The sequence below is a fragment of the Mesorhizobium tianshanense genome (assembly GCF_007830515.1).
In the GTDB taxonomy this organism is placed as follows: Bacteria; Pseudomonadota; Alphaproteobacteria; order Rhizobiales; family Rhizobiaceae; genus Mesorhizobium; species Mesorhizobium tianshanense.
This window is the reverse complement of sequence record NZ_VLKT01000019.1, coordinates 55,887-109,924: the sequence shown is the minus strand read 5'-3', so window position 1 is coordinate 109,924 and position 54,038 is coordinate 55,887. Positions and strand designations below refer to the sequence as shown.

The window sequence follows — 54,038 nt, the reverse complement described above, 5'->3', positions numbered from 1 at the left end:
CCGATCGGGCTGCTCGAGGCGCTGGACGACGAAGACCTGCCGTAGGCGGCGGCCGCCTCACTTGGCAGCTGTGGTCACTTGTTCGAGAACAGCGCGCGCTCGATCGCCGGCTCCAGCGTTGCCGCAAAGGGCGTTGCAAGGTGGTGGCGGTCGCGGAAGGCCAGCATGCCGTCGATGAAGACATGGCAGGTGGTCTGATCGCAAAAGCGGTTCGTCATGTCGAGATAGGTGGCGTTCGGAATGCCGCGCACGATGTCGCGCTCTTCCTTGGCGATGTCGTCATTGGCGGCCATCACCCTCTGCGTGTCGCATGCGGCCGGCGTCTGGCCACGCCACAGGGCGCGTGCCACGCATTTGTCGGCATAGCTGCTATTGAAGGGCACGTCTCTGATGACCGCGACCCTGATCCCGGCCTTACTGAACGCCCCCAGGGTCCAGCGCAGGCCGCTCCGCCACTCCTCGTTCCAATTGGCGTGCTTCAATTCATCGGGCGATTCCCGCATCATATTACCCATCGAGAATTCCGAGATCACCACCAGGCTCGGATGCAGGGCAATGATGTCCCTGATCGACTGCTCGCGCCATTGGTCGCATTCGGTGTAGTCGCGCTTCAGCCGCGAGTTCCAGGTCGTCACCCGCGAGGCGCGGCAGGAGGATTTCAGATAGGTGACGACCCGGTAGTTGTTCTTGCTGGCCGCCTCGATCAGCGGCGTCGACCAGTGGTCGGCATGCGAATCGCCGAACAGCACCACCGAGTGCTCGGCATTTTTCACGCCAAACACGCAAGGGTTCGGCTTGATGGTTTCCAGATCGAGCACGCAGCCGGCGTTGGTCGCGCGCACCGTGGAACTCTGCGCCGCGCTGCTTGCGATGACGCGCTGTTCGGGGCTGAGATTGTGCACGGCAAGGCGCGCATTGGCGTAGGTCGCCACCACGCCGGCGCCGGTCAGCATCGCAGCGGGGATGAGCGCGCGCGCCGCGTTCGCCATCAGCCAGACGTTGCGGCGGATCGGGTTCTCGATGAGATTATAGGTGAAGATGGATAGCGCCAGCGTCAATGCCCCGCAGGCAAGCCGCCCGGGCCAGGAGAGGTCGGGAACCATCATCGTCGCATAGACGATGACCGGCCAGTGCCACAGATAGAGCGAGTAGGAAAGCTTGCCAAGCCACTGCATGGGCGACAGCGACAGCACGGTGATCGGTAGGTTCTGCGCCGCGCTCCGGCTTGCACCGCTGCCGCTGAGCAACACCAGCACGGTGCCGGCGACCGGCACCAGCGCAATCACCCCGGGGAAGGGGGAATCCTCGCTCACCATCAAATAGGCGCCGGCGATCAGCGCCAGGCCGAGACATGACTGCGCTGCGCTGAGCCGCGGCCGGTCCCGCCAGAATCTTGCCGGCGCCATCGTCGCCAGCCCGCCGGCGGCGAATTCCCAGGCCCTGAGCGGCGAGAAATAGAAGGCCCAGGGCTGCGACACGGTGGTGAGCCAGGCGCAGACGGCGAACGACACCACGCCGACGAGGCCGATCACCAGGATCGCCGCGCGCTTGCCTGGGCGCAGCCATGCCGCCAGCAGAAGTAGCGCCGGCCATACGAGATAGAACTGCTCCTCGACCGAGAGCGACCAGAAATGGATGAAGGGGTTGTTCGCCGCATCGGGGGCGAAATAATCGAACGCCCAGCGGATCAGCCAGAAATTGATCGCATAGGCCGAGGCGTACATGGCGCCTTTCGAATAGAGCGCCTGTTCGTCCGGCGACAGGATGAAGTAGCCGGCGACGAGCGTGGCGAAGATGACGAACAGCGAGGCCGGCAACAGGCGCCTGGCGCGCCTTGCGTAGAACCGCCACAGGTTCAGCCTGCCATCCTCGGCGATCTCCCGCAGCAGTTGGCCGGTGATCAGATAGCCGGAGATGACGAAGAAGATGTCGACGCCGGTGAAGCCACCCGGCAGGTCCGATAGGCCGAAATGGAACGCGACGACGCCCGACACCGCCAATGCACGCAGCCCTTCGATATCAGGCCGGAACGATGCTGACACGGCGATACCTCGCGTAGAGTCGTTGAAACAAGCCACCCGTTGCGAAGACTCGACGCGATGCGCCGATATTGCAATGCAACAAATCTAACGCAGTGCAACATAAGTGGAAGTTGGCCAGGCCGGCGTGTCGGCGAAAGGCAGCCCAGCACCCAATCTAGGTTCTGCTGCACCGCGGAACCTGGATGTCAGGTCTCTGGTTTCGGAAGACGCTACAGCGGCGCACACTGGAGAGCGGCGGCCGATTTTTGCGCACAAGGGGATAGTTGGCCCGGCTCGCGGGCCTGCGTCCCGATCTCAGGCTCTAGAAGAGCCCGTCGCTCCCGCGCCGGGCTCCTCCCTTGGTCGTCACCGATCACGCATGCGCTGGCGGATGATGACGGTAGTCCCAGACTGCCCAGACCGACGCCGCGACCACCAGCACGCCGAGAACCACATGGGTTCCCATCGCGTTGACGTTCGCCGCGAAGCCGAGCAGCCAGGGCGAAACGATCAGCCATAGCCCGACAACAAGGTTCACCCACTCTTCCCATTCGGCGAATGCCGAAAGCGTGGCGAGAGCCAGGGCGCCGAGCACGATACCGGCAATCCAGGCGTTCCACGCAGGATTGGCTTCAGCAGCGAAGCCGATAATCCAGGGTGAGATGAACAGGCAGATCGCAAGGACAAGATTGATCCAATCCTGGCCCTTCTTTCCTTCCATCATTTTAATTGCCATGACAACCTCCATAGATGAAGCTTGACCAAAGCACTACGTTTCGCGTGCACCGCACGCTTACTTATTGATATAGTTGCGTTTCAATGGCCTTCAAGAGACCCGCCCCGGCGCCGGGCGCGGCGTCGGTTCCGCGCGGAACCAATGGCAGCGCTGGGCTGGGGGAGGTGAGAAGACGCAGGCATCCGTCCCTTTCAGGCGGTCACGCCTTTTTCAGGAACTCGGTTTTCAGCACCAAGCCCTTCACCTGCTTGGTGTTGCACTCGATCTCGCCGGGATTGCCGTTGAGGCGAATGTTCTTCACCAGCGTGCCGCGCTTGATCGTCTCCGACGTGCCCTTGACCTTCAAATCCTTGATCAGGGTCACGGAATCGCCCTCGTTCAGCTGGGTGCCGTTGCTGTCTCTTACGATCGCGTCCGTCATGTCGGGTCTTTCATTGGAGCCGGACACCGGACTATCCGGTGGATGGCGGCAAGGTCAAGCGTGCCGGCACGTCCCAAATTGCGCCATCGTCTCCTCGTGAAGCTGGCGGGGCACCTGCGTTGCTCATGTCAGGTGCTTCGGCTATAGGCCGGCAGCCAATGCCGACACAGTTCAAACGGAGCCCGACCATGACAGAGAAGACCATCCTTAAATTCGGCGCGGTCGAAAACGCCGAGGCGGGCGATCTCACGGGCTGGGTTGTGGTCGACGGTAGCCCGACCATGAAGACCGCCGTCCAGCACACCACCGCGGATGGCAAGGTCATATCGGGAACCTGGCAGGCCACCCCCGGCACCTACCATGCAACCTACAGCGACTATGAATTCGTGCACATGATATCAGGCCGCATCATCATCACGCCCGATGGCGGCGCGCCTGTCGAAGTCGGTCCGGGCGATGCCTTCGTGGTCGAAGCCGATTTCAAGGGAACGTGGAAGATCATCGAGCCGGTGACGAAGCATTTCGTCGTCAGGATCGGCTGAGCCGGAAGCGGACTGCGCAGTCCCATCACGGCCTGACGCGCCGCCGCCAAGCCTGTCGGGCACCGCAAGCGTGGTACGGTCAAAAAAGATAGAGCCTATCCATCAGGGATGGATGAGACTCTAGAAGTTGAAATAGATCGCCGGCGGATACGGACTGGACACATTCTTGTCGGCCGGCGCCGCCATTGCACCAGACGACGCGTTAATCCCGCCGGTGGACTTATCGTCGAGTACCGGCCGGCTTTTCTCTGCTGTGGCCGCTTTCGCATCGGTGGCAACGACTTTCGTTTTAGCCTCGACGGCTTGCGGCAGTGCGAGGACGGCGAGAAGTGCAGACAGCGCGAGTTTCATGACGGTGTCCCTCCATGGTTAACGTAAGGTTAACATTGGCCGCCGGGTCGAACGCGGCTGCTGTGTGGAACGGCGTGGAATTCTGCGGAAATTCCATGGAACTGGGTTGTGGAAAAGCGCAGGCCGCGAGGAACGGAGCAGGTGCCGGCGCTTGTTAGGCTTGCAGCCGCGTCAGGCGGCCGAGGCCTGGAGTGGCGCGGCCGAACACGGACATCTAAATTAGTCGCGCTTGGCCGCTCAATGTCGCGGCCAGCGCCAGTGTGAGCTCAATCCTTGAAGCCGGTCGAGTCGAGCAGGGCGACCTGCTTGCCGTCGATATAAAAGCGTATCACGTGAGCGTTGCCGTCGACTTCAATGCGTGTGGGTTGGATGGCCGGCGACGCAGGAGCCTGGTTTTCATATGTCGCTGCCGCGCGCGAGCCGGCAGCAGCTCGCGACGGTCCGTCCGGCCCGAAGGTCAGCAGCAGCAGTGCAGCGGATCCAGCCGCAATCGCGGTGAAGGGGAGTTTGGGAGAGGCAATCCACGGCATCGAATTATTCCTTCCTTGGTTCGGGCGGCGGTTCGTTTGCGGCCGGAGAGCCCGATTTCGCGGTTGCTCAAATCGGCCGTGCCACGACTGTGACGGAGGAAGGGGTTGCGTATTCAAGCCCAGATAGTGCGAGTTTATGACGGTTGCCCTTGCCCTCCGCGACCTTAGCGCCGCCCGCTGGGGCGAAAAGGGCAGGCGCGTGGAACGGTATGGAATTCTCCGGAATTCCTGGAATATTAGCTTATGGAAAAATAAGACGGTAACTGCTGGCACGTGTTATGCTTGTGGCGGGCATAAAGGGGCGGGTCGGATGGCACAGTATATCGCGCAGAAGCTACGGCTGACTGCGGCCCTGCTGGGAACCGTCACCCGCAAGGACCTTGCGGCGGCGTTCCGGGGCGTCAACCCGAAGACGGCGTTCGATCTCGGCCGTGCCGACAAATGGCTGCAGGGTCGCGCCCGGCCACGCGAGCTCAGTGTCTACGACGATTGGTCGAAGCTTCTCAAGCTGGAACAGCCCGGCGCCTGGATCGCCGAGAGCGACCTGCCAGGCTTCACGGCGGCGATCTGCGCCAGGCACGGCATCGAGAGGGCGGAACTGGAACGCCGCGCCGGTGCGCATTTCGAGACGGCCTCCGGGCATGAGGAGCGAAGCCTTGGATTGGCCCTGGCCGGAACCTACGCATGCTATTCGCGCGCCTTGTCGCCCTATTATCGCGGCCAACTGATCAGGGGCAGCCTGTCGATAGAGACCGGGCCTGGTGCGCACGGCCTGACTGCTGCCTATCGCGAGGTGTTGCCAACCGGGCAGCTACAGGTCGGAGGGCCGGTGACGCCAACAAAACGCGGCCTTTATGCGCATCTGAAGGAAAACGGCGGCGATGCCCATTTCTTTCTCTGCCTGTTCCCGCAGTCGCAGCCGGGAAGCGTGCTTGGCGGCTATATGTGCGGCGGCACCATCATTGGGCCGGAGCCACAGCCGTCGCTGACCAGGATCCTGATCGTACGCTTGCGCGATCCGGTACCCGAGGCATGGGGTGGCTATCTGCCCCCCGGCGGGTCGATCGCCGGGGATTTGGCATCGCTCGGCCTGTCCATAGAGCAGCCGGAAGCGGTCGACCGGCAGCTGGCGCAATTCCTCATCGGAGACAGCAGCGACGGCGGCGCCAACCAGATCCCGCCGACCGAGTTCCGGGCTATCCTCGATGTGTTCGACCGTCATTGGCTGCGCCATTCGGGCCAGGTCTGACCACAGCAAAGGTGAGCCACTGGTGTCGTCATGACTGTGACGGGAGGCTCACAAAAATGGCAGGCACAATGCCCGCCATTTCGGCTGGCAAGACGGCGACGGTCAGTTGGCGCCGCCGAGCTGTTTGGTCATCTTGCAGAAATTATCGTGCTCCTTGGCAATGGCCGCACCCGTGCGAGCGAGATGCCAGACCGAAAGGCGGAACCTATCGCCGTGTCCAGCGGTTGTGTCGAGGAAGGCGGCCCATGTCCCTCACGGTCCGAACCACGCTCTGCGACATTCGAGACGATCTGCACGCTCTGCGCAGGATGGTGGCAGCCCGTGGTCACATCGAGACGATCCAGGCCATCGATGCGCTGATCGGCGTCGCCGAGGCAGAGGCGGTCCAGGCCATCCGCCGTATCGACCAGCTTGCCTGACCGGCAGCAGGCGCGAACACCTACGTAAAGAACAATCGCAATGAATATCAGGGAGATGACGCGGCCAGAATGCATTGCCCTGTTGAGATCGGCCAGGCTTGGCTGCCTGGCCTGCGTCAGGGACAAGCGGCCTTACGTGGTGCCGATCCATTTTGCCTTCGGCGACGATTTCATTTTCAGCTTCTCGCTGCCCGGCAAGAAGGTCGAGTGGATGCGGGGCAACCCGCACGTCTGCCTGCAGGTCGACGATGTCGGCAGCGTCCACGGCTGGAAGAGCGTCGTCGTCGACGGCCTCTTTGAGGACCTGCCGAAGACGCCCGCCCTGGACCGGACGGCTCCTGCCATCGACCAGTTGGCTCCCTTGTCGGATCATGAGCGTGAATTTGCCTGGTCGCTGCTGCAGAAGCATGCCAACTGGTGGGAGCCCGGCGCGCTCAATCTGGGCGCGACGCTGGTCACGGCGGACAGCCATCTATTCTACCAGATCAAGATAGAGACGATTTCGGGACGGCAGGCGTTTCGGTAGGCCTATGGCCGGGTAGCGCCCGGGGTCTATGTCAAATGACGTACCCGTTGCCGGGCGGAGGCGCAAAAAAACCCGCGCTCCGGAGGGGGATCGGGAAGCGGGCTCTTTAGCGACCGAACGCTTGGGATGTTCGGTATCTCAATTAACACAGCAGCGAAGGATTGGTTCCATCCGGAATCACCTAATTCGCCACAGGGTGCGCAGAACCATGATCCTCCCTGGAAGCGCTGCGATTCCATAGGATGGATTAGGCTACGCTGCCCGCGGTATGCGTGAGGTGAACGTCGCCCTGGTCACCGACACGCTGGTGCCGCTGGTGTCGCTGATGACCTCGATCTTGGCCTCCAACTGCTTGACCAGCGCCTCGACGATGGCTGTTCCCAGGCCCGCACTCGGCGCCTCGCTGGTGAGTTTGCCGGCGCCGTTGTCCGACACTGTCAGCTTCCAGTCGTCGCCGTCGGTTTCGTAAGACACCTGGATCAGCGCCTTGGCCTTCTCCATCGGGAAGGCATATTTGATCGCGTTGAGAACGAGCTCGGTGACGATCAGGCCAAGGCTCACCGCCTTCTGCGAGTCTATCCTGCCGCCTTGTGCCGTGACGTTGACCGCGATCGGCTGGTCTTCACCAACCATCGAGACGGCCAGGCTGCTGCACAGCTTCGAAAGATAGGACACGACATCGATCTCTTCGACGCCGGTCGACGTGTGGAGGTGACGCTGCACTTCGGCGACCGACAGAACCCGCTGATGGGCATCCGTCAAATGCTGACGAGTTTCCTCTGATGTGACCGAGCGGGCCTTCAACAAAAGGATACTGGCGATGATCTGCAGGCTGTTGGCGACCCGGTGCTCCATTTCGCGCAGCAGCATATCCTTTTGCCGCAGCAGGTCTTCGGTACGGCCGAGAAGCTCTTCCTTTTCCCTTTCGATGGCACGGCGGGCCGTGATGTCGTTGAAGGCGAGCAGGATGGTCACGGCTGAACTGTGGTCGTAGAGAACCTTTCGGGCGTTGAGCAGCATCGTGCGCGGACCGATATTGGGGAAATCATGCTCGACCTCGAAGCCGTCCATGGCGGTCTTCTCGGGGATGATCGTCTCCAGGAGCAGGCGGAGCGCTGGAATGTCCCACTGGCCGTCGCCGAGCGCGTAGAGCAGCGAGCCGTGTGTCTGCTCGGGGTCGACCTTGAAGGTCTGATAGAAGGAGCGGCTGGCCGCGAGCACGCGAAACTTCTCGTCAAGGACAAGGAAGGGTTCGACGACCGTATTGACGATGGCCTGTGCCAGCGTCTGCGCGTCTTCAATACTGGCGATGGGACGAAACAATGCTTGCAGCCGATCTGGGGATTTGCCCCTCTTGAAGGCCTATACACTGTTGCCGGGCCGATGTCGCGGAACGAATCGGCGGAGGTGCCGGCCTGCCTCTGCCCTTGTGGAGTGAGCAGCCGGTTGGCGAAGCGCGTCCCTTGCTGCTCGCGCCGTCAGGCCCCGGCGCGAAAGAAGCGAAGTTGCATGCCAGCTAAATATGCCTGATCATCGTGTTGACAGGGTGGAGGCATCAAGTGGCGGCCAATCGTCGAAACGGCATGCACCCGTCGGACCCCGGGCTGGTGGGCATTGTTTCCGCTGCCAGGGCCCTTCCGCGCATGTCATTGCCCACCGTCGCGACTGTCGTGGCGGCGGTCGCGGCCCTGTATTTCGGGCGCGAGGTTTTCCTGCCGATCGCAATCGCTCTGCTGCTTACCTTTGCGCTTGCACCCATGGTTTCGGCACTCAAACGAGTCGGCATTCCCCGCCTTCCTGCGGTCATCGCCAGTGTGCTGGGCGCGTTCACGGTCCTTGCGCTGTTCTCCTTCATTGTAGCCACGCAGGTCGGCGAACTGGCGCAGAACATTCCGCTCTACCAGTCAAATATCCTGACCAAGGTCAGGTCCCTCAAGGAGACCGGCGTCGGCGGCGGCATCATTGCCAGGCTGAGCGGGGTGATCGAACGCGTTGGCCAGGAACTCAACAGGCAGGAAACCTCACAGCCCGCCGCGGATCAGCCACGGCGCGAGCCAGTGCCTGTCGAGATCATCGCGCGCGAAAGGCCGCTCCAGGTCCTCCAGAACCTGATCGGGCCGCTGATCAGCCCGCTGGCATCGGCCGGTCTGATCGTCGTCGTCGTCATCTTCATGCTGCTCGAGCGCGAGGACCTGCGCGATCGTTTCATACGCCTCGTCGGTTACGGCGACCTTCATCGGACCACCGAGGCGCTCCAGGAAGCGGGCAAGCGGGTCGGTCGATATCTGCTCATGCAATTGGTCGTGAATATCATCTATGCCATACCGATTACGGCAGGGCTTTGGATTTTGGGCATACCCAATGCACTGCTGTGGGGATTGCTGGCGCTGGCGCTGCGCTTTGTTCCCTATATCGGCCCGATCATTGGTGCGCTGCTGCCTCTGTTCCTGGCGCTTGCCGTGGCTCCCGGCTGGTCGCTCGTGCTGTGGACCGCCGGGCTGTTCGTGGCCATGGAAATGATAACCGGCAACGTCGTCGAACCGTGGCTCTACGGTTCACGAACGGGGCTTTCACCATTGGCCATCATCGTTGCGGCTATCTTCTGGACCTGGCTTTGGGGGCCGCTGGGCCTGGTTCTGTCGACGCCGCTCACTGTCTGTCTCGTCGTGCTCGGCAGGCACGTGCCGCAGTTCGAATTCCTCGACGTTCTGTTCGGCAACGAACCCGTACTCGAACCGCATGCTCGGCTCTACCAACGGCTATTGGCCGGTGATCCAGAGGAAGCCACAGATCACGCCGAGGAGATCCTGGAGGAAAAATATCTGTTCGAATTCTATGACAAGGTCGCCATTCCGGCACTTCTGCTCGGTGAACAGGATCGCGTGCGCGGTGTCATGGGCGATGAGCAGAGACGGCAGGTGGCGGCCAGTGCGCAGACGCTGGTGGCGAACCTCGACGACAGCGCACAGGAGGAAGCGCAGGAGGATGATGATCCGGCTGCGGCCGAGCCTGCCACAGCGGACAAGGAAAAGCAGGCCCAAGGGGAGGGCGAGGACGACACCGAACTGCCGGATGGCACGGATATGTCGGTGCTTTGTGCCGGCGGCCGCGGGGAACTTGATGATGCCGCCGCCGCCATGCTGGCGCAGGTGCTCGAAGTCCAGGGGGCGACGGTCTCGAAGGCGAGCTTTGCCGACATGGAACCGGCGAACATTCGCCGGCTCGAGCTCGATACTGTCGACACTGTGGTGGCCGGATTCCTGAACCCGGACTCCGTCAAGCACGCTCGTTTCCTAGTTCGTCGGTTAAAACGGGCCAAGCCGGCGCTGCGGGTAGGCATCGTGTTCTGGTCGGAGGACGACGACGACAAGGAGACAGCCGTCAAATTGGCCAATGACATCAACGCCGATTTTGTGGCGTATGGCATGGTCGATGCCGTTCTGGGCGCGTTGTCGAGCGATCCGCCCGTCGCCCTGAAGGTCGCCGCCAAGCGCCGCATGCGCCGCCGGCCGCGCCCTGCCAAGAAAGCGCCGCTTGCCGCCGCAGGCTGAGACCGTAACTCGCTCTCACGTCCAGAAATAGCGCACCGTGTGAAAGAACACCGGGGCGGCGAAGACCAGGCTGTCGGCGCGGTCCATCATGCCGCCATGGCCGTCGATCAGATGGCCCCAGTCCTTCACCCCCTGGTCGCGTTTGATGGCGGAGGCGACCAGCCCGCCGAGGAATCCCATCAGGCAGGCGATGAAGGCGACGGCTGCCGCCTGGACGGGCGAAAACGGCGTCAGGAACGACAGCAGCGCGCCAAGCAGGCTCGACGTCACCAGCCCGCCGACCAGTCCCTCCCAGGTTTTCGACGGCGAAACCTTGGGCGACATCAAGTGCCTGCCGAACAGCTTGCCGAAGATGTATTGCAGCACGTCGCTGCCTTGGACGGTGATGATCAGGAACGCGACCAGCAACAAATTGCGGCCCTCGAAGCCGGGCACGTCGAGTGTCAACAGCGCCGGCACATGACTGACGCAATAGACCGAGATCATCACAGCCCATTGCTGCGCCGAAACGCGTTCGAGAAAGCGCTCGGTGTCGCCATGAAGCGCGGTGATCGCAGGCATCAGCAGGAAGCAGTAGACCGGAATGAAGATGGTGAAGAGGCCGTACCATGCGGTCCACACCAGCCAGTACTGGAACGGGATGATGAGGCCGAACATGCCGAGTAGCACCCAATGGTCGCTGCGGCGGCTGTGCGTCAGCGTCACGAACTCACGCAAGGCGGCAAACGAGATCAGCGCGAACAGGATGGTCATGCCCGAGCGGCCGAAGAAGAAGGCGACGGTGATCGCCACGACCATCACCCACCAGGCGTTGATGCGCTGGTTGAGGTTGACCAGCGTCGAGGAGAGCGGCTTCGGTGCGCGCCACGACAGGATGCCGGCGACCAGGCTTGCCGTGGTCAGCACCGCAGCGAGGCCGACAACCAGAATGAGGGTTTCGTGCATGGGCATGGTCTTCTAGTCGTCCCTTTGAGCATCGTGCCGGATATCGGATCGGGTACGATGCTCCAGGCTCTTGTGATCGCATGATGTTTTCCGGAAAACCGGGTTCGACTTTTCCGCATCATGTGTTTGCGGGCGGGGGTTGAGCGCAAGCAGCGTCTGGCGGGCGCGGTCGAGAAAGGCGCGTCGTTCCTCACCTGGCGCAAGGGCGATCGGCGCGCCGAAGACGACGCGGCAGAGCAGCGGCACCGGCACGAACTGACCCTTGGGCAACACCCGCGACATGTTCTCGATCCAGCACGGGATGAGTTCGACGTCGGGCCGCGCCATCGACAGATTGTAGAGGCCGGAGCGGAACGGCAGCAGCGGCGCGTCGGTCATGTTGCGCGTGCCTTCGGGAAAGATGATCAGCGAATGACCTTTGTCGAGCACCGACAGCATGATTGCGATCGGATTCTGCGCCTCGTCGGTCCACTGCCGGTGGATGAGCACGGAGGACAGCATGTCTTGCGCGATGAAGCGGCGCAGCCGCGATTTTCCCCAATAGTCGGCGGCGGCGACGGCATGGGTGCGGGCGCGCTCCTTCTCGTCGAGGCAGGCCGACAACAGGATGAAGTCGCCGTGGCTGGCATGGTTGGCGAAGTAGATGCGCTGCCGGTCCGATGGCTGGCTGCCGTTCCAGATCGGCCGCACGCCGGTCACCGCCCAGGCCAGCGCCGACAGGCCGACCGAGGTGACGGTCTGCAGCAGGGTGAAGCTGCGGGTGCCAAGCTTGCTCATTGTCCGGCTCAGAAAGACAAGGCGGCGGATGCCGCCACGAACAGGCCAAGCGCGATACGCTGTTTCATCAGCAGGCGCTGCGTGCCCGCGATGCGCCGGTCGAGCGAGCGGATGCCGGCAGTGGCCGGTTTGACGCGCATGCGCGCCAGCACGTCGTCGACCGAGGCACCGCCAGCGGCCTCGCTGATGTGGCTCGCCATCAGCCAGAACAGCAACGCGTCGAACACGAGCAAAGCCGAGAGAGCGATGGTGATCACGCCGCTCGCGGCCGCGACCAGCCAGGCCGCCGCCGCAAGCGTCGTCGCCTGTGGCTGCGCTGCCACGGCAATGACCGGCGCGGCCACCAAGACGGCCAGCACCAGCAGCAGCGGCCACACCGCCTGTGTCATCAGGCTGGCGGCGAAAGTTTCGGCTCTGTCCCGATGGGTACTCATGCCGGCTCGTCCACCGCGATCGCAAGATGCACCGGTCGGCCCGATGCCGCGAGCTGCTTGTGCGCCTGCGCCGGCGTCGGCGAGCGGCCGCTGGCAACCAGCCACTCGGCGACGACGCCGGCGCTGCGCTGGAAGCCGAGCGCGCAGCAGACCAGCACGGTGCCTTGGCCGCGCGCGTCCTCGATCATTGCCACCGCCTCGGCAAGCTTGTCCCGGGGCGGCGGCAGGAGGTCGAGCATGGCAAGGCTGGTCCAGCTACTGGTGACGCCGCGCGGCCGCTCCAGCTCGCCGGCAAGGTCGATCACCGTGCCGAAAGCATCGGCCTCTGCGGCGGTGGGAAAGCGGCCGAGGAAGATGCCGTCGGCAACCGCGATCTGCGGCGTCAATCTGCGCGTCCATGCCCATATGTTGACTTTCGCGCCAAGCCGGTAGGGCAGCAGCAGAACACGGCTGGCCAGCGAGACGCTGCCGTCGTCCGCTTTCTGGAACACCTTGGCTCCGGCCCCGGCATAGGCGAAGGCGACGATGGCCAAAGCCAGCGCCGGCCACAGCAGAATGAGCCACAGCGCCGAGGCGAACGCGCCGGCCACGGCGCCGGCTAACGCAAGCGCGGCGCCAAGCGCGTAGAACAGCGCCAGCCGCCTGGCCTTGGCGTCGGCGGTCAGCCGGAAGCGGGCGAACGGCAATTCGCCGTCGCGCGGAAACAGCCACAGGGTGAAGAAGCCGAGCAGCGCGCCGGTCGGGATATCGATGACGTGGTGCTGCCATGTCGTCAGCACCGAGGCGCCGATCAGGAAACACCAGGCATGCCAGACGATGGCCATGCCTTTGAGGCGATAGCGCCAGTGATCCCAGATGATGACCAGCAGCGCGATGTGCAGCGACGGCGCCTGGTTGAACGGCTTGTCGAAGCCGCCGAGCACCGCGAACATGAAGCCCGGCAGGCCTGATGTTTGCGGCTGCGTGAAGGTCACCGTCAGCGGGAACAGGATGAAGCAGGCGACGGCGATGATCTGCGCCGTGAGATAACGGCCGGCGAGGCGGTCGACGCCGCTCTTCGTATCGTTCAGCAGCAGCGACAGGCCGTAGAACAGGTTGATCGACCAGTAGGGCACGATCGTCCAGGCGATGAACGGGATGCCGCGCTCCCAGGCGAAGACGATGCTGCCGACATCGTCGCGCCGCGACGCCAGCCAGTTGGCGAAGCCGTAGGTCGAATAGAAGAACGGCGCCAGAAACGCCAGCCACAACGCCGCCCGCAGCACCACGCCGGCATAGCGCGCGCGGGCAGGGGCAGTCTCGTTTTGAGAGGGCCCGTGGGGAGGAGCGGCAGCGGCGGGGCCAGGGGCAGGCGAGACCATGCTCAGACGCGCCGCGCGACCGAAACGGTGAAGATGCCCCATTGGTCGATGCGCTGGTCGAGCTTCTCGAAGCCGGCCGCCGCGACCAGCTGGTCCATCTCGCCTTGCGTGCGCCGGCGCATCACCCAGGCCTGGCCACCGCGGTGCGAGGTCAGGCTGCGCGCGATCATCTCGAGCTGCGGGTGCCAGGGCTGGTTGGTGTAGAGAAGCAGGCCGCCGGGCTGCAACGCCTTGGCCAGCCCGCCCAGCGAGCGGGCGATCATGGCGTTGTCGGCAAGCAATTCGTAAAGCCCGGAGACGATGGCGAGATCCGGCGCCGGCTCCAGCCCGGCAAGCATCTGGGTGTCGAAGGCGTCGGCCTGATGGAACGAGACGCTGGTCGACAGATGCCGTTCGGCGATCAGCTTCCGTCCGAGCGAAACATTGAGTTCGGAGAAATCCTGCAGCCGCACGCTGGCCGGCGGCTGAGCGCATTTGGCGACGGCGTCGAGCACGTAGCGGCCATGGCCGGCGGCGATATCGACGATATGGACCGGCCCGCCGGCGGACTTCAGTGTCCCGGTGGCGCTGCCGATCAGCTCTTCCAGATTGAGCTTGCGCTGGCGGATGCCGCGCCAGCCGATGGCGTCGAGAAAGGTGCGGTCGATCATGCGACCAAGCGGACCGGTACCCCGCGCCACGTTCTCATAGACATAATCGAGCGTCGAGCCGGAATCGAAGCCGGTGGCAACCCCCGTCTTCATGCCTGACGACAGCCATGCGCCCATGCGGATCGAGGCGCGGCTCATGGCCCAGTAGAGGCCCTTCGGCGACAGCAGGGCGAGCGGCGACGCCAGCCGGTCGGCCTCGTCGCGCGTGTAGCCGGCGCGATCGGCCCCGGTCAGGTCGACCGGCTTCTTCGGCGTCGCAAACTGTTTTTCGAGGAACGGCTTGATCAGGTCGAGCGCCTGGCGGCGGTCGCGCTCGCCCAGCGTGTCGTGGAAGAATCCGGGCAGCACATGCCGTTCCTTGGCCGGGCTGGCGAGATTGACGAAGAACTCGTGCTGCGGTCCATGCCGCACCACCCAGTCGCTGCCCGAGATCAGCACTTGCGTCGGCACGGTGATGGCGCGCGCATCCGAGACGATGCGCGCGGCGTGGTCATAAAGCTCGACCAGGATGTTGGAGGCGATCGGCCGCGTGATCAGCGGATCGGCCTCGAAGGAGGCGATGCGCTCGGGGTCGTGCGTCAGGAACTTGGCCTTGACGTAGGAATTGACGAAGAAGCGCCCCTTGATCTTCTGCCACAGCGCAATGCCTTGCTTGGCAAACGGCACGTAGAGCTTGACCGAGAAGGCCGGCGAGGCCAGCACCAAAGCGCGAATCTGCGGCGCATAATCATGCACCCAGGCGGCGGCGAGCACGGCGCCGAAGGATTGCGCGATCAGCGCGATATCGCGCTGGCCGAACCCGTCTCTGCCGATCTCGCGCACAAAACAATCGATGTCGCGCACCAGCGCCGCAAAGGACGGCGCATAGCCGCGCTCGCCGGCCGAGCGGCCATTGCCGCGTGCGTCCCAGGCGTAGAAGGCCTGGTCGGGCATATCGAGTTCGTCGACCAGATGGGCCATGCGGCCGCCATGCTCGTGACCGCGATGGAACAGCAGGACCGCGCTCTTGCGGCTTTCCGATAGCGCAGGCCAGTAGCGATAGAAGATCTCGGTGCCGTCATGGCTCTTGAAGCTGCGCTCATGCGCCACCCGCTTGAGACTTGCCACGGCTGCTGCGGCGGCAATCGTCTGTTCGTGAAGCATGTTGTTCCCCTGGCGGTTGCGACCGGAATTTCAGCTCCCGTTAAGGCCGCTGCGTATCCGGTTGATGGCGGTCACCAGCGAGAATGTAGCCATGGCCGGAAACACAAAGGGCGCAATGTCCTCGACCCACAGGCCGCAGGCGACAAGCACGGCGATTATGCCGAGCGCCAGCGCCCGGTCGCTCTTGCCGAACGGCCCGGCATAGTTGCGCCCCGTGCCCGCCGCTATGCCGAGCACGCCGGCGAATTCCACGATGTTCGCCGCGATGGCGAAAGCGACGACGCCCCAGGCTGGGAAGACGGCGGCAAAGGCCAGGATCAGAGCGAGGTCGGAGACAACGTCGCAGAGTTCGTTGAGATACATGCCGAGTTTCGACGCCTGTCCGTGTTCTCGCGCCAACATGCCGTCGATGGCGTTCAGCGCCATCCGCGCGAACAGCACCACCGGCATCAGCAGGAAGACCGCGCGATGGTCGGCAAGGGCGGCGACCAGATTGCCGGTGGCGACCGACAGGGCAGCGGCCAGCAGCGTGATCTGGTTGGCAGTGACGCCGGCCACGGCCAGCCGATCGGAGAGCGGCCGCAGCTTCGCCTGGAAGGCCGGTTTCAGCGCATACAGCGTCGGCATGTGCGAACCCCCCGGCCGCGGTGCAATCAATGTCGGCGAGGATGGTCAATTGGCGCGCAAGACGCAAGGGCGGCGAGCGGTTGTAGTACATGGTTACGATCGGCGGCGCCGGACGCGCTTGGGAGAAGAGATTGCGCCGGCGATTGATCCGTAGGTCATCCGTAAGCGCGCTCCGGCTAAATCGCGGCGCTGGCCAATGGTGGCTATGGCAGTTGACGACAATTTGTCTTTCGGAGGTGACCATGAGCAACGGGCAGGAACTGCAGGAGCGCGCATCCATAAGCCGCGCGAAGGTGAACCATGCCGAGACTGAACCGCACATCGCGGCCTTTCGATCATTCCTGAAGCAACGCCTTGCGAAAGAGATGGAGTCATTTGATCCGACGCATGAGAGAACGACACGGACCACGGATACCGGCATCGTCAGGGAAGATAGCAGACGATATCTGGAAGCCTGGGCAGCCGACCAGGCACTTCGTCCCCCGCAAGCCTTGAGATTCACCGTCCAACCGGGCGAGCGGTTGATTGGACCTCCCTACGAAGCCGAGTTGAGCGAAGGCAGCGGCAATGTGCACAGTTTCACGTCAAGAAACGACGGAAAGTTGGGAACGATATCCACAGAAGGCTTTTCGTCCTCGGGTGTGGGTATTTTTCTGGAATCACCCATTGCGTTGGACGCTGCGGTGAAGCCATTGGGCAACAGCGAATTCAGTTGGCTGTCCGCCGGGGGACCAAGTCCAAATCTGCGCTCCAGAGGTGGTGTCGGCATAGCAGTCCATGAAATCGGCGGCCCCGCAGCGCTGGTCGAGCGCATGGCAACATTGTGGAGCGTCGTCGGAACGACTGGAATATTGCAAGGCGACAACGGTGGCGGGCCTATCGCTGACGCAGTTGTCGCCACAACCCCATTCGGCCATATGCTGCTGGCGCCGGCGCTCTTTCGTATGCAGCCGGGGAAGCTTTACCTCATTTTGGTGTGGCTATGGCAGACCTTCGCTGCCAACGGAGACGACGGTTTCATCTGCTTCCAAAACGCACAGGTTCCTGCATTCGTGGTTTCGGCTCGCTCGCCCACATACATAGGGTAGCGGGTATCGGTGCGGGCCGGCAGGAATCGTCTCCCCCATCTCCAGGCTTTTGTGACTTGCAATCAACGCGAACGAGTTGCGATTTGCCGCCAACTTCGCCACCGCCTTAGTAAAGTTGTTACCGTTTTCGCGAAAACGGTAACAAACTCTGCTTCAAGCCGCGCTGGATGTGGGCCGAAATCACGTGTCGGCAGTCCGCCTTTTCCTGCCGGTCGTCGACACATTCGTCAGCGTAGCCGAGGTGGCTCGCGCGCTGGTCGATCTCAACCCGACCGCGATCGTCACGTCCGACGGGGAAGGGTTGTCTACTGCGACCGCCAAGGTCAGGCGCTCGCGCTGACTGACGTTCCTCCCGCCCGTCTCAGCTATAGGGCGACCAGCACTGCTGGCGGGGGCCGTTATAGGGTTGGTAGCTGTTGTCCCAGGCGCGGTACGAGACATAACGGTCGTAGCACCAGCGGACATGCGCGGCGGCGAGCCGGGCGGCAGGTCGTGGTGGCGGGGCGGCGGTTGCCGCGGCAACCCCGGCGGCGAACGCGGCGGCCGGAAACCAGTAACCATTGTAGTAGCGATAGCCGGGGCGCATGTGCACATAGCCCCGGTGGCCGTTGTAGTAATAGGCGCCGCCGACGACATAGAAGCCGCGCCGGTGGCGGATAGGCTCGGGCGCAGTGGTAGCCGATGTCAGGCCCGAAGCGGGCACTGTCGGTAGGGCATTGGCAGGCGAAGCAAGTACTGAAGCGCCGAGCATCAGTCCGCAAAACGCTGTGATTGTCTGTCTCATCCTATCTGTCCTCTGGTATTGAAAGGTTGCCGGTCACTGGCGCCTGAGCGTCCGCAGTTCGGAAAGCGAAAGCGCGCGGTCGCCGTTCTTGTCCGCCCGCAGCAGCCGGTCGGGAATGAAGCCGGCAAACTCGTCGCGCGAAATTTTGCCGTCGCCGTTGCTGTCCATGTGGCTTGCCTGCGCCTTGAAGCCCGCAACCTGCGCGCTCTGGAAGTCGCGTTTGGCCTTGACCTGTTCCACGGCGGTGCGCACCTCGTCCGGATCAAGCCGACCGTTGCGGTTGGCGTCCATCCGGTCGAACATCTGCGCCCGCGCCGCCTGGATCTCGCCGAACTGCAGCATCCGGTCCCGGTTGGTGTCGATGCGCTGGAAGATTTCCCTTGCTCCGGACCCGTTTGCCGCCCAGGCGCCACTTGCGCCAAGCAACAGGCCCGCGCAGGCCATGGCGATCTTGTTCATGTTGGTCTCCACTTTCGATCGGACGGGCCGCTGCGGACCGTCCTTGCAGGGTCTTCTACGCGCAGCCCTGCCTGCTCCTACGCGGCAGGCGGCGATTTTTTTGCACGACGCCCCGGATGGCGGCTTCGGCCTCGCCGGGCGGGTGGCGCGAATTTTTTTGCCGGTGAGCGTAGGGGCGGGGTCCTTCCTGCGTATCGGTCAACAGTCGCCGCCGAAACCAACGACAGCGCGGCCAATGACAGCGAAAGGACCATCATCGTGAAACGTTCAGTACTCATTACGGCCCTGCTTCTGGGGCTCGCACCGCTTTCCGCCGTGCACGCCCAAGAGATTTCGGGCACGGACATGCCGGGCAAGCGCATGCTCCAGCGGGTCGACGTCAATGGCGACGGCGCGATTTCAAAGGACGAGATGCTTGCGGCCCGCGAGCGCCTGTTCACGAAACTCGATCGCAATGGCGATGGCGTCATCGACGAGAAGGAAATCGAAGGCGCCCGCGACGCCATCATGGATCGCGCCGACGCCGCGCAAGCCAGGCTTGGCACTCGCTGGCGGCGCATGGACGGGAATGGCGACGGCAAGGTCTCGGAGGACGAGTTCCGCAACCGCATGCCGCTGTTCGACCTCGCCGACCGCAATGGCGACGGAGCGCTGTCGGCGGACGAGATCGCCGCCGTCCGCAAGCTCTTTGCCGATCGCGCCGGCTGACGATCCGATCACATTCACCGCTCAGAAGAATCAGTTTTTTCAATAAAACCAAGGAGTAAGACATGCTTCCTTCAGCGAAGATTCACCTGTTCTGCCTCGGCGCGATGCTTGTGGCGTCGACTGCCGTGCCGGTGGCCGCCGAGGAATGGCAACGGCCGACTGCGCATGGCGGCGAGATCAGCCGCAGCGTCAGCCGGGATGGTGGCGTCTATACCGGGTCGACCACGCGCACCGGTCCTAATGGCGGTACCTATACATCGAGCTCCAAATGCGTGGCGGGCGTTGTTGACCGCTGCGCCAGAAGCTACTTTGGCACCGGGCCGGACGGGCAGTCCTTCTCCGGCAAGCGGGTGTCGGCGCGTGGGCCGTTCCGTGGTCGCTCGGCCGGCAGCTTCACCGGCCCGGACGGGAACACGGCTTTCGGGTTCCGCCGCTGGCGCCGTTGACGTTCAGGAGCCTGGCTAGTTGGTGCCCGCCGCCGTGCAGCATGAGGAGCCCCGTGACGACGAACTGCTGGCACGGGTGGCGGCGGGCAACCAGGGCGCCCTGTCCGAGCTCATCGCCCGCCATGGCCGGGGCTTGCGGATTTTTGCGGCGCGCTATCTCGGCAATGCCGGCGACGCCGAGGATGTGGTGCAGGAGGTGTTCGTGACGATCTGGAAACAGGCCGCCCGGTTCGACCCGGCCAGGGGGCGTGTCTCGACCTGGCTGTACAGGATCACCGCCAATCGCTGCATCGACCAGCGCCGACGCCGGGCGCTGCGGACCTTCATCGGTCTCGACGACGTCCATGATGAGGTCGCTTCGCAGGAAGCCGATGCCGAAGCGACGACTGCCGCGCGGCAGGAGCTTGCGATCGTCCGCGACGGCCTGTCGCGCCTGCCGGAGCGTCAGCGCATGGCCGTGCTGCTGCGGGCCGTCGGCGATCTCGATATCGCGGCCATAGCCGAGGTGATGGGCGGCAGCGCCGGCTCGGCGGAGCAATTGCTTGTCCGCGGAAGGCGGGCGCTCAGGGACCATTTGCGGGATCATTTGGCAATGGCGGCCGAAGGCCGCGAAAGGAAGTCCTCATGAGACGGGACGAGTTCGAACGAAACAAGCGCCGCTTCGGCGACGACGTCGACGCCTGGCCGGCTCCCTTCCGGCAGCAAGCACTAGCCTTTATGGCGGGTGCAACAAACCGATCGCCGCAAGATGATCCAGATCGCGCGCTTGATCGCCTCGTGCTGGAAGCGGTCCTGATGGACAGCGACGAACAGGCGCTGGCGCGCAAGGTGCTGGCGCGTATCGACGCCGGCCGGGCGCGGCCGTCATTCCTGCCGGGGTTCCTCCTTGCGCCGGCGGGGCTGGCGGCTTGCGCCGCCGCCTTTCTGGCGGCTGCGACACTGGCCGGCTACCAGGTGGCGCGGCTGCAGGACGACCTGCCGGATTCGGAGCTTCTGGCGCTGGCTTCCGGCGCGCGGCTGTCTGACGACGGCCTATCTGGCGACGGCATCGCCGCCGATCCGGCGGCAGGGGAGGATTCGCTTTGACGAGGCATTCCCTGATATGGACCGCGACGCTCGTGCTGCTCGGTCTTTCGCTCGCCGGCAACTTCTTCCTGCTCGGTTACGCCGCTCACGGCCTGCGGCCAGATGGGGCGGGACGCGTGCTGATGGCCGAGATCGCCAGGGCCTATCCGCCCGAGGTGAGGAAGGAGTTCCGAAGTATCCGTCGCGCAAACCGTCCGCGCACCTTAGCGGCACTGCACGAGCTGCGCATGGCGCGGGCCAAGCTGGCAGCAGCGCAGCAGGCTTCGCCCTTCGACGAAGCGGCCGTGAAGGACGCGATGACGGCGGTGCGCACCGCCACGACGACCCTTCAGGCCACCATGCAGGACTACCTGTTGACGGCGCTGAAGAACATCAAGGCCAAACCCGCTGCCGGAAGTTGATGCCGGCAGGGGTTGTCCTTACCAAGTGTATCCGGCCCAAGTGTGTTAGGACCAAAGGTATCAGCGCGGCCGGGCGCGAGTTTCTTCGCGCCCGGCGCTTTGTCAGTGCTTGCTCTTGCCGGGACCGGCGGCACTGCCACTGATGGCGATGCGCCTGGCCTTCGCCTGCGCACGCTGGGTCTTCGGTAGCGTCACTGTGAGCACGCCGTTGTGGAAGGCGGCGTTCACCTTGTCCTCCTCGACCTCGTAGCCGAGCGGGATGCGGCGCTCGAAGCGGCCGTAGAACCGCTCGGAGAACTGCCTGCCCTTGTCCTCGGTCTCGGAGCGCTTCTCGCCACGCAGCGTCAGCACGCCGTCATCGAGCATCACCTCGATGTCCTTCTCGTCCATGCCGGGAATTTCGGCGGTCACGCGGATCTCCTTCTCGCCGTCGGAGATTTCGACGCTCGGCCAGCTGCCGCGCGCCGGCGAAAATCCGCTGAACGACGGCATGCGCGTTTCGAAACCGCGGAACGCGTCGTCGATCAGGCGGTTCATCTCGCGATGCAATGCCATGAACGGGTCCCGGTCATCGTCACGATAGAAGCTGGAAACCGGGCTGTTCTCCCGGCCCCAGGGAATGAGATCACGAATAGCCATTGACGTTCTCCTTTCTCGACTGGCTGTGCCAAAGGCGGCGCCAGAGCTCGCCTTCGCTCAGGCGGCCTGCTTCGGCTTCTCGACCTGCCCGGCCTTCGGCGCGCCGTCTTCCCCGGCGATCGTGATACGACGCGGCTTCATCTCCTCGGGCACTTCGCGCACGAGGTCGATCGTCAGCAGGCCGTTGTTGAGCGAAGCCCCGGTGACCGTCATGTGATCGGCAAGCTCGAAGCGCTGTGTGAACGGCCGCACCGGAAGGCCGCGATGCAGATATTCAACCTTGTCCTGTTCCTTGCGCTCGCCCGAGACGATGAGAAGGTTCGGCTCGTGGCTGACGTCGAGATCGCCTTCGGAAAAACCGGCGACGGCTATCCTCACGCGGTAGCTGTTCTCGTCGCTTCGCTCGATATCATAAGGCGGCCAGCTGTCGGCTGCCTGAGGCGCGTTTTCCAGCAGGTTGAAGATGCGGTCGAAACCGATGCTCGACCGATAGAGCGGGGAAAAGTCGAATGCGGTTCTCATAGCTACATCCTCCATTGAGCAACATAGTACGAGGGACGCCAAAGAGCTGGCGCTCCCTGGGTTCTGCCGGCCCCATTCGGCAACCGGCAATTTTGATTTGGTCATTGTCAGCCCGAAATCAAGACCCAGATTCTGTCCCGCTGCCAGATTTTGTTGCCAGATTTTGGCTGGCAATGCCGGTTTCAACCTTCATTTGTGGGTCGCGCCGGCACACCGCATGGAGGACATCATGACCATGACACGCGACGACATCATTTTGGTGCTGGGCCCGGTGGACGACGCCGTTATCGCCGACATCGTCTCGACCGGCGCGACGATCGAAGAGTTGCGCGAGGCCTTTGCCTGGGTCGGCGCCGATGAGGCGCTGGTCAACGAGGGACGCCCGCTGCCGTCGGCAAGGGTGGCGACGCTGATCGGGCTTCTCGAGCCGCCGGACGACGAGATATAGCTGGCCGCGGCGCCTGCGCAGCGGACGGGGTTTGCAGCAGGGAGGCCTTGAAGCCCGCAGGCAAACGAACCATCTCGTCCACCGGCGCCGGTCCGAGATCGGCTGCCTTCATGCTTATTCGAGGATGTTACTTGCTCTAAAAACGGAAAGAAGGAGGAAGTGATGAACGACGTCCCATTTTCCGAGCCGATCACGCTCAGGCTCCAATCCGCCGGAGAGCGCAAGGTCGCCAGCAGCTGGGAAGCCATCGAATGCATGCAGCAATGGCCGGACCGGGCGCGCGGCCGGAGCTGGCGCGCAGCCTATCGCGCCTGCCGCGACGCACTCGACGGCTGGCGCACCGCGCGCGAGGCGCGCACGGCCTTCGTCAAGGCGGCTCGCACGGCCGGACTGCTTATCCCGGGACGTAAATCCGCCTAATTGCCGGCGCAGGATGCGCGGTGCCGCAGAGGGTCGACTCTCTCGAGCCGCCGGACCTGAATAATTCCATGATTACAGTGCATTGGCACTCTTGGTCGGCGAGTGCTAAAATTTTTTTAGCGCCCTCTTGAAAGCCCCGAGCGCCAAACTAATTCGATAAGCGCGCGATGCCTGAGCCAGGGTCGCGCACCCCGCGCCGGGCCGATATTGCCGGTCCGGTCTGGAGGCTTCGAAAATCTGTTTGTCCAAGAGGAGAACAACATGACGTTCCGTCCGTTGCATGACCGTATCCTGGTCCGCCGCATCGAGGTCGACGAGAAGACCGCCGGCGGCATCATCATTCCGGACACTGCCAAGGAAAAGCCGCAGGAGGGCGAGGTCATCGCCGCCGGTCCTGGCGCGCGCGACGATAGCGGCCAGCTGCAGCCGCTGGATGTCAAGGTTGGCGACCGTATCCTGTTCGGCAAATGGTCGGGCACCGAGATCAAGCTCAATGGCGAGGACCTGCTCATCATGAAGGAGAGCGACGTGCTGGGTGTGATCGAAGCCGCCGGCAATATGCAGAAGGCCGCTTGAGCGGGCCTCGACAAGCAATCAGTCAATGAAAAGCTGCCTATTTGAAGGAATTATCCAATGGCTGCCAAGGAAGTGAAATTCCATACCGAAGCCCGCGAGAAGATGCTGCGCGGCGTCGATATCCTCGCCAATGCGGTGAAGGTGACGCTCGGCCCCAAGGGCCGCAACGTTGTCATCGACAAGTCGTTCGGCGCGCCGCGCATCACCAAGGACGGCGTCACGGTGGCAAAGGAGATCGAGCTCGAGGACAAGTTCGAGAACATGGGCGCACAGATGGTGCGTGAGGTGGCTTCGAAGACCAGCGACACCGCTGGTGACGGCACCACGACCGCGACGATTCTGGCGCAGGCCATCGTCCAGGAAGGGGCCAAGGCGGTTGCCGCCGGCATGAACCCGATGGACCTGAAGCGCGGCATCGACAAGGCGGTCGACGCCGTCGTCGCCGACCTCAAATCCAATGCCCGCAAGGTGACCAGGAACGACGAGATCGCCCAGGTCGGCGCCATCTCTGCCAATGGCGACGCCGAGATCGGCCGCTTCCTCGCCGAGGCGATGGAAAGGGTCGGCAATGAGGGCGTCATCACCGTCGAGGAAGCCAAGACCGCCGAGACCGAGTTGGAAGTGGTCGAAGGCATGCAGTTCGACCGCGGCTACCTCTCGCCTTATTTCATCACCAACCAGGACAAGATGCGCGTCGAGCTCGAAGAGCCCTATGTGCTGATCCACGAGAAGAAGCTCTCCAATCTGCAGGCCATGCTTCCCGTGCTCGAAGCCGCCGTGCAATCCGGCAAGCCGCTGCTGATCATCGCCGAGGACGTCGAAGGCGAGGCGCTGGCGACGCTGGTCGTCAACAAGCTGCGCGGTGGCCTAAAGGTTGCAGCCGTCAAGGCGCCGGGCTTTGGTGATCGCCGCAAGGCCATGCTGGAGGACATTGCCATCCTGACCGGCGGCACGGCAATCTCGGAGGACCTCGGCATCAAGCTCGAGAACGTCACACTGGAAATGCTCGGCCGCGCCAAGAAGGTTCTGATCGAGAAGGAGAACACCACCATAGTCGACGGCGCCGGCCGCAAGGACGAGATCCAGGGGCGCATCACCCAGATCAAGGCGCAGATCGAGGAAACCACTTCCGACTACGATCGCGAGAAGCTGCAGGAACGGCTGGCCAAGCTCGCCGGCGGCGTCGCCGTCATCCGTGTCGGCGGCTCGACCGAAATCGAGGTCAAGGAGCGCAAGGATCGCGTCGACGATGCCATGCACGCCACACGTGCGGCGGTCGAGGAGGGCATCCTGCCCGGCGGCGGCGTTGCGCTGCTCAGGGCGGCGAAGGCGCTCGACGGCGTCGCCGTCGACAATCCCGACCAGAAAACCGGCGTCGAGATCGTGCGTCGCGCGATCGAAGCTCCGGTGCGCCAGATTGCCGAAAACGCTGGTGCGGAAGGCTCGATCATCGTCGGCAAGCTGCGCGAGAAGACCGACTTCGGCTATGGCTGGAACGCGCAGACCAACACCTTCGGCGACCTGTACTCACAGGGCGTCATCGATCCGGCCAAGGTGGTGCGCACCGCGCTGCAGGGCGCCGCCTCCGTTGCCGGCCTGCTGGTGACCACCGAGGCGATGGTGGCCGAGAAGCCGAAGAAGGAAGGAGCCGCGCCGGCAATGCCCGGCGGCGGCATGGACTACTGACACCGTGATGACAGCTAATCTCCCCCCTCGTGGGGGAGATGTCCGGCAGGACAGAGGGGGGCGCCGTAGAGCACCGACCTTGCCGCCATGTTCGCCACCACGCTCTAGGGTGTGCCAGCCAGACCGGCCTCGATGAGGATGTGCTGGCAGACATTGTCAATATCGCGAATGACGTCGTCATTCCAGAAGCGCAGGATGATCCAGCCGTCCTGTTGCAGGCGCCTTGTCCTTGTGCCGTCACCTGCAGCTTCGGCATGCTGCGAGCCATCGACCTCAACGCAAGCCAAAGATAAGATGGGAAACTGTTCGCGATGTCCTCGCACACCTGTTCGCGATGTCCCCGGTCCAAACAGGGGGGAAATTGGCAGCGTCACCGTCGCACGCGCGACTTCAGCCAGCGGTCGAACGCCACGGCGAGGATGAGGATCAGGCCGATGACGATGCTTTGCGTGTAGGACGAGACGTTGTTGAACTGCAGCCCGTTCTGCAGCACGCCGATCAGTGCCGCACCCACCACCGTGCCGCCGACGCTGCCAATGCCGCCGAACAGCGAGGTGCCGCCGATGACGACGGCCGAGATCACCGTCAGTTCGTAGCCGATGCCGGCGACGGCTTCCGAGGAATTGAGCCTGGCCGACAGCACGAAGGCGGCAAGGCCGGCAAAGAAGCCGACGATGACATAGACCGAGATCAGGATGCGGTCGACGCGCAGGCCCGACAGCCGCGCCGCCTCGGCATTGCCGCCGACGGCATAGACCGCGCGGCCGTAGCGCGTGTAGCGCAAGACGATATGGCAGAGGATCGCCGCCGCCGCGAAAATGATCGCCGGCACCGGAACCGGGCCGATCAGCCCGGTGCCGAACCAGCGCATCGAGGCATCGAAGCCGGAGATCGGGCCGCCATTGGAGATCGTCAGCGTCAGGCCGCGAAACACGGTGAGGCCGCCAAGCGTGACGACGAAGGGCGGCACCTTCAGCCTGGTGATGGCAAAGCCCTGGACGCCGCCGGCAAGGGCGCCGACGACCACGGCGGCCAGAAGGGCTGCGAACCAGCCATAGCCTTGCGTGCCAGATGTCGACAGCGACAGCGTGTTGGCGGTGCCGCCCTTGGCCACCACCGCCGCGACCATGCCGCAGAAGGCCAGCAGCGAACCGACCGACAGGTCGATGCCGGCGGTGAGGATGACGAAGGTCATGCCAAGCGCGATCAGCCCGGTGATCGAGATCTGCCGCATGATGTTGAAGATGTTGATGGGGTCGATGAAGCTGGGCTTCAGGACGGTGAAAACGACGATCAGAACCGCCAGGAACATCAGCGGGCCGAAGCTCATCAGCAGCCGCGCCACATTGATGCCGCCGCGCTGGCTCTGTTCGGTCGTGCTGCTCATGGGATCGCTTCCTGCTTTTGGTCGAGCGCCATCAATTCCATCAGTTTTTCTTCTGTCGCCTCGATGCCGGGCATCTCGCCGGTGATGCGTCCGCGCCGCATGGTTACGATCCTGTCCGACACCGCAAGCACCTCCGGCAGTTCCGACGAGATCATCATGATGGCGATGCCGCGCGCCGCGAGCTGCACCAGAATCTGATGCACCTCGGCCTTGGCGCCGACATCGACGCCGCGCGTCGGTTCGTCCACTATCAGCACCTTGGGGTCGCGCGCCAGCCAGCGGGCGAGGATGACCTTCTGCTGGTTGCCGCCGGACAGCCCCTCGATGGGCTGCTCGGGCGAGGCCATGCGGATCGACAGCGTCTTCCTGTAGCTTGCCAGCGCTTCGCGCTCGCGCCGCTCGGTCATGAAGCCGGCGGCGTTGGAGTAGCGGCCGAGAGCGGCGATGGAAAAGTTGGTGAGGATGCCGAGGGCGGCGAAGATCGCCTGATGCTTGCGGTCTTCTGGCACCAGGCCGATGCCGAGCCTGATGGCATCGGCGGGTGTTTCAGGCGCGATCGGCTTGCCGTCGAGCGCGATGGTGCCGGCGGCAATGCGGTCGGCGCCGAAGATGGCGCGGGCGAGTTCGGTGCGGCCCGAGCCGACGAGCCCGGCGACGCCAAGGATTTCGCCCGCCTTGAGGTCGAGGTCGACGCCTTCGAGCACGATGGCGTGCGGCGCCTGCGGATCGCGCACCGTGCGCAGGCCGCGCACCGAGAGCCTGATGTCGCCGGCGACGTCGCGCTGCGTCGGCCTGGCGTAAAGCTCGGACGCAGCGCGGCCGACCATCTTCTCGATGATTTTCGGCAGCTTGATCGGCCCGCCTTCGCGATCGAGATGACCGGCCAGCCTGCCGTCGCGCAGCACCGTCATCCGGTCGCAGATGGCGGAAGCCTCTTCCAGCCGGTGGGTGACGAACATGATGGCGACGCCGTCCTTGCGCAGCCGGTCCATGATCGACATCAGCTTCTGCACTTCGGTTTCGGTCAGCGCCGAGGTCGGCTCGTCCATTATGATGAGGCGGCTCTTCAGCGACAGCGCGCGGGCGATCTCGACCAGCTGCTGCTCGGCCACCGACAGTGCCGACACCGGCGTCGCCGGGTCGAGGTCGAGGCCGACGCGGGCGATGATGGCGCGGGAGTCTTCCTCCATCTTCCGCCAACTGACCAGCCCCAGCGGGCCGAGCGGCGCGCGGCCGATGAAGATGTTCTCCGCCACCGTGAGCGTCGGGATCAGGCTCAGTTCCTGGTAGATGGTGACGATGCCGAGGCGCTTGGCATCCTGCGGATTGTGCGGATTGAATTCGACGCCGTCGAAGACGATGCGGCCGCTGGACGGCGGCATCACACCGGACAGGATCTTGAGCAGCGTCGATTTGCCGGCGCCGTTCTCGCCGAGCAGGCCGAGGATTTCGCCGGGCCGAACCTCGAGCGAGACGTTGCTCAGCGCAGTCACGCCGGCAAAGCGCTTGGTCACGCCCTCGACGGCGAGGAGGGCGGGGCTCTGTGACGATGCTGCGTCTTCAGCCATGGACAAAGGTTTCTCCCACGGTGCAGTTCATGCCACCTCCAACGCCGAGCTTGAACACCCCCCTCTGTCCTGCCGGCATCTCCCCCCTCGAGGGGGGAGATCGGATGTCATGGCCGCTTTCGCTAATCTTCGGCGTTGAAGAGAGGGCGACGCGTTGAAACCGCCAATCTCCCCCTCTTGAGGGGGAGATGTCCGGCAGGACAGAGGGAGGGCGCTGTCCCGCCGGCACCCGTCCTACTTCGTCTCGCCCAGCCTTTCAGCCTTGTCGAGATTGTCCTTGCCAATGACGATCGGCGTCAGCAGCACGAGCTTTTCCTTCGGCTCGGTCTTGTCCTTGGCAAAGGCGACCGCGATCTGCACCGCGGTGCGCGACTGCTCGCCGGGGAACTGCTCGACCGTGCCGGCCAGCTTGCCGTCGCGCACGGCGACCAGCGCTTCGGGAAGCGCATCGAAGCCGTAGATCTTGACGTCGGTGAAGTTGCGCGCCGCGCAGGCTTCGACCGCGCCGAGCGCCATGTCGTCATTGGCGCAGATGATCGCGTCGGGCTTGCCGTTGGCGGCAAGGCCGGCTTCGGTGACGGAGAGCGCCTCGGCGCGCGCGAAGTTGGCGGTCTGCTCGAAGATGATCTGGTACTTGTCCTTCAGCGGGTCGAGAACGTTGTGCACGCCCTTGTTGCGGTCGATCGCGGGCCCAGCACCTGGCTGGCCCTGCAAATGGAAGATCTTGGCGCCGTTCGGGAACGCCGCCACCATGGCCTGCGCCTCGGCCTCGCCGCCCTTGACATTGTCGGCGCCGACATGGGCCAGAATGCCTTCGACGCCGTCGACGCGGCGGTCGATGGTGACGACGGGAATGCCGGCCTGGATCGCTTGCTCGATGGCCGGCGCCAGCGCGTTGACGTCGAGCGGCGAGATGACGATGGCGTCGACCTTCTGCACGAGCGCCGCCTCGATGTCGGCGGTCTGCTTGGGCGCCGAATTCTGGCCGTCGCTTTCGGTCAGGTTGACGCCTTGCGCCTGCGCCTCCGCCTTGATCTGGTTCAGCATGTGAACGAAGAACGGAAAGCCGAGGCTCGGCACCGAACCCAGGATGGTCAGCTTATCCTGAGCAACGGCAAGTTGCGGAGCGGCCAGCGCCAATGTGCCCATCGCCACGGACGACAGCAGGAACTCACGTCTGTTCATCGATTTAGTCTCCTCCACATGAACGCACGCCCCCGAAAGCCGGAATGGTCTCCGGCAGGCTCATGCGTCGATTCAAAAATGGAGTGTCCTTTGAGCGCCCATGGGGACGCAACGGCGCTCCAGCCGGTCCACCGCGACGTTCTCCTCCGCTCGGCGCCGACGGGCGGATGCTAGCCAAGGCCGGAGGTTTGCGCAAGAACGGGCGGGGTTCGGCGCCGGTCGGGTCCCTGGCTTGTCCTTCGGCGCTTCGCAGAGGTTCGCCGGCTTGCTGATTTCGGATTTGTCGGTCGTCAGCGACAGCAAGGTGATCGATCCAAATATGACCGCAGCACCGACTGCTCCGGTTGGCGACAGCCGCTCGCCCAGGAATATGGCCGCGCCAACCGCTCCGAACACGCTCTCCGCGCTGACGATCACCGCGGCATGGCCGGCGGACGGCAGCGCAGGCCCACGGCGCTGAGCGGATCGAGGTGATCCAGCACGGTTTTCTGCGCAATATTGCCGAAGCCCCAAAAGGCAGCAGCAAGCAGCAGCAGGCAGTTGGCCTGCACCTTCGACATATCGATGTCTCGACAAAGCTTGCGATGCAAGAGCGGATCGCTGGTTGCTAGCGGACGGCCAGCTTGTCCAACCGTTTGCAATACAGGCGGGCGCCGACGGGGACGATCTCGTAGCCGGCGTCGTTCAACTGGAGCTTCATCTCCTCGAAATGCCGATTTGAGCCGCTAACGATGGATTCAGGCGTGTAATCCCAACCGTTGCGGGCGGCATTGGCCAGGATGTCGGCATAGAGCCGCATGCTCGTGATCTTCACATCCGATTCCAGCACCTGCCTGCATCCTCTTGCGAACGACGGCGACTGGGCGACGGAAACACTCACGATCGTACATGCCAGCATTATGGACACAGGACGCATGGAAACCTCCCCCGATTGCAGCTTGTTGCTGGAAGCGATCCTCCAGCCTTTGCGCCTGCGGCGGGATCGAGCAGATGCAGTATTCGACCTCCTGCATTTGTAGTATTCTGTCCTGGGACGGGCTCCACGATGATGCTCAACGACGCTTCGAAAGCGCAGACGCTCGATGCCTTATCGGGCCGCGAGCGCTCGGTCGCGGAAAAATTCGCCGCCGGCATGACCTACCGCGAGATCGGCGAGGCACTTTTCATCGCCCCGACCACCGTTCGCACGCACCTTGCGACCATCTATGAAAAACTCGGGGTGCGTACCAAGATTGGGCTTGCGGCGTATTTTGCCGACGCTTCCGGCGCACAGCCGGCTCCATCCTTGTCCGGCGCCTCGCCGGTGCTCGCCATATTCCCGATTGAATGCCTGAATCCCGAAGAGCGATGGCGCCGCTTCGCCGACGGCCTGTCGTCGGACATCACCATCGATCTAGCGCACTACGCCGGTTTGCCTGTCATCGCCTTCCACACCATGAAGTCGCTGGGCAGCAAGCCCGCCGATTTTGTGGCGGACAGCAAGGCGCTCGGCGTCACCTATATCGTGTCGGGCCAGTTGCGCGCCGACGACCATAGGATTCGATTGACGATCGAGCTTGCCGACGCACTCAACGGCGTCAGCCTGTGGAGCGAACGCTACGACCGTCCGGTCGAGGATATTTTCGCACTGCAGGACAGCCTGACCGAAAGCATCATCAATGTGTTCGCCGGCAGTTACGGAACGCTGGCCACCGTCGGCCGCAATGCGGTTCGCCGCAAGCCGCCGGCGAGCTTGCGGGCCTATGACTGTTATCTGCTCGCCCTCGAACAGCACACCACGTTCAGCCGCGCCGGCAATGCCGAGGCGATCCGTCTGTTTTCACGCGCGCTGGAGCTTGACCCTACCTTCGCCAACTGCTGGGCCGAGCTCGCCTATGCCTATTCGATCGAGGCCTGCAACGGCTTTGGCGACGACGTGCTGACATCGATCGAGAACTGGCGGACGGCTGTCGAAAACGCGCTGCGGCTCGACCCAACGGACAGCTGCGCCCACGCATGCCTTGGCAATCTCAGAGCATGCCTTGGCGATCTCGAAGGAGCGGAGCGCGCGCACCGGCGCGCACTCGAATACGGCTGCAACCACGCCGGCATACTGGCGCTGCTGGCCGGCAGCAAGGCGCTTGTCGTCGGCGATCCGGCCGAGGCGATCCCGCTCATCGAGCGTGCCATGCGCCTCAATCCACTGGCCCCGCCCTGGTATTTCGGCATGCAAGGCCGCATCCTGTTCGCCGCCGGCAGGCATCGCGAAGCCATTGCGGCGCTCCGCAGGAGTTCGCCGGAGTCGCCGGACGTGCTGATGTTCCTGGCGCTCTCGCATGCAGCCATGGGCGAGGCCGGCGAGGCGGCGCGCGCCGCGGCCCGCTTGAGAGCCGAATTTCCGGGCTTTTCGGTCGAACGCTTCATCGCAGGCTATCCCGTGACCAACCGGGACGCGTTGCTTGCCATCCGGCATGCTGCCGAACTGGCGAAGCTGCCGTAGACGCCGCCTACCGGTCAACCATCGCCATGACGCGCTCGTTGTAGCGGTCACCCGAGACCTTCCCCGGCGCCAGTGCGTCGTCCAGCGCCGCCATCTCGGCTGCGTCGAGCTTGATCGCCGCGGCGGCGACATTCTCCTCGAGGTATTTTCGGCGCTTGGTGCCGGGGATCGGCACGATGTCCAGCCCGAAGTCGCCGCCCTTGTGCAGCAGCCAGGCCAGTGCGATCTGGCCCGGCTTGACGCCCCTGGCCGTGGCGATGTCGCGGACAACGCCGGCCGCCTGCACATTGGCGTCGTAGTTGGCACCCTGGTAGCGCGGGTCGCCGCGGCGGAAGTCGCCCTCCGGATAATCCTCGGCGCGCTTGACGTCGCCGGTGAGGAAACCGCGGCCAAGCGGCGAGAACGGCACCAGGCCGATGCCGAGTTCACTGAGCAGCGGAATGATCTCCGGCTCCAGATTGCGTTCCCACAGGGAATATTCGCTCTGCACGGCCGTCACCGGATGCACGGCGTGCGCCCGGCGGATGTTGGCGGCGCCGGCCTCCGACAGGCCGAGGAAGCGCACCTTGCCCTGAGCGATCAGTTCGCCGACAGCGCCGGCCACATCCTCGATCGGCACCGCCGGGTCGATCCGATGCTGGTAGAGCAGGTCGATATGGTCGGTGGCGAGCCGGCTGAGCGAACCTTCCACCGCCTCCCGGATATGCTCCGGCCGGCTGTCACGGTCGGTGCCGATCTGCTTGCCGTTTTCGATACGGAACCCGAATTTGGTGGCGATCGTCACCTCGTCGCGCCGGCCCTTCAGCGCGCGGCCGAGCAATGCTTCATTGGTGTGCGGGCCATAGACTTCCGCTGTGTCGAGGAAGGTGCAGCCGAGTTCAATGGCGCGATGCAGTGTGGCGATCGATTCCGCCTCGTCGGCCGGGCCGTAGGACTGGCTCATGCCCATGCAGCCGAGGCCGATCACCGATACCTGCAGCCCCTGGCTGCCCAGCTTGCGTGTGCTCAAGGTCATGGATGAGATCTCCGGCTAATGTCAGGTTCGCGTGCGTCAGGACCATATAGAGCGCTTGCCCCGTTTCCACAGTCGCTCAGCTCTGGGCCGACCGCACGATTGCGTGAGCGTGGGAGAGGATCCCTTTGTGCCGGTCTTCGAAGCCAGCTCCCTCAGCCGCATCAGGACGCGCTCATCGCCGCGGCGCAGCTTGCCCATTGTCATGTTGCAATGCGGCATACTCTCGCTCTATAGAGGGTCATTCGATCGGACCCGGTGAGAATCCGGGTGGCTCTTCCGGCCGCCGACCCGCTGGACAACGCAACTGCCAATCATGAGCCCTTGAACGGATCGCCTGATCCGGGCGGTTTTGTGTTTCAACGGACCTTCCCCTTCCATGCATTCAATTACCGCTTACCGCGACCAGTGGTTCGGCAACATTCGCGGCGATATTCTCGCGGGTCTGGTGGTTGCGCTGGCGCTCATCCCCGAAGCCATCGCCTTTTCCATCATTGCCGGTGTCGATCCCAAGATTGGCCTCTACGCGTCGTTCTCCATCGCGGTGATCGTCGCTATCACCGGCGGCCGTCCCGGCATGATCTCGGCGGCGACCGCCGCGACCGCCGTGCTGATGGTGACCCTGGTCAAGGAGCATGGGCTTCAGTATCTCCTGGCCGCCACCGTACTTGCCGGTCTCATCCAGATCGCTGCCGGATTGCTCCGTCTCGGCTACGTCATGCGTTTCGTGTCGCGCTCGGTGATGACAGGCTTCGTCAACGCGCTGGCAATCCTCATCTTCATGGCGCAGTTGCCGGAATTGATCGGCGTGCCGTGGCTGACCTATGTGATGGTGGCGGCCGGGCTCAGCATCATCTATCTGTTTCCGCTCCTGACGAAATCGATTCCCTCGCCCTTGATCTGCATCCTCGTGCTGACCGCGATCGCGATGTATTTCGGCCTCGACCTCAGGACGGTGGGCGACATGGGCGAACTGCCCTCGACGCTGCCCGTCTTCCTGATTCCGCAAATTCCGCTGAACCTCGAAACGCTGATGATCATCCTGCCGTATTCGGCGGCGGTGGCCGCTGTCGGGTTGCTGGAATCGCTGATGACCGCCTCGATCGTCGACGATCTTACGGACACGCCGAGCGACAAGAATCAGGAATGCATCGGTCAGGGTATCGCCAACACCGCGACCGGTTTCATCGGCGGCATGGCCGGCTGCGCCATGATCGGCCAGTCGATCATCAACGTGAAGTCCGGCGGCAGGGGTCGCCTGTCCACATTCTGCGCGGGCAGCCTCCTGCTGTTCATGATCGTCGTGCTCGGCGACTGGGTGAAGCAGATACCGATGGCGGCCCTCGTCGCAATCATGATCATGGTCTCGGTCGGAACATTCTCCTGGTCGTCGATCAGGAACCTAAAGCATCACCCACGCAGTTCGTCGGTGGTCATGCTGGCGACGGTTGTCTGCGTCGTCTTCACCCATAATCTGGCGATCGGCGTTCTTGTCGGCGTCCTTTTGTCCGGCATTTTCTTTGCCTGGAAGATCGCGCAAATCTTCCGGGTCACGTCCATGCTGTCGCAGGACGGTACGGCGCGGGCCTACGTCGTCGAAGGCCAGGTCTTCTTTGCGTCGGCCGATGACTTCACCGCCGCCTTCGATTTCAAGGAAGCGCTTGAAAAGGTGACAATCGACGTCAGCCGGGCGCATATCTGGGACATCTCCAGCGTCGCAGCGCTTGACATGATCGTGCTGAAGTTCCGCCGGGAAGGCGCGACAGTCGACATCATAGGGCTGAACGAGGCAAGCGAGACGATCGTGGACAGGCTCGCCATTCACGACAAGCCGGGCGCGCTTGAACGCCTCATGGGGCACTGAGGGAGGAACAAATGTCGAAACTGATCGCGCTGGTGGACGGGTCCGTCTACTCACGGAGCGTCTGCGACCATGCTGCCTGGATCGCCAGACGCACGGGATCGTCCATTGAAGTTCTTCATGTCCTCGGCCGCCGGGAAATCGCGAGCGCGCCGACCGATCTGAGTGGAAGCATCGCGCTCGGCGCTCGCAGCGCGCTCCTCGCGGAGTTGTCCGCGCTCGACGAGCAGCGAGCAAAGCTCGCGCAGAAGCGCGGCCGCGCCATTCTCGAGGATGCCAAGGCGGTGATCGAGGCTTCCGGCATCGCCGGCGTCGCGACCAAGCTCCGGATTGGCGATATCGTCGAAACGGTCGTGGAAACGGAAGCCGAAGCGGATATGGTGGTGATCGGCAAGCGCGGCGAAGGCGCCGATTTCGCAAAACTGCATCTGGGCTCGAACCTCGAGCGCATCGCCCGTTCTAGCCGCAAGCCGATCTTCGTCGCATCGCGGGCGTTCAAGCCCATCGAGAGCTTCCTGATTGCCTTCGACGGCGGCGCGAGCAGCTTGAAGGCCGTCGACCATGTCGCCCGCAGCCGGCTGTTCGAAGGCCTGTCCTGCCGCCTTCTGATGGTTGAGCAAGACACGCCAGAGGCCCAAAAACGGCTTCAGGATGCCGTTTCGATTCTCCAGGCTGGCGGATATCCCGTTAAAGCCGACATCGTTGCGGGCCAAGCCGACACTGTCATTGCCCGGACGATTGAAGACGAGGGGATCAACCTCCTGGTCATGGGTGCCTACGGGCACTCGCGCATCCGCAGCTTCGTCATCGGCTCCACGACGACCGAGATGATACGATCGTGCAAAGTGCCCGTGATGCTTTTCCGCTAAAGTGCTTTGCGAGGCTAAAGCGCGCAACGTGGCTGCTATTGCAAAGGCGGAGGAGTCCGTGGGCGGCATCGGATGATGAACAGTCAGTCGTGAGTTCGTCACGTTCTCTGAGTCCAATTCTCACCATTGACCACTTGATCTGGGTCAACACGCAGGTCCCTCAATGCGCCTATACGGTTTCCTGTCTTGGGAAGGACACGAGGCGGGCGGGTGATCCACTGAACAGCTGAAACAGCTCCGACGTGGATCACCCTTCATCGGCGCGGTTGCTGCCACGGTCATGGCAGAACGCGGCGGTTCAAAAATCGGCCGTGCGCCTGTCAATGCTCAGCGTGCGCTACAGAAAATTGACACGACCGTCTGTCTCGGCCATCCTTATGCCAGCCGCTTTCTCCTGCGGTGGTATGCGTGTGAGCGTGTCATGGCCAGTTCCGTCACCAGCCAGAATTCCAAGCGCGCCGCGGTGCGCAGGGCGCTCGACCGCCACAAGGTCTACATCACCGCACAGAGCTTTTCCGCCGGCGCCTACAAAGCGCGCGTCCTCGTCGACGGCGAGGCCTACTGGGTCGATGAGTTCCGGCTGAGCCAGCTCCAGCAGGGTCTGTCGCCGGCCGAGCTCGAACTGACGCCGGCCGCCGACGATTGAGCTTGGTGAGGCGTGACATCGGCCTGCCGCATGCTGACAACGTGATTCAAGCGATGCGGGTCAAGTCCTTGTTTTTGCGCAGCCGACGCATCCCGCCTGGTGTGCGGACATGACGTCGAAGCTCAAGGCTTATCGCGCCAAACGCGAGTTCAGCAAGACGCCGGAACCCGCCGGCGGGCTGGTTGCCGGCGAAGGCAACCGCTTTGTCGTGCACAAACACCACGCCACTGCCGATCACTATGATTTGCGTTTGCAGGTTGGCGATGTGCTGAAAAGCTGGGCGGTGCCTCGCGGCCCGTCTCTCAACCCCGCTGACAAGCGGCTGGCGGTCGAGACGGAGGATCATCCGCTCGAATATATCGATTTCGAGGGCGTCATTCCCGAGGGCGAGTATGGCGGCGGGCCGATGATCGTCTGGGACACCGGCGTCTGGGCGCCGATGGACGACGTCGAGAAGAGCCTGCGCACCGGCGCCTTCAAGTTCCGGCTGGCCGGCGAGAAGCTGAATGGCGGCTGGATGCTGACTCGGCTGAAGCCAAAACCCGGCGAGGACAGCGACAAGAAGAACTGGCTGCTGTTCAAGGAGCGCGACCTCGCCGCCGCCGCCAAGCTCGACATCCTTGCCGCCCGGCCGGAAAGCGTCAAATCCGGCCGCCGCATCGAGGAGCTGGTGGCGCCGCCGAAGCCGGCGGCCAAACAGGCAAAACCTGTCGTGCTGAAACCCGGCGCGCTGCCCGATGCGGTAAAGACGCCAGCGCCTGCCCGCATCGAGCCGCAACTGGCGACGCAGGTTCCGAAGCCGCCGGGCGGAGATGATCCTGCGGACCGCACGGGCGAAGTCTGGCTGCACGAGATCAAGTTCGACGGCTACCGTACCATGGCGCATCTCTCCGAGGGCGAGGTGCGGCTGATCACCCGCGCCGGCCTCGACTGGACCAGGCGCTATGGCGACCTGCCGCATGCCTTCGCCAGGCTGCCCTGCCGCGAGGCTGTTATCGACGGCGAAATCGTCGTGCTCGACGCCAAGGGCATCAGCCGCTTCGCCCTTTTGCAGGACGCGCTGGCCGAGGGTGCTGGCAACAAGCTGCACTTTTATGCCTTCGACCTGCTTTATCTCGACGGCTGGGACTTGAGAAAAGCACCGCTCGGCCGGCGCAAGGCGCTGCTTGCGCAACTGCTGTCCGGGCTTGGCGCCAACTCCGCCATCCAGTTTTCAGACCATGTCGAAGGCGACGGCCAGGCACTCTATGACCAGGCTTCCGAGATGGAGCTGGAGGGCGTCGTCTCCAAACGCGCCACGGCGGTCTACCAAAGCGGCCGCACCAAGACATGGACCAAGACCAAGGCGCTGAAAACCGGCGACTTCGTCATCGCCGGCTATACCATCTCCGACGCGGCGGAGGGGCTGGCAGCGCTGGGTCTCGGCGAATTCGAGGACGGCGAATTGCATTATCGCGGCAAGGTCGGCACCGGCTTCGATGCCGAGACCGCGGGCGAATTGCTGACGCGGCTGGAGCCCATGCGCGCCGGCGCGTCTGCGCCCGAAGGGGTTCCTCGGGAGATCATGCGCGAGATGAACTGGGTGCGGCCGCTGCTCTCGGCCCATATCCACTATGCCAACCGTACCACGGACAATGCACTGCGCCACGCTGTGTTCCGCGGGCTCAGGGATGTCGGCCTGTCGACACCGGTGTCAGCCAAGCGCAAGCGGCTGATCGCCGAGGCCGACCTCGCCGCCATCTGGGTGACCAACCCGACGCGGCGGCTGTTCGGCAAGACCGGACCGACCAAGCTCGACATCGCCGTCTACTACGCGCTGGTCGGCGACTTCATGCTGCCGCACATTCTCGGCCGCCCGGTGTCGCTGGTGCGCTGCCCGACCGGCAAGCCGCAGGACTGTTTCTTCCAGCGCCATGCCTTCACCGGAATGCCTTCCTCGGTGGCGACCTTCGAGGCGACCAATTCCGAGGGCGAGACCAAATCCTATCTGTCGGTCGAGGATGCCAAGGGCTATCTGGCGCTGGCGCAGTTCGGCGTCGTCGAGTTCCACACCTGGGGCACCCATCGCACGCGGCTCGACAAGCCCGATTTGATCGTCTTCGACCTCGATCCCGGCGAGGGGGTTAGCTGGCGCGAGGTGGTCGAGGCTGCGGTGTATATCCGCGCCGGGCTGGAAGCGATGGGGCTGGTGCCGTTCGCGAAGACGTCGGGCGGCAAGGGCATCCATATCACCGTGCCGGTGACGCAAAAACAGAACTGGAAGAAGCTGCACCAGGCCACCAGCGCCATTTCCTCGGCATTGGCGGCTACCGCGCCCGACACCTTCACCACCACCATGGGCAAGGACAACCGCAAGCGGCGCATCTTCATAGACTATCATCGCAATGCGCGCGGCCACACCTCGGCGGCGCCTTACTCGCTACGCGCCCGCACCAATCTGCCGGCCTCCACACCGGTGAGCTGGTCCGACCTGGAATCCATCGACGCTCCGGAAGATTTGAATTATTCTTCGCTGCCTGGCCTTCTGAACACCTCCGGCGATCCCTGGGCGGACATGGAAGATTTCGCTAGGGATTTGCCGGTATTGTAGGGGCCATGTAGGATTTCCGCGGCGCCGTTCGTCCTCCGGACGAAGCGCTGTGAACAGTTCGACAGTGCACGGCCGCGTAGGAGAATTTTCATGGCGCCCAGGGCAAGTTGGAAAGGTTACCTCAAGCTCAGCCTCGTCAGTTGTCCGGTCCGGCTCTATCCGGCGACAAGTGCGAGCGAGCGGATCAGCTTCAACCAGTTGCACAAGAAGACGCACAACCGCATCAACATGAAGCCGGTCGATCCCGAACTCGGGCTGGTCGAACGTTCGGACCTGGTCAAGGGCTACGAATACGAGGACAAACAGTACATCATCATCGATGACACCGACCTCGACGCGGTGCGCATCGAATCCAATCACACGATGAATATCGAAGCCTTCGTCGACGAGGGCGAGGTCGACGTGATCTACCAGGACGCGCCCTATTACCTGGCGCCGGATGGTGCGATGGCCGAGGAGACCTTCGCCGTGCTGCGCGAAGCCATGCGCAAGTCGGGCAAGCTGGCGATCGCGCGGCTGGTTCTGTCCAGTCGCGAGCGCGTGGTGACGATCGGCGCGCGCGAGAACGGCATGTTCGTCTGCACCTTGAGGAATCCCAACGAAGTGCGTGGCACGGCTGAATATTTCGGCAACATCCCGGCTGGCAAGCCCGACCCGGAAATGCTGCAGCTTGCCGAGGCGCTGATCAAGCAGAAGGAAACCACCTTCGATCCGAAGAATTACGAGGACCGCTACGAGATCGCGCTGATGGCGATGATCCGCGAGAAGCTCAAGGGCCACAAGCCGATCATCGCCGCCGCCCCCGAACGCGGCAACGTCATCAATCTGATGGATGCGCTGAAGGCCAGCCTGTCGCAATCGGCCAAGCCGCCGGCCAAGTCGAAGAGCAAGGCCGACGAGGCGGCGAAGCCGGCGGCCAAGGGCAAGACTGCGGCGGCCAAGGAAAATCCGCTCAAGGCCAACCTTCTCAAGGCCGTCGGCAAGAGCAAAGGGTGACGGCGCCCACTGGCATAACACCCCCGGGCAGCGTCTTCGGCACCATCGGCGCGCTGGCGGCGTTCCCGCTCAGGCTGGCGGCGCGCGAGGTCGAGCGCCAGCACGGCCAGTTGCGGCGCGGCGTCACCAGGCGCACCACCCATGTGGTGTTCGGACGCACATATCTCGCCAAGGCCGGGGATGCCGAGATCGAGCGCCGGGTCGCGGCCGAGCGCGGGGCCGGTCGCAAGCTCATCAGCGAAAACGGCTTTTTGCGCCTGCTCGGTCTGATGAAGGCGCCTGAGGCCTCGGCCCTATCACGGCAATCGCTTCTCGATCAGTCGCGGCTGGCCGCATCCGACCTCGACCTTCTCAGCCTGTTCGATGCCTTCGAGCATGATTGCGAGCCCTATTCGTTTCGCGACCTGATCCTGGCCCGCAAATATGCCGGGCTGGTCGCCGGCGGCGCCTCGTGGGGGGCGATCGCGCGCTCGGTGCACCGCTCCGGCCCGGTCGCCTCGCTGACCGCCAAGTCGCTCAATGTCGGCTCGCAGCATGGGCGCGCCGATGCGATCTATCTCGAGGACGGCCAGAGCGAGCTCGACGGCCAGTTGCTGTTCGATCTGGGGTCGGCGGATGACGACACGCTGGAAGAATTGTTCGCCGACGCCGAAGCCGCGGAAGCGGCTGAAGACCATGAACAGGCGGCGGCACTCTACCGGCGCTGCCTGGCCATCGATCCGACCGACGCCATCGCCGCCTTCAACCGCGCCAATTGTCTGCGCGCTTCAGGTCATGCGGCCGAGGCGGCGCACGACTATGCCCGCGCCATCAAGCTCGACCCCGGCTTTGTCGAGGCTTGGTTCAACCTCGCCGGGCTGATGAGCGATGAGGGCCGCGTGGCCTCGGCGCGACGGCACCTGCAGAAGGCGATCGCACTCGACGCCAACTATGCCGATGCGGTGTTCAACCTGGCACGGCTGGAGTTCGATGCAGGAAACCTTGCAGAGGCACGGCGGAACTGGTCGCGTTATCTCGAGCTCGACGCCAGCTCCGAATGGGCGCGCATGGCGGCCAAGGGCATCCAGTTCGTCGATTTGCAACTGGCGCGAATGTCGGCGGGGTGACCATGATTGGAGAAAGCCGAGATGACAGCCGATCTCCCCCCTTGTGGGGGAGATGTCCGGCAGGACAGAGGGGGGCGCTGTCCCGCCGACAGGTCGATAAATTGCAGAGCGTGGTTCCGCTTGGAAGTTTGACCGAAGGCTTGCATTTCTTCACGCCCCCCTCTGCCCTGCGGGGCATCTCCCCCACGAGGGGGGAGATTGGCAGCGTCACGGTCGGCTCTCTTCCTGCGCCGTTATGACCGCCTTCCTCCTCGACGGTCCCGACACCGCCGCCACCACCATCATGCTCGCCCATGGCGCCGGGGCACCGATGGACTCGGCCTCGATGACCGCCACGGCAAAAGCGCTGGCTGTCGCCGGCTTCCGGGTCGCGCGCTTCGAATTCCACTACATGGCCGCTCGCCGCTACGGCCATCGCAAGCCGCCGCCGCGCGCCGAGACGGTGAATCCCGAATACATCAAGGCGATCGCCGACCTCAGGGCGAAGGGCCTGAAGGGGCCGCTCATCATCGGCGGCAAGTCGATGGGCGGACGCGTCGCCTCGATGATCGCCGACGAGATGTTTTCGAAGGACGAGATTTCAGGGTTGCTTTGTCTGGGCTACCCCTTCCATCCGCCGGCCAAGCCGCAGCAACTACGCACCAAGCATCTCGCCGATCTCAAGACGCCGACACTGATCTGCCAGGGCATGCGCGACGAGTTCGGCACGAAGGACGAGGTCGCGACCTACGCGCTATCGGATGCAATCGAGATGCTGTGGCTGGAGGACGGCGATCATGACCTCAAGCCGCGCAAGAGCGTCTCCGGCTTCTCCACGGCCGATCATCTGAAGACACTGGCTGATGCGGTGAAGGCGTGGACCGAGCGCATCGTGCGCTGAAGCAGGCCGATGAAAATCGCCACCTTCAACATCAACAACATCAACAGCCGGCTGCAAAACCTGCTGGCCTGGCTGGCTGCCGCCAAGCCCGACATCGTCTGCCTGCAGGAACTGAAGGCAAGGCAAACGCAGTTTCCGCGCACGGCACTCGCCGCGGCCGGCTATGGCGCGGTGTGGGTGGGGCAGCCGACCTGGAACGGCGTCGCCATACTCGCGCGGGGTTCCGAACCTGTACTGACCCGCGAGGCGCTGCCCGGCGACGAGAGCGACCAGCAGGCCCGCTACATCGAGGCGGCGGTCAACGGCGTCGTCGTCGGCTCGCTCTATGCGCCGAACGGCAACCCGCAGCCCGGTCCGAAATTCCAGTACAAGCTGGCCTGGCACGAGCGCCTGAACGCCCATGCGGCGGAACTGTTCGACACCGGCCTGCCGGTGGTGCTGGCCGGCGACTACAACGTCGTGCCCGAGCCGCGCGACATATACCCGACCCGCTCCTATGACGACAATGCGCTGGTGCAGCCGGAAAGCCGCGCCGCGTTCGCAGCACTCCTCGTCCAAGGCTGGACCGACGCGCTGCGCAAGAAGCATCCCAAGGACACGCTCTACACATTCTGGGATTATCGCCGCAACCGCTGGCCGCGCGACGCTGGCTTGCGGCTGGACCATATCTTGCTGTCGAAGAAGCTGGCGCGGCGATTGGCCGGGGCTGGGATCGACCGCGACGTGCGCGGCGGGCCCGGCGCCAGCGACCATGCGCCGGTGTGGGTGGAGTTGCGGTAAGAACGGAGAGCCAATCTCGCCCTTGGGGGGAGATTGGCCATCAACAGAAGGACATCGACAAGCCTGGCGCTGATCGGCATCATTGCGGGCGAAACCGATAGCGGCCCGAGGGGGGAGCCCAATGAACAGGTTTACCGACAGGCTGCTTGCAGTGTTCCTGCTGGCGATCGGCATGCTCTGCTTCACACGCGTATATCTTGCGCTGGGCAGCGAGGGCACCGGCGACGCTTTCGCGTCCGTGCGCCTGGCTTTTTTCGCGGCGGCGGGCGTAATCTCGGCGCTTGCGGCCCTGCTGTTCTGGACCGGCCTGTTGCCAGGCCGGTCGAAGCCCGGACCAGCCGCGCCCTTGTTCGGCCGAGGTGCCGAAACGCAACCCGGTGGACGACCACGCCTGCGGAAGCTCTTCGTCATCGTTCCGTTCCTCACCGTTCTGGCCCTGGTGGCCGACCAGTTCGGCCCCTGGCCGGAGCAGCCACAGGACGCCGGCAAAAGCCTGACCGCCGAGCAATCCGCGCCGAACGCACCGAAGGGCGAAGACGTCGCCAGCGCACCGGCGCCGCAGCCGCCCGTCGCGTCGGGTCCGGTTCCGCCTGAGGCAGCGGTTGCGCCTGAGGCAGCGGTTGCGCCTGAGGCAGCGGTAGCGCCGCCTGAGCAAGCGGCTGTGCCTGCCGAGGCCGCGCCTCCGCCGCAGAGCGACAATGGCGGCCAATCCGGCGATGCGGGTGCGGACCCTGGCGCCGGGGCAGAACAGGTGCAACCGGCGGATGCCCCGGCGCCGCCTGCCTCGCCAACCGAGGTTGCGCTTGCTCCGCCTGTCTCACCGCCGGAGGCTGCTCCAGCGCCGGCTCCGCCGCCGCAGACCGTCGCGCCGCTGCCGCCGGCGCCGCTGCCGCGGCCGACGCAGCCCGATGGCCACCGCAAGCACGTCGTCTGGCTGGCGGTGGCGCCCGACGGGCACTCGATCCTGAGCGCCAGCACCGACCACACGATCAAGCTCTGGGACATCGACGGCAAGCGCCTGATCCGCACCCTCGGCGTCCACAAGGACATGGCGCGCACGGCGCTCTTCCTGCCCGATGGGGAGCGGGCGCTGACGGCCGGCGACGATGGCGAGATCGTGCTGCGCCAGCTCTCCGATGGCGCTGTGCTGCATGTGTTCTCGTCAGGCCAGAACGGCGGCGTCAACAAGCTGGCGATCAGCCCCGACGGCAAACGTGCCGTCAGCGGGCACGACACCGGCAGGGTCATCGCCTGGGATATCGAGAAGAGCTCCGTGCTGCATGTGATGCCGGGGCATGACTGGTCGATCAGCGGGGTCGCCGTCTCGCCGGACGGCACGCGCGCGGTCAGCGGCAGCATCGAGGGCACGCTGAAGCTCTGGGATATCGGCACCGGCAAGCAACTGCGCAGCTGGCACGGGCATGAGCGCGGACCTTATGGCGTGGTGTTCACCGCCGACGGGCGCCATCTGATCACCGGCAGCGGCGACTATACGATCAAGCTGTGGGATCTCGACACCGGCCGCGAAGTCCGCCGCCTCGAGGGCCATTCGGGCACGGTCTATGCGGTGGCGCTGTCGGCCGACGGCAAGCGGCTGCTCTCTGGCTCGCTCGACGGAACGGCACGGCTATGGGACATGGAAACCGGCAGTGAGATCGCCCTGTTCGACAGCCGGTCCGGTCCGGTCTACGCGGTGGCGTTCGCCGCCGGCACGCTCCTGACCGGCGGCTATGATCGCACCATTCGCGACTGGCCGGCGGGCGGTGGCGACGGCGTGGTGCTTTTCGCCGGCGCGCCGGAGTGACTGGGCCGATTGAGATTGGCAGGTTCGTTGCTGGCGCTTGAGGGGTGGATGTCGTCATCGCCTTCGCCGATCTTAACTAACCGTGGGAAAGACCTCCATGACCGATCTCAGCATCGTCGAGGCGTCTATCGAACAGTTGCGGCGGGCGCTGGAGGACGGCACCGTCACCAGCGTCGAGCTGGTCGGCGCCTGTCTCCGCAGGTTAGCCTGCTATGACCGTCATGGCGTCACCCTCAACGCCGTTCCCGTGCTCAATCCCAAAATGTTCGAGGAGGCCGCCGCGTCCGACCGGCGTCGCAGGAACGGCGCGACGCTCGGGCCGCTGGACGGCATCCCCTACACCGCCAAGGACAGCTACAAGGTGGCGGGCCTGACGGTCGCCGCCGGCTCGCCCGCTTTCGAACATCTGATCGCCAACGAGGACGCCTTCACCATCGGGCGGCTGCGGGCCGGCGGCGCGGTGCTGATCGGGCTGACCAACATGCCGCCGATGGCCAATGGCGGCACGCAGCGCGGCGTCTACGGCCGGGCGGAAAGCCCCTACAACGCCGATTACCTCACCGCCGCCTTCGCGTCCGGTTCATCCAACGGTTCGGGCACCGCGACCGCCGCCAGTTTCGCCGCCTTCGGGCTCGGCGAGGAGACATGGTCGTCGGGCCGGGCGCCGGCGTCGAACAATGCGCTGGTCGCCTACACGCCGTCACGCGGCGTCATTTCCGTGCGCGGCAACTGGCCGCTGGTGCCGACGATGGACGTGGTGGTGCCGCATACGCGCAGCGTGCCGGACCTGCTTGAACTGCTCGACGTGATCGTCGCCGACGACCCCGATACGAGAGGCGATTTCTGGCGCGCGCAGCCCTGGGTGGCGCTGCCGAAGAGCTCGGATGTGCGGCCGCCACGCTACACCGGGCTCAGGCTGGAAGGCGCTGCAAGGTATGCGGCTCGGCGTGCCCCGTATGTATATCGGCCGCGACACGCATGCCGATCATCCGATCGAAACCCGCGCCTCGGTGCTCGACCTCTGGCATCAGGCGGCAGCGGATCTCATGCGGTTGGGCGCCACCGTGGTCGAAGTCGACTTCCCCGTCGTCTCCAACTACGAGCGCGACCGGCCGGGCACAAAAACGATGGTCGATCGCGGGCTGATGCCGGAAGGATTCGCCGAGCGCGAGATATGGGACCTGTGCATCTTTGCCTGGGACGGTTTCCTGCGCGCCAATGCCGACCCGGCCATACCCGATCTCGCCGCGGTCGATGGCCCAAAAATCTTTCCGCAGCCGCCGGGCACGCTGCCGGATCGTTATGGCGACAGTTTCGATCTGGCGGAGTATGTCGAACGGGCGAAGCTGGGCGTGACACCTTTCGTTGATATCCCCGAACTGGAGGCCGGCCTGAAGGGCCTGGAGGCGACACGGCGGATCGACTTCGAGGATTGGCTGGACGCGCAAGGGCTCGACGCGGTGGTGTTTCCCGCCGTCGCCGATGTCGGGCCGGCCGATGCGGATGTCAACGAAGTGTCTGCAGTGTTGGCCTGGCGCAACGGCACCTGGGTCGCCAACGGCAATCTCGTGCCGCGCCATCTCGGCATCCCGACCGTCACCGTGCCGATGGGCACGATGGGAGATATCGGCATGCCGGTCGGGCTGACCTTCGCCGGCAAGGCCTATGATGATGCGAAGCTGCTTCGGCTGGCCGGCAACTTCGAGCGTTTTGGCCAGCGCCGCACACGGCCGCCGCGCACTCCGGAACTTCCCGACGATGTCTTTGCCGTCCGGCCTGCCGCCCGCCGGCCCGGCGAGGCGCCGCCGCTGACCGTGATGCTTGCCGCAGAGACGCGGCATGTGGGCGGCAAGGACGAGATAACAATCACGCTCGACCTGAGTGACGGCGCCGAGTCCGCCGGCGTCAAGGTGCATGCCAATGGCGAGCCGGTCGATATGCAGCGGACCGGCGCGCACTTCACCGGGCGTGTCCTTGTGCCGGCCGCCACGCACAAGGCAGTCCACAGCGTCTGGCGCGGCTCATACGGCTCGATCGTCACCGCTGTCGTGCGCCTTGAGGACGGACGCGTCGCCGGCGCCTATGCGGTGACGGGAGGGATTGGGTGAGGGGACTGCTGCAAGCACAGATGCTGACGGAAGACAGCAGGCGGTAGGGAAAGCTCGGATGAGAAGATCTCTTGCAGTTGGCGCGATTATGCTCGCATTCTACGGCAACTCGCACGCTCAGAGCGTGGCCGAAGGCATTCACCGCAACGGGCAAGGGCCGTCAACGATGTGCGGTTTCCACGGTGCTGACGCACTGGATTTGATCAGGCGAGTGAAGGCATCTCCAGTGCTGCGCCGGGTTCCTGCTTCATCCCGCTTCGAACTGTTCGTTTCTGCTGACGAGCTAACGCAGTGGAGTTTCACAAGACCCACCGAACAGGCCTACCCCGCCATAACGTGCAGACGCCTCAGCAGGGATTGGCGAGGCAGCTGGCACCAAGAACGAACTATGCGCTGCGAAGCAGGTCGCCGGGCTTGCGATAGGCTGTTTGCCGAGTTCCAGCGGCTCGACGAGCAATTCCGGCGCTCGCTGCGCAAATAGGTCGGGCAGGAACGGCGCTGCGCTTGGACTGCTGGACGGCATCGTCGCCAAGGAAAGCTATGAGATAGCGGGCGTGACGACGGCCGCCAGCTTACCCGCCTTCGAGCATCTCGCCGCCGATGGCAGCATTCAGCGCGGCGTTTTCAGCCAGCTTCTCAATCCGCGTCAATCCGGCTTGCAGGGGTCGGCCTTGGCCGCCGCGGTCTTGTCGCCCTCCTGCTGCGCCTCGGCATCCTGCTGCGACGTAGCAAGGTTCTTATCCCCGCCGCCTTCCTGGTTGGCGAGCGGCATAGTGTTGGCGTCCTTGTTGGCCGGCCCGCCTTCGATCCTGCCATCAGCATTCGCGTCAGTTTCGAGGGGCGCACGCGTTCCGTCTTTTGCGATACCCGTCTGAGCTTCGCTGTCGATCGACGCAGTCGTGTCATGGCACTTGGCGCTTGCCGTGCCGGCGGTCAGGCCGATCATAGAGGTGGCGAGCAAAATAGCGGTTAGCGTCTTCATCTCATCCTCCTTTCGGTGTTTGAGGCTATCCTTTCTAAACTGCCGTCAGCATCCGAGGTTCCGCCAATTCAGTTCAAACCTCGAAATCGGAACGCCCAGCGGATCCTTCCGGACTGGCCCATCGCTCCCAAAAATGTCCAGCCAACATCCCGAGCTCTCGTTGGCGCTGTCGAGAAACAACCGGACCCAAGTAACTTGCCAACCAGACGTTGCATCAGCGCAACCCTTACTCGATATGGTACTTGCGCAATCTCTAAAATAATGGAATGCTGGTTTGGGGTTAGTGGGTATTGGGTAAGGGGGAAGGCGTCTCGGCTGTTGTAAGTTCCGGGACGGCTTTGACAATCATGAATGTAGTGCAGTTCCTGGTGGGCATGCTCACCATGTCGTCCGTCGTGGCGATCTCGACTTATTGGGCAACGGGGTCAATCTGGAAGGCGCTCGGCTGGACGATCATCAGCTTGATCGTCTTGCAGGTTGCGTATCTTCTGTACATTCTCTGGGCGGTCTATAGGCCCGGCGCGGATGCCGCAGAAGATGATCCTCCCGAGACGGTTATCTGGCTCGGCCATGGAGTTGATATCTGCCTCTAGGGGGTGCCGCGCCATCTCGGCATTCCGACCGTGACGGTGTTGCCGTGCGGCCTGGGCGTGTTCCGGCCGACGAGCATAGGAGGCTCCACAGCTGGCGTGGTTTTTACGGCTCGATCGTCACCGCGATCGTGCGACATGAGGAGGGTCCGCCGGCGCTATGCGGTCACCGGCGGCATCGGGTGACAGAACAACACTGATCTGGCATGTTGGGCCAAAGGCCGAGCAGGCTGCGGCAAGTATCGAGTAGTCGGCAAGAGGGGGCTGTGTAAAGTGTACGGGTCGGCTCGGCTGAAGGGTCTTTTGCGCGTGCGGCTCTTGCAGGCGATCGTGGTGTCTGCCGCGCTGGCAGGCCTGGTTGAGGGCTGTGCTGGCCCTCACGTCATCGAGGGTGCGGTCCCGATGGCTCCCCGGGCCGCCCGGACCCAGCAATCCTGCACCGCGCAATGGCTGGCTCATCGCCACACGACCCAGGCGGCAGCCAAGGCCTTCGCCAAAAAATGCCTCCATGCGCAAGGCGCGGTGGAGCAGCAGCTCGACAGAAAGGCCGTCGCGCGCAAGCTTGCGGCGCTGATCGACGCCGACAAACGGTTGACCGCGCTCGAACCGTCCGACGTCGGTGCGTTCTGCCCTGGTTACATGATGCAGGACCGAAAAGGGCGCGCGGTTTTCTGGCGCACGCTGTTGGTCAACCTGACCGGTGCGGAATCCGTCTACAATACCGCTACAGCCTATTGGGAAGCGGATCTGGGCTGGTACAGCATAGGGCTGCTGCAGCTCTCGCTGGCCGACGAGGAAAGATACAGATGCGGCTTCAGATCGGAGGCCGACATTACCGATCCCAACCGGAATCTCGTGTGCGGCGTCAAGGTCGTGACCATGCTCGTCGCCGAGGACGGCATGATTGGTGGTGGCGCCGGTCACGAGATGAAGGGTATCGGCGCTTACTGGCAGAACCTTCGGCGGCCGTCCAGGGTACGTACCGAGTTGATGAACTCCACAAGAGCCATCGCGCAGTGTCAGGCCGCCCCCCGAAACTCATAGTGGACGGAATCGGCGCCGGCAGCCGCGTTCGGTCATGCGCCTGCGCGATCGCGGGCGGGATTGGATGCGGCGTTGCTGGCTGAGCGCGCAATCTTCCCCACAACAATGGGAGATCGGCAGCTTCAGCGTCGACGGCGCCACTCCGATCCTTGATCGGCCTCGCCGCCGTGCTATGTGAAAAAGATGTCAGAACCAACACCCGCGCCGCTCATCGTGATCGACCTGCAGACCGGCATGTTCGATGGCGTCGCCGAGCCACCGATCCATGATGCCGACGGCATTGCTGCCCGCACCCGCGCGCTGATCGATTGGGCACGCCGCGACGGGCGCAAGGTCGCTTTCGTCAGGCATGACGGGCCGGCGGGTGATCCGCTGGCGCCGGGCGAACCGGGCTGGCCGGTGTGGCCGGCGCTCGGCCAGGCTTGCGACGAGCCGACCTTTGCCAAGACCGTGCGCGACGCCTTCAGCAATGCAGCGCTTGGCGAATGGGTGGCCGGGCAGGGCGCCGGCGAGGTCGTTCTGGTTGGCGCGCAGACCGACTTTTGCGTGGCCGCCACGGTGAAGGGTGCTTTCGCCTTGGGGCTTGGCGTGACCGTGGTTTCCGACGCCCACAGCACGCTGGACAGCGCCAACGAGACCGCCGGGCAGATCATCGCCCGGCACAATGCCGCATTCGCCGATGCCGGCGTCAACCTAGTGAGGACGAAGGCGCTGATTGGCGGCTGACCCTCGCAAGCAAGACCTGGAGGAGTCCCGTGAAAAACCTGACCTTGCCTGCCGTAGGCGGATGCCGCTGCGGGCGTGTCCGTGTGAGGATTTCCGCGCCGCCGCTGCTGACCATGGCCTGCCATTGCACGGGGTGCCAGCGTATGTCGGCCAGCGCCTATTCGCTGAGCGCCGCCATTCCTTCGGAGGCGTTCGCGGTCACGCAGGGCGAGCCGGTGATCGGCGGGCTGCACGGCGCCTCGCGCCATTTCTTCTGCCCATACTGCATGAGCTGGATGTTCACGCGGCCGGAAGGGCTGGACTGGTTCGTCAATCTGCGCCCGACCATGCTCGACGACCCAAGCTGGTTCACGCCGTTCATCGAGACGTGGACCAGCGAGAAGCTGCCCTGGGCCAGCACGCCGGCCGTGCACAGCTACGAGGCGCTGCCGGCCATGGAGGAGTATGAGAGGCTGACCACCGAATTTGCCGGCAGCTTTGGCGGTGCGGGCAAATCCGGCGGCTGACCTCGTTTCACCAAACCGGTGCGATCACGAGAGGGATGGTGGATTATTTAAGCCAAGACTCGTATTCGGCCATTCCGTCGTATTCCCATTCGAAGCGTTTTCGTAACGCGCGGACGCTTTCCTTCCACGTTTTTCCTTCGCATTTATCGAGAATGTTGAGGAGGCTTTGTTTGAGGCTGGGCCAGTCAAACTCTTCGACGTACATAGCAGCGCCACCGTCTAGGTTTATCTGATCTTTGATCTGGTTAGCGATGACGTGCACCTCGAAGTAATCGGTTCCGATGCCCTCGTCCCACCCGATCGCCAGGGTTAGCGCCAGAGCGAAGCTCCTGGGATTCGTCGGCCGCCACTGTTCCAGTATTTTCTCGCTATCGAGAACTTTCATGCCGGAGCGGATTTCCTGCTCGGTATAACCCTCGCGGATCAGGCTTTCCGGGAAGGAATGACCCTTTCTCGACCTTGAGCCGAGGTTCCTTGCGCCAACGCCTCTTAACCTCAGTCGAGATGGATAGACGATGTTCGACATGGCCCCGTTTCGCGAAATGACAATCACCCGCAAAGTAGTGACCAATTCCGGCCTAGGCAATCGACGCCTCGTCGACGCTGAAGGCTTCGGGCGATTTGGCGCAGGCATTCATGATTTGCGGGCTTCCTCTGGCGCGGCCGATCGCGTAAGGCGCGGGGAAATTCCCCTGAAGCCTCGCGTGGAAGCATGATACGTCTCGAAAATATCAGCAAGCAGAACGGCCGGCAGATCGTCTTCATCGAGGCCTCCGCCTCGCTGCAGAAGGGCGAGAAGGTCGGGCTGGTCGGCCCCAACGGCGCCGGCAAGACGACGCTGTTTCGCATGATCAACGGTGAGGAGCAGCCCGACGAGGGCCAGGTCTCGGTCGATCGCGGCGTCACCATCGGCTATTTCAGCCAGGATGTCGGCGACATGGAAGGCCGCAGCGCTGTCGCCGAAGTGATGGACGGCGCCGGGCCGGTGAGCGAAGTGGCGGCCGAGATGCGCGAGCTCGAGGCCGCCATGGGCGATCCCGATCGCGCGGACGAGATGGACGACATCATCGCCCGCTATGGCGATCTGCAGGCGCGTTTCGAGGAACTCGACGGCTATGCGCTGGATGGCCGCGCCCACGAGGTTTTGGACGGCCTCGGCTTCAGCCAGGAGATGATGGACGGCGACGTGGGAAAACTTTCCGGCGGCTGGAAGATGCGCGTGGCGCTGGCCCGAATCCTGCTGATGCGGCCCGACGCCATGCTGCTCGACGAGCCGAGCAACCATCTCGACCTGGAAAGCCTGATCTGGCTGGAGCAGTTCCTGAAGAATTATGACGGGGCGCTGCTGATGACCTCGCACGACCGCGAGTTCATGAACCGCATCGTCAACAAGGTCGTGGAGATCGACGGCGGCTCGCTGACCGCCTACTCCGGCAACTACGAGTTCTACCAGCAGCAGCGGGCGATCGCCGACCGGCAGCAGCAGGCGCAGTTCGAGCGCCAGCAGGCGATGCTGGCCAAGGAGATCGCCTTCATCGAGCGCTTCAAGGCGCGCGCCTCGCATGCCGCCCAGGTGCAGAGCCGGGTGAAGAAGCTGGAGAAGATCGACCGCGTCGAGCCGCCCAAGCGCCGCCAGAAGGTGTCGTTCGACTTCCAGCCGGCGCCGCGCTGCGGCGAGGACGTGGTGACGTTGAAGAACATCCACAAAAGCTATGGCAGCCGCTCGATCTATGAGGGGCTGGATTTCCAGGTGCGCCGCCGCGAGCGCTGGTGCGTGATGGGCATCAACGGCGCCGGCAAGTCGACGCTCTTGAAGCTGGTGGCCGGCGCGTCAGAGCCGGACAATGGCACCGTGGCGCGCGGGCCGAGCGTCAAGATGGGCTATTTCGCGCAGCACGCCATGGAGGTGCTGGAGGGCGAGCGCACCGTATTCCAGACGCTGGAGGATGCGTTCCCGCAGGCTGGCCAGGCGCCGCTCAGGGCGCTGGCCGGCTGCTTCGGCTTTTCCGGCGACGAGATCGACAAGAAATGCCGGGTGCTGTCGGGCGGCGAGAAGGCGCGGCTGGTGATGGCGCTGATGCTGTTCGAGCCGCCCAATTTGCTGGTGCTGGACGAGCCGACCAACCATCTCGACATCGCCACCAAGGAAATGCTGATCGCAGCACTTTCGCAATACGAAGGCACCATGCTGTTCGTCTCGCACGACCGCCATTTCCTGGCGGCGCTGTCGAACCGGGTGCTGGAACTGACGCCCGAGGGCATCCACACCTATGGCGGCGGCTATACGGAGTATGTCGAGCGCACCGGGCAGGAAGCGCCCGGCTTGCGGAACTGAGGCGGGCAGCGGCGCTCGTCGCTCCCCGTCACCCAAACGCTCGATTCCGGAAGGTCGCTGCTCAGCCGTCCAGAGCAATTTCGCGCAGCGGTGTTTCTCCATCGATATCGAAGATGCCGACGATCCGGCCGACATCAACTGCCGCGACAGGGAACAGTGGGGATACTACTTTAAAAGCGCGTCCCGGACCGGGCGGAACCCCGAGCGGCCCGGCGTCGTAGCCTGAGGGGGGAGGGACTGGCGCCGAGCCTAACCGGTTGGAGGGGTAGATCACCGGCCATTTATTTATATACGCTCAAGCTAATGTAAGAGCAAGCTAATGTTTTGCGTTAGCGATCTGAAGCCAGAGGCAATCGGCGCCGATGGCGACCGGCAGCTGATATGTCGAGCGTGCCGGGCAGTAAGCGCCGGGGTCGCGGGCTGAGCGCGGAGCGGGGACGCTTGAGCGTGTCTAAATCGCGAGCTTGACCCTTCACGAGGCCGGCGACATTGTGGATGGCGAGTTGCCGTTCGCCAGTCCATAACGGTCGTGTGGAAATGGATTTTCGCAACGCCATCGATGAATTGCTGGCCTGGGCCCGCCAATGGTTCGACTACGCCGTCACGCCGTGGTTTTTCTATCAGGCTGCAATCATCGTCACGCTCTTCCTCGTCGCGAAGCTCGCGGCGCAGCGCATCGAGCCGCTCGTGGAGGACCGGGCACGCCAGATCAAGGGGCATCCCGGACTGTTGAGGGTCGTGGTTGCTCTGTTGCGGCGCACCGACTGGATCCTGTTCACGCTCTTCCTGCTTGCCGCGTTCGTTCTCATGCGCGCCGTCACCTGGCCAAGCCGGACCCATTTCATCTATATTGCGCTCTCGCTGTCCCTCGCGTGGCTGTTCGCGTCGGTGCTGTCGCGCATCATCCGCAACCGCATCGTTGCGCGCACTCTCGGCTGGCTCACCTGGATCTATGCGGCCCTTGTCATCCTGGGCATCGACGACGAGACCGCGACTTTCCTGGACGGCCTCGCAATACCTTTGGGCGCGGTTCGCCTT

General features: G+C 64.0%; 61 protein-coding genes and 1 other annotated feature (1 of these 62 only partly in view). Of the genes, 36 read left to right on the top strand and 25 right to left on the bottom strand.

All coding sequences use genetic code 11. The annotated features are described in order from the left end of the window. Positions 1-74: 74 nt before the first annotated feature. From IQ26_RS16815 to IQ26_RS16805, 3 genes are all read right to left on the bottom strand, one after another. The gene (locus tag IQ26_RS16815) at positions 75-2,042 is read right to left on the bottom strand and encodes an acyltransferase family protein (protein ID WP_145719184.1); all 1,968 of its coding nucleotides are present in this window, start codon (positions 2,040-2,042) and stop codon (positions 75-77) included. A gap of 352 nt (positions 2,043-2,394) precedes the next feature. Further along, entirely contained in the window at positions 2,395-2,757 is a 363-nt protein-coding gene (locus IQ26_RS16810) for an SPW repeat protein (RefSeq protein ID WP_145719182.1), read from the bottom strand. 199 nt (positions 2,758-2,956) lie between these two features. Continuing rightward, positions 2,957-3,178, bottom strand: a complete 222-nt coding sequence (locus IQ26_RS16805; protein WP_145719180.1) for an alkylphosphonate utilization protein — start codon at positions 3,176-3,178, stop codon at positions 2,957-2,959. 188 nt (positions 3,179-3,366) lie between these two features. On the opposite strand from IQ26_RS16805, the gene IQ26_RS16800 reads away from it, so the two are divergent. Further along, positions 3,367-3,720, top strand: a complete 354-nt coding sequence (locus IQ26_RS16800) for a cupin domain-containing protein (RefSeq protein WP_145719177.1) — start codon at positions 3,367-3,369, stop codon at positions 3,718-3,720. A gap of 120 nt (positions 3,721-3,840) precedes the next feature. Here IQ26_RS16800 and IQ26_RS16795 read toward each other — a convergent pair whose 3' ends face one another. After that, positions 3,841-4,071 carry a hypothetical protein gene (locus IQ26_RS16795; protein WP_145719176.1) on the bottom strand — a complete coding sequence of 77 codons (231 nt, stop codon included), beginning with the start codon at positions 4,069-4,071 and terminating at the stop codon, positions 3,841-3,843. Positions 4,072-4,337: 266 nt separating this feature from the next. Then, positions 4,338-4,601 carry a hypothetical protein gene (locus IQ26_RS16790; RefSeq protein WP_145719174.1) on the bottom strand — a complete coding sequence of 88 codons (264 nt, stop codon included), beginning with the start codon at positions 4,599-4,601 and terminating at the stop codon, positions 4,338-4,340. A 310-nt stretch (positions 4,602-4,911) separates the two neighbouring features. On the opposite strand from IQ26_RS16790, the gene IQ26_RS16785 reads away from it, so the two are divergent. The 3 genes from IQ26_RS16785 to IQ26_RS16780 all read left to right on the top strand — a co-directional run bounded on the left by IQ26_RS16785 (position 4,912) and on the right by IQ26_RS16780 (position 6,795). Further along, positions 4,912-5,850, top strand: coding sequence for a hypothetical protein (locus tag IQ26_RS16785; RefSeq protein ID WP_145719171.1), 939 nt, complete (start codon positions 4,912-4,914; stop codon positions 5,848-5,850). Between the two features lie 245 nt (positions 5,851-6,095). Next, a complete protein-coding gene (locus IQ26_RS39150; RefSeq protein WP_156090938.1) occupies positions 6,096-6,269 on the top strand; it encodes a hypothetical protein in 174 nt (57 codons plus the stop codon). A gap of 40 nt (positions 6,270-6,309) precedes the next feature. Next, positions 6,310-6,795, top strand: a complete 486-nt coding sequence (locus IQ26_RS16780; protein WP_145719169.1) for a pyridoxamine 5'-phosphate oxidase family protein — start codon at positions 6,310-6,312, stop codon at positions 6,793-6,795. A 252-nt stretch (positions 6,796-7,047) separates the two neighbouring features. Here IQ26_RS16780 and IQ26_RS16775 read toward each other — a convergent pair whose 3' ends face one another. Continuing rightward, a complete protein-coding gene (locus IQ26_RS16775; protein ID WP_145719167.1) occupies positions 7,048-8,118 on the bottom strand; it encodes a sensor histidine kinase in 1,071 nt (356 codons plus the stop codon). A 236-nt stretch (positions 8,119-8,354) separates the two neighbouring features. Between IQ26_RS16775 and IQ26_RS16770 the strand changes: the two genes are divergently transcribed. After that, the gene (locus IQ26_RS16770) at positions 8,355-10,346 is read left to right on the top strand and encodes an AI-2E family transporter (protein WP_162457980.1); all 1,992 of its coding nucleotides are present in this window, start codon (positions 8,355-8,357) and stop codon (positions 10,344-10,346) included. Positions 10,347-10,361: 15 nt separating this feature from the next. Here IQ26_RS16770 and IQ26_RS16765 read toward each other — a convergent pair whose 3' ends face one another. From IQ26_RS16765 to IQ26_RS16740, 6 genes are read right to left on the bottom strand one after another with little or no spacing between them, the layout of a single operon-like run. After that, positions 10,362-11,291, bottom strand: coding sequence for a phosphatidate cytidylyltransferase (locus tag IQ26_RS16765; protein WP_145719165.1), 930 nt, complete (start codon positions 11,289-11,291; stop codon positions 10,362-10,364). A 12-nt stretch (positions 11,292-11,303) separates the two neighbouring features. Continuing rightward, entirely contained in the window at positions 11,304-12,068 is a 765-nt protein-coding gene (locus IQ26_RS16760; RefSeq protein WP_145719163.1) for a lysophospholipid acyltransferase family protein, read from the bottom strand. An 8-nt stretch (positions 12,069-12,076) separates the two neighbouring features. Further along, on the bottom strand, positions 12,077-12,502 hold the full coding sequence (locus tag IQ26_RS16755; protein WP_145719161.1) for a hypothetical protein: 426 nt from the start codon (positions 12,500-12,502) through the stop codon (positions 12,077-12,079). After that, positions 12,499-13,863 carry a phosphatase PAP2/dual specificity phosphatase family protein gene (locus IQ26_RS16750; protein ID WP_240547147.1) on the bottom strand — a complete coding sequence of 455 codons (1,365 nt, stop codon included), beginning with the start codon at positions 13,861-13,863 and terminating at the stop codon, positions 12,499-12,501. Before IQ26_RS16750 ends, IQ26_RS16755 begins: the two co-directional genes overlap by 4 nt. Positions 13,864-13,865: 2 nt before the next feature. Continuing rightward, positions 13,866-15,656 (bottom strand): bifunctional alpha/beta hydrolase/class I SAM-dependent methyltransferase, encoded by a 1,791-nt coding sequence (locus IQ26_RS16745; protein WP_145719159.1) that lies wholly within the window; start codon positions 15,654-15,656, stop codon positions 13,866-13,868. A 30-nt stretch (positions 15,657-15,686) separates the two neighbouring features. Next, positions 15,687-16,283: a CDP-alcohol phosphatidyltransferase family protein gene (locus IQ26_RS16740; RefSeq protein ID WP_145719157.1), complete on the bottom strand. Its 597-nt coding sequence runs from the start codon at positions 16,281-16,283 to the stop codon at positions 15,687-15,689. Positions 16,284-16,525: 242 nt separating this feature from the next. On the opposite strand from IQ26_RS16740, the gene IQ26_RS16735 reads away from it, so the two are divergent. Together IQ26_RS16735 and IQ26_RS39145 are read left to right on the top strand one after the other, a co-directional pair. Then, complete coding sequence (locus tag IQ26_RS16735; RefSeq protein WP_145719155.1) at positions 16,526-17,371, top strand: hypothetical protein; 846 nt, start codon at positions 16,526-16,528, stop codon at positions 17,369-17,371. Positions 17,372-17,555: 184 nt separating this feature from the next. After that, on the top strand, positions 17,556-17,711 hold the full coding sequence (locus tag IQ26_RS39145) for a hypothetical protein (RefSeq protein ID WP_156090937.1): 156 nt from the start codon (positions 17,556-17,558) through the stop codon (positions 17,709-17,711). Positions 17,712-17,732: 21 nt separating this feature from the next. Here the strand turns inward: IQ26_RS39145 and IQ26_RS16730 are convergent, their stop codons facing one another. Both IQ26_RS16730 and IQ26_RS16725 read right to left on the bottom strand, forming a co-directional pair. Further along, a complete protein-coding gene (locus IQ26_RS16730) occupies positions 17,733-18,155 on the bottom strand; it encodes a BA14K family protein (RefSeq protein ID WP_145719153.1) in 423 nt (140 codons plus the stop codon). A gap of 33 nt (positions 18,156-18,188) precedes the next feature. Beyond that, positions 18,189-18,614 carry an EF-hand domain-containing protein gene (locus IQ26_RS16725; protein WP_145719151.1) on the bottom strand — a complete coding sequence of 142 codons (426 nt, stop codon included), beginning with the start codon at positions 18,612-18,614 and terminating at the stop codon, positions 18,189-18,191. A gap of 258 nt (positions 18,615-18,872) precedes the next feature. Here IQ26_RS16725 and IQ26_RS16720 point away from each other — a divergent pair, with 258 nt between their 5' ends. The 5 genes from IQ26_RS16720 to IQ26_RS16700 all read left to right on the top strand — a co-directional run bounded on the left by IQ26_RS16720 (position 18,873) and on the right by IQ26_RS16700 (position 21,255). Continuing rightward, positions 18,873-19,322: an EF-hand domain-containing protein gene (locus IQ26_RS16720; RefSeq protein ID WP_240547146.1), complete on the top strand. Its 450-nt coding sequence runs from the start codon at positions 18,873-18,875 to the stop codon at positions 19,320-19,322. 62 nt (positions 19,323-19,384) lie between these two features. Beyond that, on the top strand, positions 19,385-19,768 hold the full coding sequence (locus tag IQ26_RS16715; RefSeq protein WP_145719149.1) for a hypothetical protein: 384 nt from the start codon (positions 19,385-19,387) through the stop codon (positions 19,766-19,768). A 22-nt stretch (positions 19,769-19,790) separates the two neighbouring features. Beyond that, on the top strand, positions 19,791-20,396 hold the full coding sequence (locus IQ26_RS16710; RefSeq protein ID WP_145719220.1) for an RNA polymerase sigma factor: 606 nt from the start codon (positions 19,791-19,793) through the stop codon (positions 20,394-20,396). Further along, positions 20,393-20,854, top strand: coding sequence for a hypothetical protein (locus IQ26_RS16705; RefSeq protein ID WP_145719147.1), 462 nt, complete (start codon positions 20,393-20,395; stop codon positions 20,852-20,854). Before IQ26_RS16710 ends, IQ26_RS16705 begins: the two co-directional genes overlap by 4 nt. Further along, entirely contained in the window at positions 20,851-21,255 is a 405-nt protein-coding gene (locus IQ26_RS16700) for a periplasmic heavy metal sensor (RefSeq protein ID WP_145719145.1), read from the top strand. Before IQ26_RS16705 ends, IQ26_RS16700 begins: the two co-directional genes overlap by 4 nt. A gap of 102 nt (positions 21,256-21,357) precedes the next feature. Here IQ26_RS16700 and IQ26_RS16695 read toward each other — a convergent pair whose 3' ends face one another. Both IQ26_RS16695 and IQ26_RS16690 read right to left on the bottom strand, forming a co-directional pair. Continuing rightward, entirely contained in the window at positions 21,358-21,894 is a 537-nt protein-coding gene (locus IQ26_RS16695; protein WP_145719143.1) for an Hsp20/alpha crystallin family protein, read from the bottom strand. A 57-nt stretch (positions 21,895-21,951) separates the two neighbouring features. Then, positions 21,952-22,416: an Hsp20 family protein gene (locus IQ26_RS16690; RefSeq protein ID WP_145719141.1), complete on the bottom strand. Its 465-nt coding sequence runs from the start codon at positions 22,414-22,416 to the stop codon at positions 21,952-21,954. Positions 22,417-22,645: 229 nt separating this feature from the next. Between IQ26_RS16690 and IQ26_RS16685 the strand changes: the two genes are divergently transcribed. The 4 genes from IQ26_RS16685 to groL all read left to right on the top strand — a co-directional run bounded on the left by IQ26_RS16685 (position 22,646) and on the right by groL (position 25,546). Beyond that, on the top strand, positions 22,646-22,864 hold the full coding sequence (locus IQ26_RS16685) for a hypothetical protein (RefSeq protein WP_167522690.1): 219 nt from the start codon (positions 22,646-22,648) through the stop codon (positions 22,862-22,864). A 162-nt stretch (positions 22,865-23,026) separates the two neighbouring features. Next, positions 23,027-23,284, top strand: a complete 258-nt coding sequence (locus IQ26_RS16680) for a DUF982 domain-containing protein (protein WP_145719136.1) — start codon at positions 23,027-23,029, stop codon at positions 23,282-23,284. A gap of 261 nt (positions 23,285-23,545) precedes the next feature. Further along, entirely contained in the window at positions 23,546-23,860 is a 315-nt protein-coding gene (locus tag IQ26_RS16675) for a co-chaperone GroES (RefSeq protein ID WP_145719134.1), read from the top strand. A gap of 57 nt (positions 23,861-23,917) precedes the next feature. Next, a complete protein-coding gene (groL, locus tag IQ26_RS16670; protein WP_145719132.1) occupies positions 23,918-25,546 on the top strand; it encodes a chaperonin GroEL in 1,629 nt (542 codons plus the stop codon). 104 nt (positions 25,547-25,650) lie between these two features. Here groL and IQ26_RS41260 read toward each other — a convergent pair whose 3' ends face one another. The 6 genes from IQ26_RS41260 to IQ26_RS16635 all read right to left on the bottom strand — a co-directional run bounded on the left by IQ26_RS41260 (position 25,651) and on the right by IQ26_RS16635 (position 30,485). Beyond that, positions 25,651-25,899, bottom strand: a complete 249-nt coding sequence (locus IQ26_RS41260; protein ID WP_407660294.1) for an endonuclease domain-containing protein — start codon at positions 25,897-25,899, stop codon at positions 25,651-25,653. A 17-nt stretch (positions 25,900-25,916) separates the two neighbouring features. After that, the gene (locus IQ26_RS16660; protein ID WP_145719128.1) at positions 25,917-26,933 is read right to left on the bottom strand and encodes an ABC transporter permease; all 1,017 of its coding nucleotides are present in this window, start codon (positions 26,931-26,933) and stop codon (positions 25,917-25,919) included. Beyond that, positions 26,930-28,501: a sugar ABC transporter ATP-binding protein gene (locus IQ26_RS16655; RefSeq protein ID WP_162457979.1), complete on the bottom strand. Its 1,572-nt coding sequence runs from the start codon at positions 28,499-28,501 to the stop codon at positions 26,930-26,932. Before IQ26_RS16655 ends, IQ26_RS16660 begins: the two co-directional genes overlap by 4 nt. A 234-nt stretch (positions 28,502-28,735) precedes the next feature. Continuing rightward, complete coding sequence (locus IQ26_RS16645) at positions 28,736-29,686, bottom strand: substrate-binding domain-containing protein (protein ID WP_145719124.1); 951 nt, start codon at positions 29,684-29,686, stop codon at positions 28,736-28,738. Positions 29,687-30,099: 413 nt separating this feature from the next. Next, the gene (locus IQ26_RS16640; RefSeq protein WP_208760173.1) at positions 30,100-30,246 is read right to left on the bottom strand and encodes a hypothetical protein; all 147 of its coding nucleotides are present in this window, start codon (positions 30,244-30,246) and stop codon (positions 30,100-30,102) included. A 47-nt stretch (positions 30,247-30,293) separates the two neighbouring features. Further along, the gene (locus tag IQ26_RS16635) at positions 30,294-30,485 is read right to left on the bottom strand and encodes a hypothetical protein (RefSeq protein ID WP_145719122.1); all 192 of its coding nucleotides are present in this window, start codon (positions 30,483-30,485) and stop codon (positions 30,294-30,296) included. On the opposite strand from IQ26_RS16635, the gene IQ26_RS16630 reads away from it, so the two are divergent. Both IQ26_RS16630 and IQ26_RS16625 read left to right on the top strand, forming a co-directional pair. Continuing rightward, on the top strand, positions 30,484-30,705 hold the full coding sequence (locus IQ26_RS16630) for a hypothetical protein (protein ID WP_145719120.1): 222 nt from the start codon (positions 30,484-30,486) through the stop codon (positions 30,703-30,705). The genes IQ26_RS16635 and IQ26_RS16630 overlap by 2 nt on opposite strands. 26 nt (positions 30,706-30,731) lie before the next feature. After that, on the top strand, positions 30,732-32,165 hold the full coding sequence (locus tag IQ26_RS16625; protein WP_145719118.1) for a LuxR C-terminal-related transcriptional regulator: 1,434 nt from the start codon (positions 30,732-30,734) through the stop codon (positions 32,163-32,165). Between the two features lie 7 nt (positions 32,166-32,172). Here IQ26_RS16625 and IQ26_RS16620 read toward each other — a convergent pair whose 3' ends face one another. Beyond that, positions 32,173-33,180 (bottom strand): aldo/keto reductase, encoded by a 1,008-nt coding sequence (locus IQ26_RS16620; protein ID WP_145719116.1) that lies wholly within the window; start codon positions 33,178-33,180, stop codon positions 32,173-32,175. A 245-nt stretch (positions 33,181-33,425) separates the two neighbouring features. Then, positions 33,426-33,481, top strand: a sequence feature (sul1 is cis-regulatory element that is thought to sense ions involved in sulfur or methionine metabolism; They are found in Alphaproteobacteria). Positions 33,482-33,556: 75 nt separating this feature from the next. On the opposite strand from IQ26_RS16620, the gene IQ26_RS16615 reads away from it, so the two are divergent. The 11 genes from IQ26_RS16615 to IQ26_RS40375 all read left to right on the top strand — a co-directional run bounded on the left by IQ26_RS16615 (position 33,557) and on the right by IQ26_RS40375 (position 46,817). Continuing rightward, entirely contained in the window at positions 33,557-35,041 is a 1,485-nt protein-coding gene (locus tag IQ26_RS16615; protein ID WP_145719114.1) for a SulP family inorganic anion transporter, read from the top strand. An 11-nt stretch (positions 35,042-35,052) separates the two neighbouring features. After that, complete coding sequence (locus IQ26_RS16610) at positions 35,053-35,907, top strand: universal stress protein (RefSeq protein ID WP_145719112.1); 855 nt, start codon at positions 35,053-35,055, stop codon at positions 35,905-35,907. A 421-nt stretch (positions 35,908-36,328) separates the two neighbouring features. Further along, positions 36,329-36,553, top strand: coding sequence for a hypothetical protein (locus tag IQ26_RS16605; RefSeq protein WP_145719110.1), 225 nt, complete (start codon positions 36,329-36,331; stop codon positions 36,551-36,553). Positions 36,554-36,662: 109 nt separating this feature from the next. Further along, a complete protein-coding gene (gene ligD, locus IQ26_RS16600) occupies positions 36,663-39,143 on the top strand; it encodes a DNA ligase D (RefSeq protein WP_145719107.1) in 2,481 nt (826 codons plus the stop codon). Between the two features lie 90 nt (positions 39,144-39,233). Next, positions 39,234-40,139, top strand: coding sequence for a non-homologous end joining protein Ku (gene ku / locus IQ26_RS16595; RefSeq protein WP_145719105.1), 906 nt, complete (start codon positions 39,234-39,236; stop codon positions 40,137-40,139). Positions 40,140-40,153: 14 nt separating this feature from the next. Beyond that, positions 40,154-41,245, top strand: coding sequence for a tetratricopeptide repeat protein (locus IQ26_RS16590; protein ID WP_407660293.1), 1,092 nt, complete (start codon positions 40,154-40,156; stop codon positions 41,243-41,245). A 235-nt stretch (positions 41,246-41,480) separates the two neighbouring features. Continuing rightward, positions 41,481-42,125 carry an alpha/beta hydrolase family protein gene (locus IQ26_RS16585; RefSeq protein ID WP_145719101.1) on the top strand — a complete coding sequence of 215 codons (645 nt, stop codon included), beginning with the start codon at positions 41,481-41,483 and terminating at the stop codon, positions 42,123-42,125. A gap of 9 nt (positions 42,126-42,134) precedes the next feature. Further along, positions 42,135-42,905 carry an exodeoxyribonuclease III gene (locus IQ26_RS16580; protein ID WP_145719099.1) on the top strand — a complete coding sequence of 257 codons (771 nt, stop codon included), beginning with the start codon at positions 42,135-42,137 and terminating at the stop codon, positions 42,903-42,905. Between the two features lie 121 nt (positions 42,906-43,026). Beyond that, a complete protein-coding gene (locus IQ26_RS16575; protein WP_145719097.1) occupies positions 43,027-44,709 on the top strand; it encodes a WD40 repeat domain-containing protein in 1,683 nt (560 codons plus the stop codon). A 97-nt stretch (positions 44,710-44,806) separates the two neighbouring features. Beyond that, positions 44,807-46,078 (top strand): amidase family protein, encoded by a 1,272-nt coding sequence (locus IQ26_RS40380; RefSeq protein WP_240547145.1) that lies wholly within the window; start codon positions 44,807-44,809, stop codon positions 46,076-46,078. Further along, entirely contained in the window at positions 46,062-46,817 is a 756-nt protein-coding gene (locus IQ26_RS40375; protein ID WP_240547144.1) for an amidase, read from the top strand. Before IQ26_RS40380 ends, IQ26_RS40375 begins: the two co-directional genes overlap by 17 nt. A gap of 646 nt (positions 46,818-47,463) precedes the next feature. On the opposite strand, the gene IQ26_RS16565 is transcribed toward IQ26_RS40375, so the two are convergent. Beyond that, positions 47,464-47,799 carry a hypothetical protein gene (locus tag IQ26_RS16565; RefSeq protein WP_145719095.1) on the bottom strand — a complete coding sequence of 112 codons (336 nt, stop codon included), beginning with the start codon at positions 47,797-47,799 and terminating at the stop codon, positions 47,464-47,466. Positions 47,800-48,146: 347 nt separating this feature from the next. On the opposite strand from IQ26_RS16565, the gene IQ26_RS16560 reads away from it, so the two are divergent. The 4 genes from IQ26_RS16560 to IQ26_RS16545 all read left to right on the top strand — a co-directional run bounded on the left by IQ26_RS16560 (position 48,147) and on the right by IQ26_RS16545 (position 50,665). Next, positions 48,147-48,392 (top strand): hypothetical protein, encoded by a 246-nt coding sequence (locus tag IQ26_RS16560; RefSeq protein ID WP_145719093.1) that lies wholly within the window; start codon positions 48,147-48,149, stop codon positions 48,390-48,392. Positions 48,393-48,692: 300 nt separating this feature from the next. Continuing rightward, positions 48,693-49,433 (top strand): hypothetical protein, encoded by a 741-nt coding sequence (locus IQ26_RS16555; protein WP_145719091.1) that lies wholly within the window; start codon positions 48,693-48,695, stop codon positions 49,431-49,433. Positions 49,434-49,616: 183 nt separating this feature from the next. Then, positions 49,617-50,159: an isochorismatase family protein gene (locus IQ26_RS16550; RefSeq protein ID WP_145719089.1), complete on the top strand. Its 543-nt coding sequence runs from the start codon at positions 49,617-49,619 to the stop codon at positions 50,157-50,159. A 29-nt stretch (positions 50,160-50,188) separates the two neighbouring features. Beyond that, positions 50,189-50,665 (top strand): GFA family protein, encoded by a 477-nt coding sequence (locus IQ26_RS16545; RefSeq protein WP_208760172.1) that lies wholly within the window; start codon positions 50,189-50,191, stop codon positions 50,663-50,665. A gap of 43 nt (positions 50,666-50,708) precedes the next feature. Here IQ26_RS16545 and IQ26_RS16540 read toward each other — a convergent pair whose 3' ends face one another. Beyond that, positions 50,709-51,191 (bottom strand): Imm8 family immunity protein, encoded by a 483-nt coding sequence (locus IQ26_RS16540; protein WP_162457978.1) that lies wholly within the window; start codon positions 51,189-51,191, stop codon positions 50,709-50,711. On the opposite strand from IQ26_RS16540, the gene IQ26_RS39465 reads away from it, so the two are divergent. From IQ26_RS39465 to IQ26_RS16530, 3 genes are all read left to right on the top strand, one after another. Then, positions 51,181-51,381 carry a hypothetical protein gene (locus IQ26_RS39465; RefSeq protein ID WP_162457977.1) on the top strand — a complete coding sequence of 67 codons (201 nt, stop codon included), beginning with the start codon at positions 51,181-51,183 and terminating at the stop codon, positions 51,379-51,381. The two genes, IQ26_RS16540 and IQ26_RS39465, sit on opposite strands and share 11 nt — an antisense overlap. Then, entirely contained in the window at positions 51,378-53,000 is a 1,623-nt protein-coding gene (locus tag IQ26_RS16535) for an ABC-F family ATP-binding cassette domain-containing protein (protein WP_145719085.1), read from the top strand. Before IQ26_RS39465 ends, IQ26_RS16535 begins: the two co-directional genes overlap by 4 nt. A gap of 537 nt (positions 53,001-53,537) precedes the next feature. Beyond that, positions 53,538-54,038: the start of a mechanosensitive ion channel family protein gene (locus IQ26_RS16530; protein ID WP_145719083.1), read on the top strand. Its footprint extends 804 nt past the window's final position; 501 of the gene's 1,305 nt are visible here — the first part of the coding sequence; its start codon is at positions 53,538-53,540; the stop codon falls past the right edge of the window.

What these genes read in the sequence shown, in the direction of transcription:
- IQ26_RS16730 (WP_145719153.1), bottom strand. Translation starts at nt 18,155, where the DNA reads ATGAGACAGACAATCACAGCGTTTTGCGGACTGATGCTCGGCGCTTCA.
- IQ26_RS16760 (WP_145719163.1), bottom strand. Translation starts at nt 12,068, where the DNA reads ATGAGCAAGCTTGGCACCCGCAGCTTCACCCTGCTGCAGACCGTCACC.
- IQ26_RS16580 (WP_145719099.1), top strand. Translation starts at nt 42,135, where the DNA reads ATGAAAATCGCCACCTTCAACATCAACAACATCAACAGCCGGCTGCAA.
- IQ26_RS16550 (WP_145719089.1), top strand. Translation starts at nt 49,617, where the DNA reads ATGTCAGAACCAACACCCGCGCCGCTCATCGTGATCGACCTGCAGACC.
- IQ26_RS16675 (WP_145719134.1), top strand. Translation starts at nt 23,546, where the DNA reads ATGACGTTCCGTCCGTTGCATGACCGTATCCTGGTCCGCCGCATCGAG.
- IQ26_RS16755 (WP_145719161.1), bottom strand. Translation starts at nt 12,502, where the DNA reads ATGAGTACCCATCGGGACAGAGCCGAAACTTTCGCCGCCAGCCTGATG.
- IQ26_RS16695 (WP_145719143.1), bottom strand. Translation starts at nt 21,894, where the DNA reads ATGGCTATTCGTGATCTCATTCCCTGGGGCCGGGAGAACAGCCCGGTT.
- IQ26_RS16740 (WP_145719157.1), bottom strand. Translation starts at nt 16,283, where the DNA reads ATGCCGACGCTGTATGCGCTGAAACCGGCCTTCCAGGCGAAGCTGCGG.
- IQ26_RS16640 (WP_208760173.1), bottom strand. Translation starts at nt 30,246, where the DNA reads ATGTCGAAGGTGCAGGCCAACTGCCTGCTGCTGCTTGCTGCTGCCTTT.
- IQ26_RS16680 (WP_145719136.1), top strand. Translation starts at nt 23,027, where the DNA reads ATGAACGACGTCCCATTTTCCGAGCCGATCACGCTCAGGCTCCAATCC.
- IQ26_RS16780 (WP_145719169.1), top strand. Translation starts at nt 6,310, where the DNA reads ATGAATATCAGGGAGATGACGCGGCCAGAATGCATTGCCCTGTTGAGA.
- IQ26_RS16795 (WP_145719176.1), bottom strand. Translation starts at nt 4,071, where the DNA reads ATGAAACTCGCGCTGTCTGCACTTCTCGCCGTCCTCGCACTGCCGCAA.
- IQ26_RS16610 (WP_145719112.1), top strand. Translation starts at nt 35,053, where the DNA reads ATGTCGAAACTGATCGCGCTGGTGGACGGGTCCGTCTACTCACGGAGC.
- IQ26_RS16565 (WP_145719095.1), bottom strand. Translation starts at nt 47,799, where the DNA reads ATGAAGACGCTAACCGCTATTTTGCTCGCCACCTCTATGATCGGCCTG.
- IQ26_RS16605 (WP_145719110.1), top strand. Translation starts at nt 36,329, where the DNA reads ATGGCCAGTTCCGTCACCAGCCAGAATTCCAAGCGCGCCGCGGTGCGC.
- IQ26_RS16585 (WP_145719101.1), top strand. Translation starts at nt 41,481, where the DNA reads ATGACCGCCTTCCTCCTCGACGGTCCCGACACCGCCGCCACCACCATC.
- IQ26_RS16765 (WP_145719165.1), bottom strand. Translation starts at nt 11,291, where the DNA reads ATGCACGAAACCCTCATTCTGGTTGTCGGCCTCGCTGCGGTGCTGACC.
- IQ26_RS16540 (WP_162457978.1), bottom strand. Translation starts at nt 51,191, where the DNA reads ATGTCGAACATCGTCTATCCATCTCGACTGAGGTTAAGAGGCGTTGGC.
- IQ26_RS16655 (WP_162457979.1), bottom strand. Translation starts at nt 28,501, where the DNA reads ATGGCTGAAGACGCAGCATCGTCACAGAGCCCCGCCCTCCTCGCCGTC.
- IQ26_RS16660 (WP_145719128.1), bottom strand. Translation starts at nt 26,933, where the DNA reads ATGAGCAGCACGACCGAACAGAGCCAGCGCGGCGGCATCAATGTGGCG.
- ku (WP_145719105.1), top strand. Translation starts at nt 39,234, where the DNA reads ATGGCGCCCAGGGCAAGTTGGAAAGGTTACCTCAAGCTCAGCCTCGTC.
- IQ26_RS16575 (WP_145719097.1), top strand. Translation starts at nt 43,027, where the DNA reads ATGAACAGGTTTACCGACAGGCTGCTTGCAGTGTTCCTGCTGGCGATC.
- groL (WP_145719132.1), top strand. Translation starts at nt 23,918, where the DNA reads ATGGCTGCCAAGGAAGTGAAATTCCATACCGAAGCCCGCGAGAAGATG.
- IQ26_RS16620 (WP_145719116.1), bottom strand. Translation starts at nt 33,180, where the DNA reads ATGACCTTGAGCACACGCAAGCTGGGCAGCCAGGGGCTGCAGGTATCG.
- IQ26_RS16800 (WP_145719177.1), top strand. Translation starts at nt 3,367, where the DNA reads ATGACAGAGAAGACCATCCTTAAATTCGGCGCGGTCGAAAACGCCGAG.
- IQ26_RS16750 (WP_240547147.1), bottom strand. Translation starts at nt 13,863, where the DNA reads ATGGTCTCGCCTGCCCCTGGCCCCGCCGCTGCCGCTCCTCCCCACGGG.
- ligD (WP_145719107.1), top strand. Translation starts at nt 36,663, where the DNA reads ATGACGTCGAAGCTCAAGGCTTATCGCGCCAAACGCGAGTTCAGCAAG.
- IQ26_RS16690 (WP_145719141.1), bottom strand. Translation starts at nt 22,416, where the DNA reads ATGAGAACCGCATTCGACTTTTCCCCGCTCTATCGGTCGAGCATCGGT.
- IQ26_RS16735 (WP_145719155.1), top strand. Translation starts at nt 16,526, where the DNA reads ATGAGCAACGGGCAGGAACTGCAGGAGCGCGCATCCATAAGCCGCGCG.
- IQ26_RS16745 (WP_145719159.1), bottom strand. Translation starts at nt 15,656, where the DNA reads ATGCTTCACGAACAGACGATTGCCGCCGCAGCAGCCGTGGCAAGTCTC.
- IQ26_RS16615 (WP_145719114.1), top strand. Translation starts at nt 33,557, where the DNA reads ATGCATTCAATTACCGCTTACCGCGACCAGTGGTTCGGCAACATTCGC.
- IQ26_RS39465 (WP_162457977.1), top strand. Translation starts at nt 51,181, where the DNA reads ATGTTCGACATGGCCCCGTTTCGCGAAATGACAATCACCCGCAAAGTA.
- IQ26_RS16630 (WP_145719120.1), top strand. Translation starts at nt 30,484, where the DNA reads ATGCTCGTGATCTTCACATCCGATTCCAGCACCTGCCTGCATCCTCTT.
- IQ26_RS16560 (WP_145719093.1), top strand. Translation starts at nt 48,147, where the DNA reads ATGAATGTAGTGCAGTTCCTGGTGGGCATGCTCACCATGTCGTCCGTC.
- IQ26_RS16785 (WP_145719171.1), top strand. Translation starts at nt 4,912, where the DNA reads ATGGCACAGTATATCGCGCAGAAGCTACGGCTGACTGCGGCCCTGCTG.
- IQ26_RS16725 (WP_145719151.1), bottom strand. Translation starts at nt 18,614, where the DNA reads ATGAACAAGATCGCCATGGCCTGCGCGGGCCTGTTGCTTGGCGCAAGT.
- IQ26_RS16810 (WP_145719182.1), bottom strand. Translation starts at nt 2,757, where the DNA reads ATGGCAATTAAAATGATGGAAGGAAAGAAGGGCCAGGATTGGATCAAT.
- IQ26_RS16535 (WP_145719085.1), top strand. Translation starts at nt 51,378, where the DNA reads ATGATACGTCTCGAAAATATCAGCAAGCAGAACGGCCGGCAGATCGTC.
- IQ26_RS16635 (WP_145719122.1), bottom strand. Translation starts at nt 30,485, where the DNA reads ATGCGGCTCTATGCCGACATCCTGGCCAATGCCGCCCGCAACGGTTGG.
- IQ26_RS40380 (WP_240547145.1), top strand. Translation starts at nt 44,807, where the DNA reads ATGACCGATCTCAGCATCGTCGAGGCGTCTATCGAACAGTTGCGGCGG.
- IQ26_RS16645 (WP_145719124.1), bottom strand. Translation starts at nt 29,686, where the DNA reads ATGAACAGACGTGAGTTCCTGCTGTCGTCCGTGGCGATGGGCACATTG.
- IQ26_RS16685 (WP_167522690.1), top strand. Translation starts at nt 22,646, where the DNA reads ATGACCATGACACGCGACGACATCATTTTGGTGCTGGGCCCGGTGGAC.
- IQ26_RS16805 (WP_145719180.1), bottom strand. Translation starts at nt 3,178, where the DNA reads ATGACGGACGCGATCGTAAGAGACAGCAACGGCACCCAGCTGAACGAG.
- IQ26_RS16790 (WP_145719174.1), bottom strand. Translation starts at nt 4,601, where the DNA reads ATGCCGTGGATTGCCTCTCCCAAACTCCCCTTCACCGCGATTGCGGCT.
- IQ26_RS16625 (WP_145719118.1), top strand. Translation starts at nt 30,732, where the DNA reads ATGATGCTCAACGACGCTTCGAAAGCGCAGACGCTCGATGCCTTATCG.
- IQ26_RS16705 (WP_145719147.1), top strand. Translation starts at nt 20,393, where the DNA reads ATGAGACGGGACGAGTTCGAACGAAACAAGCGCCGCTTCGGCGACGAC.
- IQ26_RS39150 (WP_156090938.1), top strand. Translation starts at nt 6,096, where the DNA reads ATGTCCCTCACGGTCCGAACCACGCTCTGCGACATTCGAGACGATCTG.
- IQ26_RS16715 (WP_145719149.1), top strand. Translation starts at nt 19,385, where the DNA reads ATGCTTCCTTCAGCGAAGATTCACCTGTTCTGCCTCGGCGCGATGCTT.